Below are 55,550 nucleotides of genomic sequence, written 5' to 3'. Positions count from 1 at the left end.
TTCTTCTTGAGGAGCGCGAAGAAGATCTCCTCCTCCTCCGATTCCGGCTTGTCGAGGAAGGCGGTGTCGCCGTTCTCGGCGCGCAGGCCCAGGTGCACGAACATGGTGGCGTCGCCGCCGTCGTCGAGGATCATGTTCGGCATGCCGCCGTCATGCCAGTCGAACAGCTTCGAGGTGTAGTCCCAGTACTCCTCCAGGGTCTCGCCCTTGATGGCGAAGACCGGGATGCCGGCGGCCGCGATGGCGGCGGCGGCGTGGTCCTGGGTCGAGTAGATGTTGCAGGAGACCCAGCGGATGTCGGCGCCGAGCGCCTTCAGGGTCTCGATCAGCACGGCCGTCTGGATCGTCATGTGCAGCGAGCCGGCGATCTTCGCGCCCTTCAGGGGCTGCGACGGACCGAACTCCTCGCGGGTGGCCATCAGGCCCGGCATCTCGGTCTCGGCGATCGAGATCTCCTTGCGGCCGTAATCGGCCAGGCCGATGTCCTTGACGATGTAATCCTGGGCCATGGGTACTTCCTCCGTGGTCTGGCTGCGGGCTGGCGCAGGCCATAGCAGGACCAGGCGGCGGAGGCAATCAAGATATAAAGATGTCTTTATGCGAATTGGTTCCGATGCGCTGCGGTCTGCCTGACGCGGGTTCGGGCCATCACGTCCGACGATCCATCCCGAACGAAGCGGCAGGCGATACGGTCCACACCTCCCGCCCCCCCGCTCGACCGGGAGGCAGGACGCGAGCCCTGGCGGGACACGATCCGCGCCGTGCCCGTCGCCGACGGCGTATCGACCGCGCACATGAACCGGAATGGAGCATTTAAATGAAATGGGCCGCCGTTTCCGGCGACCCAAATCTTCAATGCATCAATGCAGACGAGACAGTCACTTCAGACCATGAACAGCAGATCGTCCATAACGAGAATCCCACTGCCTCCGGTGTGATTCAGCACGAGCTGGTCGATGTGCCCCCAGTCGACTTCGACTTTCGTGCTCCGACCCAGATCGAGCACCTTTTCGCCGACGAGGACGCCGTTATTGAAGCCCTGCAGGTCCACATGCGAGTTCTGTAGATTGAGGTCGGCGAAATAACCGCTCTGAAATTCGAAGTCTGCTCCATCGGCTCGGCTGATCGTTGTCGGGGTCGCCCCAAAGTAGTTGTTCAAGCCCACGAACGATCCTGAACCTTGACTGTTGTTGGCCACACCCGAGTAACCGTAATTTTCATGCATCGCGATCATTTCGTAGCTGCCACTCGAAGCAGAATCCCATTTGAAACCTTTGTAATTTGAAATATCTCCGTAACTTTGATTGTTGGCCGCGCTGGTCCCAGGAACATCTTCGAAGGTGACCAACAGATTTCCGGCCTTCGCCGGCTCATCCTGCCCTGCAATGCTCACTTTGATCTGTTGGCTGGCCGTTCCATCCTGCGAGTTCACGGTGAGCGTATCATAGACCGTCTGTCCCGTGGCCAACGCCTGCACGTTGGCGTCGCCGTTGCGCAGGGTGTAGTCCCAGGCCCCGTCGTTGAAGGTGAAGTCGCCGTAGGTGCCGTGCAGCGCCGAGGCCGAGACATCCGCGAAGTGGTTCTGGCCGGCATCGAGGTCGGACACGGCGAGGGTGCCGGACGCCTTCAGGACACCGTCTTCCTTGACGGCACCGACCGCTTTGCCGGAGATCGCGGCGACATCGTCCACGCCCGTCACCGTGACGGTGACGGAGGCGGTGTCGACGAAGCCCTGGTCGTCGGCGACCTTGTACTGGAAGGTCACGTCGGCCTGCTCGCCGGCCTTGAGGTACTGAAAGGCCTGGCCCGGATCGTAGACGACGCTCTTGCCGTCCTGGCTGATCGTGGCCGTGCCCTGGAGGCCCGAGGCGAGGATTTCGGTGACGTGCAGGGCCGTGTTGCTGGCCGCCAGCAGGTCCTTGTCGTTGGCCAGAACCTGGATCGTGACCGGGACATCCTCCGTCGTGGTCGCCTTGTCGGCGGCCGCGAGGACGGGGGCGACGATCTCGAGCTTCTCGAACTGCCGCACCGCGATGTCGGCGGTCTTGAACTGGTACATCCAGTTGCCGTCACCGGCGAGATGCTTCTGGAAGCCCTGGAGGTCGGCGAGCACCGCCGCGTCCTGCGCCTCGGCGGCGGTGAGGACGAGCTGGAGGGTGTCCGAGCCGCCCTCGCCCCAGAGATCGATATGCGCGCCGCCCTTGCTCTGGGCGAGGGTGAGCCGCGCGACGTCGTTGCCGTCGCCGAGGTAGACGAGGTCGGAGCCGCCGCCGAGGATCACGCGGTCGTTGCCGCCGCCGGCATAGATGGTGTCGTTGCCGGAACCCGTGGTGATCACGTCGGCGCCGGAGCCGGTGTAGATGCGGTTCAGGCCGTTGCCGACCGTGATCGTGTTGTTGCCCTCGCCGGCATAGATCTCGTTGTTGCCGGATCCGGCCGTGATGACGTCGTGACCGGAGCCCGCGGTGATGCGGTTGGAGCCGCCGCCGGCGTCGATGACGTTGTTGCCCTCGCCGGCGTTGATCTGGTCGTCGCCCGAGCCCGCGGTGATGCGGTCGGCGCCGGAACCGGTGTTGATCGTGTTCCGGCCGTCGCCGGCCCGGATGACGTTGTTGCCCTCGCCGGCATTGATCTGGTCGTCGCCGGAGCCCGTGACGATGGTGTCGTTGCCCGAGCCGGCATTGACCTGGTTCCGGCCGTCCCCGGCATCGACGGTGTTGTCGCCCTCGCCGGCGTTGATCTGGTCGTTGCCGGCGCCGGCGACGATGCGATCGGCCCCCGAGCCGACGTTGATGGTGTTGTTGCCCGCGCCCGCATCGATGACGTTCAGGCCGTCTCCGGCATTGATCTGATCGTCACCCGCACCGGTCGTGATCTGGTCGTTGCCAGATCCGGCATTGATCACGTTGCGTCCGACCAGATCGATGACTCTGTTGTTCCCCTCGCCGAGATTATAGTTGTCGTCGCCATTACCGCCGAGATACGTATCGTCAGCATTGCTACCATTGAACGTTGCCATCGCGCCCCCCCCAGTTTCTTAATATCGTCTCAACGCGATTTGTTTAAGAAAATTTTCTGGATTGGGGAAGCGAGATTTCCCAATATTTCTGGCAAACGACTACTTAGGGTGCCCAATTAACCTAAATGCCGGGATTTGACTTCTCCACAGAGAACACGATCATCGGCGTCACGCACGCGAGAGGACGAAGCATCGTCGATGCTTCCATCCCGCACGGGATGTCGAAAGCCTGCCCTAGACAGCATGATCATGACGCGATGACGCCCGTTGCTTGAACGCCGCCTCGCAACGACGCGCCGAACCCGATCGCCCCGGGGCCTCGCGCGGCCGGCGCAGGTCTAATCCGCGTCGCGCAGCTGCCGCCGGATGATCTTGCCCGTGGTGGTCATGGGCAGGCTGTCCCGGAACGCGATCTCGCGCGGGTACTCGTGGGCGGAGAGGCGGGTGCGCACGAAGGCCTGGATCTCGGCGGCCAGCGCGTCGGAGGCGGTGTAGCCCGGGCGCAGGACGACGAAGGCCTTCACGATCTCGGTGCGCAGCGGGTCGGGCTTGCCCACCGCGGCGGCCAGCGCCACCGCGGGGTGCGCGCCGAGGCAGTCCTCGATCTCGGTGGGGCCGATGCGGTAGGCCGCCGAGGTGATGAGGTCGTCCTCGCGCCCGACGAAGTGGACGTAGCCGTCGGCGTCGCGCCGGGCGGTGTCGCCGGTGAGCATCCAGTCGCCGGCGAACTTCTTCGCGGTCGCCTCCGGCTGGTTCCAGTAGCGCAGGAACATCACCGGGTCGGGCCGGGCGATGGCGATCTCGCCCGGCTCGTCGTCGGCGGTCTCGGTGCCGTCGGGCCGCAGGATCGCGACCCGATGCCCCGGCACCGGCCGCCCCGTGGAGCCGGCCCGTGCCACGCCGGCCGAGCGGCACGCGGCGAGGACCAGGTTGCACTCGGTCTGGCCGTAGGCCTCGCCGATGGTGAGCCCGAGTTCGCGCCGCGCCCAGTCGAAGGTCTCGGGGCCCAGGGCCTCGCCGGCGGAGGCGATGTTGCGCAGGCGCGCGAGGTCGAAGCGCCCGCACGGGTCGGCGACGCCGCGCAGCATGCGCAGGGCGGTCGGCGGCAGGAACGCGAGGGTGACGGCCCGCTCGGCGATCAGCCGGAAGGCGGCCTCCGGCTCGAAGCGGAAGCTCGGGCAGGCCACCACCGGCACGCCGAAATGCAGGCTCGGCAGGGTCGCGTTGAGGAGGCCGCCGGCCCAGGCCCAGTCGGACGGGGTCCACATCCGGTCGCCGGGCTTCGGCGGGAAGTCGTGCATCATGCAGAAGCCCGGCAGGTGCCCCAGGAGCACCCGGTGGGCGTGCAGCGCGCCCTTGGCCGGCCCGGTCGTGCCGGAGGTGTAGATCATCAGGGCGGGATCGTCGGCCCGGGTGTCCACCGGCACGAACCCGTCCGGCGCCTCCGCCAGCAGGGCGTCGTAGCCGAGGGCCAGGCCCCGCGCGCCGTCGACGCAGACGACGCATTCGAGCGCCGGCAGGTCGGCGCGGATCGCGTCGATCTTGGCAAGGCCGGCCGCGTCGGTGATCAGGACCCGCGCGCCGGCATCGGTCAGCCGGTAGCGCAGGGCGTCCGGTCCGAACAAACCGGCCAGCGGCAGCGCGATCGCCCCGAGCTTGTAGGCGGCCGCGTGCGCGATCACCACGGCGGCCGATTGCGGCAGCAGCACGCCGACGCGGTCGCCGGGGACGACGCCCCGGATCCGCAACCCGGCCGCCAGGCGGTCGGAGCGGTCCCGCAGGTCCCCGAAGCTGATCTCCGAGACCCGCGCGCCGACGACCTCCTGGATCGCGACCCGGCCGGGCTCGCGCGCGGCCCAGCGGTCGCAGACATCGACGCCGATGTTGAAGCGCTCCGGGACGTCCCAGGCGAAACCGGCGACGAGCGCGGCATGGTCGGGTGCGGGTCTCAGCACGGCGGGCCGCTCAGGCTTCGCGGGCCTTGAAGGCGCCGGCGAAGGCGAAGTCGGTGATCGGGCGCCGGCCGTTCGGCACCTCCTTGGCCCGCTGCTCCTCGGTGAGGTCGGCCGGGTTCGCCGCGCGCCCGACCGCGTAGGCCGCCTCGACCTGATGGTCCGGGGGCACGGCGAGCACGGTGACGGAGCGCTCCTTGTCGAACCCGCCCATGCCGTGCACGTGCCAGCCCTGGCGGATCGCCTGGAGCTGGAAGTTCGCCGAGGCGGCTCCGGTGTCGAGGGAATGGCTGGCCGAGGGCTTCAGCCCGTCGCCGGTCTTCATCAGCTTGCTCGAGACGAGGATGACGAGGGCGCCGGCGCCCTCCGCCCACTTGCGGTTTCCCGGCACCAAAAGGTCGAGGAAGGTCTCCCATTCGGGCGTGCCGCGCAGGGCGTAGACGAAGCGCCAGGGCTGCGAATTGTAGGAGGACGGCGCCCAGCGCGCGGCCTCGATCATCCGCAGCAATTCGGATTCCGGCACCGCCTCGCCGGTGAAGGCGCGCGGCGACCACCGCTCGATGAAGAGCGGGTCGATGGCATGGTCGGGCTGGCGCGGGTTCGAGACGGTCACGGGCAGGCTCCAGGAGGCGGAAGGACCGGGGCACGCGGCGTCGGGCGGCCCCTTCGAGGGGCCAATCCGCCGCGGCGTGCGCCCCGCTCTCGGCGAGGCATGCACGAGGTGGGGCCGGCGAGGCAATTGTCCATTCGGTCCCCCATCGCCGCAAGAGGGGTCTCCCCGGGAGCGGGGTGGCCGCGCGCACCGGATCGGTCGCATTTTACGCATCGGGGAAAGCATGCCCACACGGGTCGCTGGCAAGGTGCGTCCAGGGGCATTTGCCGCCCGCCCGCCCATGGATCTCGTCGCGCGTGACCGCTTCATCTGCTGCCCGATCGTCCGACGATCCGGGCTCCGTGTCGTTTCACGCCAGCGACCACCTGCTGATGCTCATCGAGCAGACCCTGCAGGCGACGCGCTGGCGCCTCGCCTTCCCGGCCGAACTCGAGGCCCGGTTCGAGGCCGAGACCGGCCGCCTGCGGGTCCAGCAGCTACGCCGCGCCACCCTGATCGGCATTGCGGTCTTCCACCTCTATGCCTGGGCGGCCTACGTCACGACGCCCAACCTCGCGACGCTGAATCTCGTCCTGCGGATCGGCGTGATGACGCCGATCGCGCTCGGGATCTTCGTGGCTCTCGGCCGGGTGAGCGCGCGGACGCGGGAGGCCCTGTGCGGCCTCGGCATCCTGTCGGCGGTGATGATCCCGACGGCCACCCTCTCGCTCGGGCAGGGACCCAACGTCGCCCACGCGGCCACGGCGATCTGGCTGACGGTGATCTTCGCCAACATCTGCCTGGCCCTCCGGTTCACCTGGGCCTGCGTCGTCTCGGGCTCGGCCGCGCTCGCCGGCTGCCTCGCCATCGCGGCCCACCCGGAATTCGCCCCCGACCTCGCGGACCTGATCCGCCTCGACATGCTGATGGGCATCGCCTTCAGTCTCGGAGCCGCCCACAAGATAGAGAGCGCCAACCGGCGCAACTATCTCTATACGTTACGGGAATCCCTGCGGGCGCAGCAGCTCGTCGTCGCCAATGCGCGCCTCACGCACCTCTCGACCACCGACCCGTTGACCGGCCTCGCCAACCGGCGCGCCTTTTCCGAGCGCCTCGACGAACTGTGGCAGGGCGCCCAGGACGGTGCCCCGTTCGCGCTGCTTCTGGTGGATGTCGACCACTTCAAGCGCTTCAACGACCATTACGGGCACGGAGCGGGCGATGCCTGCCTGTGCGCGATCTCGCGCCTCCTGAACGCCGGGGCCGGCAGTGCCGCCGATCTGGTGTCGCGCTACGGCGGCGAGGAATTCGCTCTGCTGCTACCCGGCCTCGACAGCGAGGCCGCCATCGCCCTGGCCGAGCGGATCCACGCCTCGCTGAACGCACTGGCCCTGCCCCATGCCGGGCGCGGCGACGGACTGAACCACGTGACGGTCAGCATCGGCGTCGCCGCGAGCCGCGACGGCGCGGCGACGCCGACCGCCCTGTTCGAGGCGGCCGATGCCGCCCTCTACCGGGCGAAATCGGCCGGGCGGAACCGCACCGGCTGCGCCCGGCAGCGCCAGGAGGCGGAACCCGGCCGGAACGTGGCCGTGGCCGCATGGTCCGCCAGCGGAACCCCGGCCCGGCGACGCTCGGCCTGAGCGTCGCAGGAACCGGCCCCGCCCCTCAATCGACCACGCGGGCGGTGGGACGGTCGTTACCCTGGGCGGTCTCGTCGTGCCAGGCGCCCTTGCTGTCCTGGTAGCGGATGCCCTCCGTCGAGCCCGGAACCTGCTGCTCGGCCGCGGCGGCCTGGGCCGCCTGCAGGGCCTCGTCGTGGCTCGGATAAGTCTCGGAGAACACGTCGCCGACCTTGTAGGCGAAGCCGCCGTCGTGCTCGACGATGCGATAGGTGATCTCGGACATCGGCTGTTCCTTCCCGTTTCGCGCGCGGGCACAGGTGCCGAGCGCATGTGGGAGGGCGAACACGGGGCGCTTCGGGAGGTTCCCGTCAGTGCCGCGTCGGGCGCGCCCAGGACAGGTTCGGAAGCGCCGCCTCGCAGCCCGCGATCAGCGAGCCGCGCACGTCCGCCGGATCGTAGCCCGGCCCGTCGGGGAATCCGATCGCGTGGGTGGTCTCGCTGTCTTCGCGGCGGATATGGGCGACCCAGCCCTTGGGCGCCCGCTCGAAGGCGATCTCGAAGACGGCCCCCGCCTGCTCGAACCGGTGCGGCTTCATCGTCCCGTCCCTCGACCCATCCCGCGGCGGCCCGGAACCTCCGGCGATCCGGGGCCCGCCTCTCGCCGGATGTGGGGGCTTGCGGTATCGGAGCAAGGGACCCCATCGCTCCGGCCGACGACGGCCGGCCCCAGGAGCCGCATGCGCCCCCTCCTCCTCGCCCTTCTCGTGACGATTTTGTGCGCGGGCTCCGGCGCCCGGGCCGAGTTCAGCCTGTTCGGCAGCGCCGATCGGACGCCGGCCAACCCCTTCGCGTCGAACTACGCCTCGCCGCCGGCACGCGGCAGCGCCGAACGGCCGCGGCGTCTCCGCCGCGCGCCGCCGAAACCCGAGGCGCTTCGCCCGCCTCGGGACATCCCGCGCTGACGCCTCAGGCGGCGGGCAGCGCGTTGGCGATCGCGGTGACGATGCGCGGATCGTTGGGCTCGACCGAGGACGGGAAGGCGCCGATCAGGCTGCCGTCCCGGTCGACGAGATACTTGTGGAAGTTCCAGCCCGGCGCGTTGCCGGGCTTCTCGGCGGCGGCCCAGCGGTAGAACGGATGCGCGGCCGGCCCCCGGACATGGGTCTTGGCGGTCACCGGGAAGGTGACGCCGTGGTTCCGGCGCGCCGCCTCCGCGATGGCGACCCCGTCAAGGGGCTCCTGATTGCCGAAATCGGGCGACGGGACCGCGATGACGGTGAGGCCCCGGTCGCCGAAGCGGGTCCACAGGCCCTGCAGCCCGGTGAATTGCCCGGCATAGCCGCAGGCCGTGGCGGTGTTGACCACCAGGATGGGCCGGCCGGCATAGGCCGAGAGCGGCAGGGTGCCGCCCTCCGGCTTCTCGAAGGCGAAGGCACCCGCCTTGGCGGCATCGGCCAGGGCCGGGCGGACGCCGCAGACGAGGGCCCCGCCCAGGACCGCCAGGGCGTGACGGCGCGGCAGCGCGAAGCGGGACTCGGGCGACATGGCGTTCGACATGGTGCGGCACCCCTTGGCGGGCGCGCGGACCGGTTCCGCCGCCCCTGTCCCCAGGAACCTAAGGCCGGAACGGCGTTCGTCCATTCACCATGCCGTATCGCGGGAACCTTTGGCGGAGGCCTGAACTTGAGCGTGTGCCATCACGGCACCCCTCGTTCGACCTTCGGCTCGATTTTTCGAAAGACTTCGCCCATGCGCAGCCTGTTGCTCGGCACGACCCTCCTCGCTGCCAGCGCCACCCTCGCCCTCGCCCAGTCGCCGGATGCCAACGCGCCCGCCGCCGCGTCGGCACCGGTCCAGGCCGCCCCCGCTACCCTCGCCAACGATCTGCGCCCCACCTTCGTGGTGCAGAACAAGAGCGACATGGTCACTTCGAAGCTCGTCGGCCTCACCATCCAGAACGCCGCCAACGAGACCATCGGCGAGATCGCCGACGTGGTGCTCGACGAGAAGAACACCGTGAAATCCTGGGTGGTCGGCGTCGGCGGCTTCCTCGGCCTCGGCACCAAGTACGTCGCCATCGACCCCAGCGCGATGAAGCTCGTGCGCGTCGACGACGCCACCCTGAAGGCGACGATCGACACCAACAAGGATCAGCTCCGCGCCGCGCCGGAATACGTCTATCTCGGCAAGGCCAAGCCCAACGCCGATGCCAAGCCGACGACGGGCGCCACGACGAACACGGATGCGAAGTCGAATTCCGAGATGAAGCCGGCGGACGCCCCCAAAGCACAGTGATCGCCGCGAGGATCGCGTCCGAGACGCCGTCGCGATCCGACGCCCGAAAGCCTTCGCGTCCGCGCGCGAGCTCCGCGCGCGGGCTTTGTCCGCCCGGGACCGAAACCGATACGATCCGGGCCGATCGTCAGAAAACCGTCACGCTGTTGGGGTATCCGGCTCGCCGAGCGGAGCTGGACGATCCCGACTGCGAGCTATCAAGGATCCGCGTGTCGCGCCTCGGAGGCGCCGCGCATCAGGCAGGGCTGCGGAGGGCGTCCCACACCGTGCTGGCGACGTTGTCGATGCGCCGGACCGCGATCAGGCCGTCGCGGTCGTCCGGGAACTGGGCGTCGAACAGTTCCTCGAGCCACTGGGTCGGGTCTTCCTCGCTCGCCAGCGATTCGAGGTCGCTGGCGAAGACGATGCGCAGGTCGGGGCGAAGCGCCCGGGCTTCCAGGGCGAGTTTCTGGCAGCAGAGCTTGCCCTGCAGGCTCACGTCGGTGACGAGAACATCGACGGGCAGGCCCAGGGCCAGGACCGTCATCGCATCGACGCCGCAATCCACCGTCGTGGCCGCGAAGCCCGCCCGCCGGATCTGGGACGAGACCTCGTCACGCCAATGCTTCTGGCGGCCGGCGATCAGGACCTGGACGCCGTAGGCGCCACCCGGCGAAGTCGGTCGTTCCATCGTCGAGACTCCCCCGTCGCGCCTGGACATCCGTGCCGATCACCTCGGAAACTGTGCGTCGCAGCATGCTATGTCACGTTCGCTCGAACAGACAAGCCCTCTTCCCCGATACGCGGACGACTTTCGGATTCCACCCTCCCCGTCCCGCCCGGCCCGTCGATCCGAAGGCCCGGGGCGGGCCGCGATGCTGCACCGCCGAGGGTGGGCAAGTGCTTGATCCGCAAGGCCTTGAGGCGCCGGGTCCGGATGCGACGCCCAGATGACGCTCGTCGCGGTTGACGAAGGCGGCGCGGGCGGGGCAACACCGGCCACGCCGCGCGCCCGAGACGGCCGCAGAGATCCGGAGCCTCGTCCATGTCGTCTGCCAAGAGCCCCCCCGTCTCGCCGCTGGCGCCCCGGACCCAGCCGGAGCTGCCGGCGATTCGCGGCGTCGGGCTCGCGACCGCGCAGGCGGGCATCCGCTATTCCGGCCGTACCGACGTGCTCTACGTGGCGCTCGCCGCGGGCACGCAGGCCGCCGGCGTGTTCACCCGTTCGAAATGCCCCTCGGCCCCGGTGGATTGGTGCCGCGAGGCGCTGGGCAGCGCTGGGGCGCGCGCTCTCGTGGTGAATTCCGGCAACGCCAACGCCTTCACGGGCCTGCGCGGGCGCGAGGCCGTGGCGCTGACGGCCCGGATCGCCGCCGAGGCGGCGCGGTGCCGGCCCGAGGAGATCTTCGTCGCCTCGACGGGCGTCATCGGCGAACCCCTGGACGCCACCAAGTTCGAGGGCGTGCTCGCCGATTGCGCCGGCCGGACCCAGGACGGTGCCGAGGCCTGGGCGGCGGCGGCCCAGGCGATCATGACCACCGACACCTTCCCCAAGCTCGCCACCCGCCGGGCCACGATCGACGGCGTCACCGTCACCCTCAACGGCATCGCCAAGGGCGCCGGCATGATCGCGCCCGACATGGCCACCATGCTGAGCTTCGTCTTCACCGACGCCGCCCTGCCGCAGGACGTGCTCCAGGCGCTCCTCTCCGCCGGCACGGCCACGAGCTTCAACTGCGTGACCGTGGACGGCGACACCTCCACCTCCGACACCCTGATGCTGTTCGCGACGGGCGCCGCCGGCAACGCCGCGATCTCCACCCCCGACGATCCGCGCCTGTCCGCGTTCCGCGCCGCCCTCGACGACCTCCTGGTGGAGCTGGCCCAGCTCGTCGCCAAGGATGGCGAGGGCGCCCGCAAGTTCGTCACCGTGCGGGTCACGGGCGCGAGCAGCGACGCCTCGGCCCATCGGATCGCCATGTCCATCGCCAACTCGCCCCTGGTGAAGACCGCCATCGCGGGCGAGGACGCCAATTGGGGCCGGGTGGTGATGGCCGTCGGCAAGGCCGGCGAACCGGCCGACCGCGACCGCCTCGCGATCTGGTTCGGCGACGTGCGCGTCGCCCGCGAGGGCGCCCGCGACCCGGATTACAGCGAGGACGCTGCGAGCGCGGTGATGCGCGCGCCCGACGTCACCGTGCGGGTCGACCTCGGCCTCGGCGAGGGCAGCGCGCGCGTCTGGACCTGCGACCTGACCAAGCTCTACATCGAGATCAACGGGGATTACCGCTCATGAGGGGCGCCGGAGCGTTCGGCCTCCTCGCGCTGGCGCTGCTCGGCGCCGGTGGCGAGGTTCGGGCCGAGGACAGGCCGGGGCCGGCCGAGGGCCGGATCAGCGTCGTCGGGCGCGCCCGCTCCGAGGTGGCGCCGGACTTCGCCTCGGTCGAGATCGGCGTCGAGGCCAAGGGCGCGACCCCCGCCGTCGCCCTCGACGGCGCCAGCACAGCCGCCAAGGCGATCCTGGTCCTGGCCGCCGAGTTTCAGGTGCCGGAGGCGGATCTCGGCACCTCCGCCGTGACGCTGCAGCCGGTTACCCGCTCGGTCCGCCAGGCCGACGGGACCTTCACCGAAAAGCCGGACGGCTACCGGGCCAGCAACACGGTGCGGGTGCGCCTCGCCGATATGGGCCGCCTCGGCGACCTGATGCGCCGGGCCCTCGACGGCGGCGCGAACCGCATCGACGGCGTCAGCTTCGGCCTGCGCGATCCCGATGCGGCCGAGAGCGCCATGCGCAGCGCGGCGATGAAGGACGCGCGGGCCCAGGCCGAGCGGCTGGCCGAGGCGGCCGGCGTCGCCCTCGGGCGGGTGGTGTCGATCCAGTCCCCGGCGGCGGGCAGCTCCCCGCCGATCGCCTTCGCGGCGCCCGTGCCGATGCGGGCCAAGCGGGGCGGCGCTCCGGTGCCCCTCGTCGCCGGCACGATCGAGACCGCCGCCGACGTCGCCGCGACCTTCGCGATCGCCCCGTGAGCGCCGCGGCGGCCGCGCCCCTGCGCATCCTCCTCGTGGTCGCCGTCGCCCTGGTCGATGCCGACGGACGCGTGCTCCTCGCCCAGCGCCCGCCGGGCAAGCAGCTCGCCGGCCTGTGGGAATTCCCGGGCGGCAAGGTCGACCCGGGCGAGCGGCCGGAGGAGACCCTGATCCGCGAGCTCGCCGAGGAGCTCGGCATCGGCGTGCAGGAGGCCTGCCTCGCCCCCCTCACCTTCGCGAGCCACGCCTATCCGGACTTCCACCTCCTGATGCCGCTCTACATCTGCCGGCGCTGGGAAGGCCTGCCGCGCCCCCTGGAAGGCCAGGCCCTCAAGTGGGTGCGCCCGCGCGACCTCAAGGACCAGCCGATGCCGCCGGCGGATGCGCCGCTGATCCCCTTCCTGCTGGACCTGCTCGGCCCCTGATCCACTTCTGAGAGACAGATCCCCGGCGGCGCGCCCCGCCCCGCCGGGAGAAGGAGCGCGGCGCATGGCACGCAGGGCAGCGGCGAAACCGGCGACGAAGGCGGCTGCCGGTCGGCCGCCCGTCCTCGGCAGGCCCGACGCTGGCAAGTCCGGAGATGGCAAGTCCGAAGCGACCAAGTCCGAAGCGACCAAGTCCGCCCCGGCCAAGGCGAAGCGCGCATCGCGAAAGACCACGCCGAGCCCCGAGACCCTGACCGAACTCGGGCTGGAGCGCCTGATCGGCCTCGTCCTGTCCGAGACGGCGCGCAACCCGACCTTCAAGAAGCTGGTGACCGCGGCGGTGGCGAGCCTGCAGGGGCCGGACGCCATCGCGGCGCTGATCGACCGGCGGCTCACCGCCCTGGAGCGGGGCCAGGGCTACATCGACTGGCAGAAGCAGCGCGCCTTCGCGGCCGACCTCGACGCCATGCTCACCACCGTGGTGACCGAGCTCGCCGCCCTGGATCCCCGATCGGCCCTCGACCGGCTGATCCGCTTCCTCGGAGGCGCCGGCGACGTCCTCGGGCGCGCCGAGGATTCGAGCGGACGCATCCACGGCGTCTACGAGCGCGCGGCCGATGCGGCGGCCGCGCTGATCGTCGACCTGCCCGCGGAGGAGGCCGCGGGGGTCGCCGCCGGGCTGGTCACCCGCCTCCGCGCGGACGGCCACGGCTTCGTCGAAACCCTGATGCACGATCTGATCCCGCGGCTGCCCGAGGGGGCGCTGGCCCCCCTCGATGCCGCCCTCGCGGAGGCCACGCCCCCGGCTCCGGAAGGCCGGACCGGCGGACAGAAGGCCTGGGCGTCCCAGCTGGCCCGCAGCCGCCTCGTGCGGATGCGCCAGGCCCTGGCCGACCGGGCCGGCGACGTCGATGCCTTCATCGCCTTCGAGCAGGCGGTGTCCCCCGAGCAGCCGGACCGGGTGCGGATCGCCGAGCGGCTGCTGGCGGCGAGCCGGGCGGCGGAGGCGTTGGACTGGATCCGCCGGCCACAGAAGCGCGGGCCGGTGGTGGTCACCCGGGAGGCCCTGCTCACGGGGCATTTCGACCATGACGCCCCGGAGCGGGCGCGTCAGGCCGTGGAGATCCGCATCCTCGACAGCCTCGGGCAGACCGAGGCCGCGCAGGCCCTGCGCTGGGAGGCCTTCAGGCGCAACCTCGATCCGGCGATGCTGCGGGCCTATCTCGCCAAGCTGCCCGACTTCGAGGACGACGAGGCGCTGGAGCGCGCCTTCGACCATGCGATGGCCCATCCGGACCGCTACCGAGCCCTGGCCTTCCTGACCCACTGGCCCAATTCGGACCGCGCCGCCCGGCTGGTCATGGCCCATCGCGGCAGCTGGGATGGCACCCGCTACGAGATCCTGGCGCCCGCCGCCGAGGCTCTGGAGCGGACCCAGCCGGAGGCGGCGGCCGAGCTCTACCGCCTGCTGATCGATTCCATCCTCGAGCACGGGCGCAGCGCCGCCTACGGTCACGCCGCCCGCTACCTCGACGCCCTCGACGGCCTGACGGAGGATCCGGAGGCCTACCGCGGCACCTTGCGTCGCCTGCACGGGCGCAAGGCCGCGTTCTGGTCCCAGGTTCGGGACTGACGGCCGCGCTCCGTCAGGCCTGCTCGATCGGGTCGATCCTGTCCGGGTAAAAGGCGAGATGGCCGGCGATGGCCGCCACCGCCGGATAGGGCGCCTCGTAGCTCCAGACCGCGTCCGGCCGCTCGGCCTCCGGTGTCGTCAGCGTGAAGTAGCTGGCATCGCCCTTGTACGGGCAATGGCTGCGGCGGGCGCTCGGGGCGAAGTGCTCCCAGCGGGCGTCGGCCCGCGGGACGTAGAAGACCGGCGGATAGTCCGCCTCGGTGAGCACGAGGGCGGACTCGGTCTCGGCGAGGAGCGTCCCCGCGAGACGGATCCGCAGCCGGCCCGGATGCGGGACGATGGTGATCGGATGGTCGGGTCCGGGCTGTCTCATGGTTCGTGTCTCACGGGTTTCGTCCTTCGGGCTTGCGTTCGGTGGTGCCCAGGGCCTCGGCGAGGCGCGTCTGGGCGCTGCCGGGCTTCAGGGGTTTCTGCTGGCTCTCGTGCGGAGCCCAGCCCGAGAGCCACAGGATCTCGAAGCTGGCGCGGATGCGCCCGTCGGGATCGGCGAAGCGCTCGGCGTAGAGGGCGGCGGCGCGCAGGAGCGTGTCGCGGCGCAGGGGGGTACGGCGGCGGTCGACCAGGACGTTGGTCAGCCCCATGGCGCGCAGGTCGTGCATCAGCGCGAAGGGGTCGCGATAGCGCACCGTGACGGTCTCGACATCGGTGACCGGCAGGGCGAAGCCGGCCCGCTGCAGCAGGCTGCCCATCTCGCGGACCTCGGCGAAGGGGGCGACGCGCGGGCTGACACCGCCCTCGACCTCGCTCTCCGCCTGCCCGAAGACCTGCCGCAGCTCCGTCAGGGTCCGGCCGCCGAGGAGGCAGCCGACGAACAGTCCGTCGGGGCGCAGGGTCCGGCGCAGCTGCGTCAGGGCGCCGGGCAGGTCGTTGACGTGCTGCAGGGCGAGGAGCGAGACGGCGAGGTCGAACCGGCCCGGCGCCAGCGGCAGGGCCTCGGGGTCGGCGAGAACCGCGCCGGCCTCCGCACGGGGCGCGAGCCGGGTGAGGTGCCCGACCCGGCCGGAATCGCGCAGGCGCTCGGCGGCGAGCGACAACGGAGTGCCGAGATCGACGGCCTCGGCGAAGGTCCGCAGCACCGCCCCGAGGCGGTCCTCCAGATCGTCGACGACCCTGCGCAGCAGGAAGTCGGCATAGCCGGCCCGATGGGCACGGGCGAGGCGGCGGCGGGCGAGGCCCGTATCGAACAGCGGTGGCGCGATCATCACGATCTAGATGGCGCGCCCGGATCGTGCGCGCCAGCGGCAAAGGGGACGGAACGTGACTCCGTCCCTCGCTGTTGAGGCCCAGCGATTCGACGACGAATCGAGGAGATCAGACGCCATGAAGTCCATTCTGTTCGGCGCGGCCCTCACCCTCGCGGGGATCAGCCTCGCCGCCACCGGCGCCGAGGCCAAGGGCTGCATCAAGGGTGCCCTCGTCGGCGGCGTCGCCGGCCACGTGGCGGGCCATGGGGTGCTCGGCGCCGCGGCGGGCTGCGTCGTCGGCCGCCACCAGGCCAACAAGCGCGACCGCGAGCAGAACCAGGCTCAGCCGCAGCAGCAGGCCCGCTGATCACAATCACAGATCGTATCCCGGCGATGCGGGTGGTAGGGTGGCCGTCATGGCTCCCGCCGCCCGCCTCGTCGCGCTCCGACTGCGCGCCTCCCTTCGAGGCGCGCTCGCCCTGGTCTATCCGCCGACCTGCCCGGGCTGCGGCGGCGCCATCGCCGACCCGCACGCCCTCTGCGCGCGCTGCTGGTCGGGCCTGCGGCTGATCGAGCAGCCCTGCTGCGCCCGCTTCGGCACGCCCTTCGCCATCGACCACGGCACCGGCACCCTGCTCTCCCCGCGCGCCATCGCGGATCCGCCGGTCTTCGGACAGGCGCGGGCGGTGGCGCTCTACGAGGGCGTCGCCCGCGACCTCGTCCACCGCCTGAAATACGAGGACCGCCTGGATCTCGGTCCCGTGCTCGCCGGGATGATGGCGGGCGCCGGCGCCGACCTCCTGACCCGGGCGGATTGCCTCGTGCCGGTGCCGCTGCACCGGTGGCGCCTGTGGCGGCGCCGCTTCAACCAGGCCGCCCTCCTGGCGCGGCGGATCGGCCGCATCGCCGGGCGGCCTGCCGAGCCGGGCTACCTCGCCCGCGTGAAGGCGACGCGCCCGCAGGTGGGCCTCAGCCGGGCGGCCCGGGCGACGAACCTCCAGGGCGCCTTCCGGGTGCCGGAGGCGATGCGGCCCCGATTGCAGGGCCGGCGCCTCCTCCTGATCGACGACGTGATGACCACCGGTGCGACGGCCAACGCCGCCGCGCGAGTCCTCCTGCGCGGCGGCGCGGCTTCGGTGGATGTCCTGACCTTCGCGCTGGTGGCGGAGGAGATCGGCTGAGCGCCGGACGCCCCGGGCGGACATCGTCCGCCCGGGGCGTCCCGGCCGGCGCCGCGGCTCAGGCGGTGAGCGGATCGAGCCGGCCGGCCTCGGCGCGCTCGGGCGTGCTCGGCGCCAGCACCTTGCCGCGCGGGCCGACCCAGGTGCCGACCCATCTGCGCTGCCACACCAGCAGGCAGACCAGCACCAGGGCGGCGAAGACCGCGTAGCCGACGAAGCCGAGGGCGAAGGAGCCGGTATACTGCTTCGACAGGCCCATCACGTTGGGCAGGATCGCGCCGCCGAGGGCCCCGACCTCGCCGATCATCGAGCCGGCCACCGCCGTGTTGGCGGGCCAGCGCAGGGGCACGAGCTGGAACAGGGCGCCGTTGCCGGCCCCGAGGGCGGCGAAGCACAGCATGAACAGCGCCGTGGTCAGCGCCAGCGAGGGCGAGGCCGTGAGGAGCAGGAACGAGCCGACGGCGGCGAGCAGCACCACCGACAGGACCAGGATGCCGCCGAGCCGGTCGGCGAAGTAGCCGCCGACGACGCGGATGCCGGAGCCCATCAGGGCCGCCAGCATGGTGAGGCGGCCGGCCTCGACCTTGGTCACGGCGAACTGCTCGTAGAAGAAGGTCGGCAGGAAGTTCGACAGGCCGATGAAGCCGCCGAAGGTGATGATGTAGATGAGGTTGAAGGCCCAGCCGTCCTTCTGGAACAGGCAGGAGACGTGCTCCTTGAAGGACTGGTGCTCGGCGTCCGGCGGTTCCTTGGCGAAGACGATCATCACGATCAGGGGGATCGCCATGACGCAGCCGGCAAAGCCGTAGACGGTCTGCCAGCCATAGGCCTGGGCCAGGGGCGGCGCGAACAGCACGGCGAGCACGGTGCCGGAATTGCCGGCTCCGGCGATGCCCATCGCGAGACCCTTGTGCTCCTTGGGGAACCAGCCCGAGCCGAGGGACAGGGCGACGCCGAAGGAGGCGCCGGCGATGCCGAGGAGCACGCCCATGGCGAGCACCTCGTCGTAGGTGTTCACGTAGAAGAAGCCGAAGGCCATCGCGAACATGATCACCGTCATCTCTGTGATGGCGGCGTTCTTGCGGCCGATATACTGGGCCAGGATCCCGAGCGGGAAGCGCATGATCGCGCCCGCCAGGATCGGCAGCGAGATCATGAACCCGGTCTGGGCCGGGGTCAGCTTGTAGGTCTCGGTGATGAACGGACCCATGGCGCCGTTGAGCACCCAGATCGCGAAGCAGAAATCGAAGTAGAGGAAGGCGGCGAACAGAGTCGGAGGATGACCGGATTTCATCACGGTCTTGAAGCTGGCCATGGAGTGCGTCTCGAGGTTCGCGGCCGCAGGGGCCGTTCATGCCAAGGGATCCGGACTCACGCCGTCCGCGTGCGGAGCGCCTTTGCTCCGCGTGTCGCCGACCGGCGACGCATCGGGCCAAGCACCGAACGTGCCAGAGCTTCGGACGCCGTCCCCGCTCGCGCCTGCCCGATCCGCAGGCATCCGATTGCCGTCGGCAGCGGCGCCCGGCTGCCGCACGAGGCGGCACTGCCCAGGAAACGCCCTGGATTCGCGGGTCCTGGATTCGGGGTCCTGGATTCAGGCAGGCTTGGGCTCAGGCAGGCTTGGGCTCAGGCAGGTCCGGGCTCAGCCGTCGGCCTGGAAGGCCGCCAGGGGTGCGCTGATGACGCAGGTGACGCCGTCGGCGGGGAAGTCGAGGGCGATGGTGCCGCCGACCTGCCCGGCGAGCCCACGCTCGATGAAGCGCGAGCCGAACCCCTTGCGGGTCGGCCGCGTCACCGGCGGCCCGCCGATCTCGGCCCAGGAGAAGGCGAGGCTGGGCTCGCCGGCTTCGTCGCGCACGTCCCAGCGGATCGCCACGTGGCCGTTCTCCTCGGAGAGCGCCCCGTACTTGGCCGCGTTGGTGGCGAGTTCGTGCAGCATCAGCGCCAGCGACAGGGCCGGCTTGGCGCCGATCTCGAGCTCGGGCCCGTCGAGGCGGAAACGGCCCTCCCGGTCCTCGTGCAGCTTCAGGGCTCCGCGCACCACCGGGCCGATCAGGGTGCTGCCGAGGGCGCCTCCCATCAGGAGGTCGTGCGCCTGACCCAGCGCGATGAGGCGGCCGGCGAGCACCTCCTTGGCCGTATCGACGTCGACGGCCGTGCGCATGGTCTGGGTCGCGATCGACTGGACCATGGCCAGCAGGTTCTTCATGCGGTGGCTGAGTTCGCGGTTGACCAGTTCCTGCTGCTCCTCGGCCCGCAGGCGGGCCACGGCGGCGCGGGTGCGGTCGACGACGTTGCGCACGAAGTCGAGGATGTCCGGTGTCCAGTCGCGCCACTTCGAATCGTGCAGGCAGAACACCGCCACGAGTTGCCCGCGCTCCATCAGCGGCAGGTTGATCACCGTGCGCACGTCGAGGGCGCGGAAGGCCGCCGACCGGTCCGCGGTGCGCGGATCGGTCTCCACGTCCGCGATGACGACGGCCTGTCCCTGGCGCAACTCCGGCAGGTAGGAGCCATAATCGGCGTAGCGGTGGCGGCCGACCAGGGTGCCGGCCCCCGGCAGGGTCCAGTCCCGGACGATGTCGAGATAGGCCCCGGAATCGTCGAGCACGCCGTAGGCCGCGCGGGTCAGCCCGAGGGTGCGGCCGGCGATCTCGGCGGCCACGAAGGCGATCTCGCCGGGGTCCTGCAATTCGCGCAGGCGTTCGCCGAGCTCGACCAGGGCCGCCTGGCGCTCCTCGGCCCGCTTGCGTTCGGTGATGTCCACCGAGGCGCCCGGAAACCGCAGCGGCGTCCCGTCGGCGGCCCGCACCAGGCTCCCGCGGGCGATCACCCAGCGATGGGAGCCGTCCGGCTGGAGGATGCGGTACTCGCAGGCGAATTCCTTGGCGCCGGCGAAGAGGCGGTCGAGCTCGGCCTGGAACCGCGGCATGTCGTCGGGATGGAAGTTGCGGATGTAGTCCGCCAGGGGCGCCCCGAGGGCGGCGCGCTCGGGATCGACGGTGTAGATCCGGGCGAAGTTCGGATCGGCGTAGATCACGTCATCGCGCAGGTCCCAGTCCCAGGTGCCGATCATGCCGGACGCGTTCAGGGCGAGGCTGAGGCGCTCTTCGCTCCGGCGCAGGCGGGCATTGGCCGCCTTGCGCTCGGTGATGTCGGTCAGGGTCAGGACGGCGCCCTGCACCACGCCGTCCTCGATGATCGGCGCGTTGTTGGTGATGACGGCGATGGGCGAGCCGTCCTGTCGGAAGAAGGTCGCCTCGCGGTCGCGCAGGGCGACGCCACTGCGCAGGGACCGCACGACCTCGCACTCCTCCCGCGGGAAGGGCCGGCCGTCGGGGTGGTGATGATGCGCCGTGTCGTGGAGGTTGCGGCCGATCAGGCTGCCGCGGGGCCAGCCCAGCATCGCCTCGGCGGCGGGATTGGCGAAGGTGACGACGTCGTCCTCGCTCAGGCGGACCACCGCCTCGCTGAGGTGGTCGGTGACGGTCTGGAGCAGGGCCGTCTGCTTGCGCAGGGCCTCGGTGGCCCGGCGCTCGGCCGTGCGGTCGCGCAGGATCTTAAGGTAGCCGATGTGGCAGTCCGCCTCGTCCCTGAGGGGCATCATCTCGCCCATGCCCCAGAAGCGCGAGCCGTCCTTGCGCAGGTGCCAGCGCTCGTCGTTGGCCCGGCCGAGCTCGCGGGCGACCCGCATCTCGTGCTCGGGCACGCCGCGCGTCCGATCCTCCGGCGTGAAGAAGCGGTCGGCGGGCCGCCCCATCATCTCGGCCTCGCTCCAGCCGAGGACGCTCTCGGCCCCGACATTCCAGCTCGTGATCCGGCCGGCGAGGTCCATAGTGACGATGCCGTAATCGATGGCGCTGCCGATGATCGCCGCATTGTGCCGGTCGCTCGCGCGGCGCTCCTTCAGGGCACGCCGCAGGCCGAGCTCGGTCATGACCCGACCGGCCAGGGTGCGCAGGATGAAGCCCTGCGCCTCGGTCAGCTCGCGCGGCTTCGTGTCGAGGACGCACAGGGTGCCCAGGGCCGCCCCTTCCGGGGTGCGCAGGGGCATGCCGGCATAGAAGCGCACGTGCGGCGCACCGGTGACGAGGGGGTTCGCGTCCGTGCGCGGATCCCGGGTGGTGTCGGGAATGACGAAGAGGCCGTCCTGCCGCACCGCGTGGGCGCAGATCGACTCGGTGAGGGAGGTCTCGGGACGCGGGAAGCCGACCCTGGCCTTGAACCACTGGCGGTCGGTATCCACCAGCGAGATCAGGCAGACCGGCATCTCCAGCATCCGGGAGGCCAGCGTGACGATGTCCTCGAACGCGTCCTCGGGGCCTGTGTCCAGGATGTCGTAGCGCGCGAGGGCCTCGGGCCCCGTCTCGGGCGCGTCGCCGATCCTACTCAAGCATTCCTCCGGCCACGCTCCCGCCGACGCGCCTTGCCCCGACCGAGGTGGCCGTGCCCACGATCCGACGCGTGGCCCGACCAGCTTTAACCAAGCCCGGGCGATTGTCCTACGCTCAAGCGCGCACGCGGCATCGATTTCGCGTGAGGCCCTCCCGCGCGGCGCGGATCGCGGCGCGCGCCTACGGTCACCGGCAGACCGTGACGCCGCGGACCACCCAGCCCTCCCCGGCGTGCCAGAGCTTGCGACGGGTGCGCTGGCAGGTGGGGTTCTCCGGCTCGGTCGAGGTCCAGCTCGTCACCGGTGCGGCCGGCTCCGGCGCGGGCGGGGTGCGGCTGCGGCCGGCCTGGCTCTCGCCAGGCACCAGGGTGACGAGCAGCAACGCCGCGAGCGCCGCATGGGGCGCGCGGTTACGGGGACGCGGAGGGACCGGCACGGGTCGCGTTCCATGTATTCGAGAAGGGGAGTCGGCGTGTGAGCAGCTATGTCGGCACGGCCCGGGATTTTGCAACCGGCCTGCAACCGGATCGCGGCACGGGGCACCGTTTTTTCTTCGACATGGTGAAAGCGCGACCCCGTCGTATTCGCACGGGTCTTCGAAAGGTTTGCCGGATGGTTTCTAGAGCCGGTGATTGTGCCCGCACTGCATCGCCCGCGAACTTTAGCGCCCTTGCAGGGCTGCCCTTCGTCCGCACGACGTGACGGCCCTGCGTCGACTTGCTAGGCCCGGGCTCGAACGACCCTTCTCTGACGACTTCCCGAGCACCGCCCCATGTCTCACACGACCCGCCGCACGCTTCTCTCCGGGGCGACGACGAGCCTCGCGCTCCTCACGCCCGTCGGGTCCGCCCTCGCGCAGGGACGCGGCCTCTTCGGCGGCGCCATCGACGGCGATGGCGCCTACGACGACGAGCGCCTCTATCGCGACGAGGACGGGCGGCTCTACCGGCGCCGGGGCGGCCAGTACGTGCCCTACTCCGAGCGCGGGGCCGAGCGCGATCTCGACCCGGTGCGGAGCCAGCGCGGCCGGCCCGCCGTGGCGGACGATCCGGATGCGGACCTCTACGCTCCGCGCCAGGTGCCGCCGGCCTCGGCCCAGCAGGCCGCTCCGGCCAAGCCCGTCGACAACGGTCCCATCGACTTCAACCGCGCCTACGCGGCGATCACCGACGAGCCCTTCCCGGTCTATGCCTTCAACTGGCGCAAGGCGAACCCGTCCTTCCTGCGCCAGGAGGTCGCCTATACGGGCTCGGAGACCCCGGGCACGATCGTGATCGATCCCCGGGCCCACCACCTCTTCCTCGTCCAGCCGAACGGCCGGGCGCGACGCTACGGCGTCGGCGTCGGCAAGCAGGGCTTCTCGTGGTCCGGCGCCTCGACGGTGAATTCGAAGCAGATGTGGCCGGACTGGTATCCGCCCAAGGAGATGATCGCGCGCACGCCGAAGCTGGCGCGCTCCGTGTCCCAGCTCCAGAGCGGTCTCGGCGTACCCGGCGGCGCGCGCAATCCCCTCGGCGCGCGGGCGCACTATCTCTGGCAGGGCAACAAGGACACCCTCTACCGCATCCACGGAACCCTCGAGCCGGAATCGATCGGCAAGAGCGTCTCGTCGGGGTGCATCCGGATGATCAACCAGGACGTCATCGACCTCTACGGCCGGGTCGAGATCGGTTCGCGCGTGGTGGTGCTGGGCTGACGCGAACGGCCTCCCCCTCACGGCGTGAAGGGGAGGCCGCTGCCGTCGAATCTCGGTGGAACGAGCCGCGGCGGGCGCCGCGGCGGAGTCCTCAGGCCTCGGTGATCTCGCCCTCGCGCACCGCGCGCTCGCTGCTGCCGGATTTGATCCGGTAGAACGGCTCGCCGGTCTGGTCCTCGGGAACCAGGCGGATGATCTCGAAGACGTCGGTGATGTCGGTCTTCGGGGCGGTATAGCCGATCTGGGCGCGGCGCACGCGCTGGCCGATCTTGAACTTGTGGGACATGGCGCTGGTCTCCTCGGTGGAGGTCTGGCGGACCGGGGTCGCGCCAAGGGTGGTTCCGCCGGCCGCGGCGGACCCGGTGATGCGGGCCCGTCCCGTGGGACGCGCCGTCCGACGGGTTCGCGCCGAACCCGCCGCGTCTCGTCGCAGGATCAGAGGATCCCGCTGCCGTGCTTAGCGGCGCGCCTTGGCCTTGCGGGCGGCGTAGCGCGCATCGCGCTGGGCCTTCTGCTCCAGGCGGGCGGCAGCGGCCTGGGCCACCTTCTCCTCGGCGGCGCGAACTTCCTCGGCGACCTGACGCTCGCGCTCGGCCTCGGCCTCGGCGGCACGCTGGGCCTCGGCCTCGAGCCGGGCCTGCTCGCGAGCCGCCACGCGGATCTCGCGCTCCCGGGCGATCTGGGCCCGCTCCGCCTTGCGGGCGACCACGGCCGGATCATCCGCCGCCGGGCGGTCACGGAAGCGGGCCAGCGCCGCGGCGCGAGCTTCGGTCGCGGCCTTGAGGCGGTCGGTCATCGAGTTCGGGTTGAATTGGCTCACACAGGATCCTGTCATGCGGGAGGCCGCCCTCGGCGCGCTCCCCTGGAATCGGGTCTCAGAACACGAGCAAGCCGCCTCCCGTTCGGGAGGCGGCTCTCGAAACAGGTCGGGCTCCACGGGGGAGCCCGCCGTGATCAGACGGTCTGGAGGCTGCCGGCGGACTGCTTGCCGCTGCGCTTGTCGGTTTCCATCTCGTAGGAGACCTTCTGGCCTTCCGCGAGGCCGCGCATGCCGGCGCGCTCGACGGCCGAGATGTGCACGAACACGTCGCTTCCGCCGTTATCCGGCTGGATGAAACCGAAACCCTTTGTCTCGTTGAACCACTTAACAGTACCGACAGCCATCGTATTCCTTCGCCCTTGCGGGCTTCATCTACCGGAGGTCCACGCGATCATGCGCGGCCGTCTCCGTCATCAATTCAAGACATAGGAATCCCTGGCTCGATTTCATAAACGAAACCGCGCCGCCGAGGTTCTGCCGTTGAATTGATATCGAATATGTACGCGCTCAGCCGTCGATTAGCAAATCGAAAGTCAAATCAGGCGGCGCCTTCCACGAATTTCGATGGAGAAAGGCGCCGCGGCTCCAGGTTGTCGAACGCGATCTCCTCGGCAATTCCAGCGTAAATCCGGGTCGCGCCCCGTCGTGTGCGCCGATCCCGCGATCCGGGCAGCCGGATCCGACCACACCGACCGCGCGCCGGGACTGACTCCGCGCGAATCGATCCGGCCACGGCGGCGGAACCGGAGGATGCGAAGGTCATTGATCACTCCGACCCTTCGCCCACAATCGTGATCCCAGCCTTGCAAGATTCGCTTTCGGACCAGCAGGTCAAAGACGGGACCTTCCCCCTCCGGCAGGTGCGCTTCTCCAGTCACGACTATCCCGAGGCCGACGCCGCACAGGTCTACCAACTGATGTTCGCCAGCTCGGCGCTGGTGACACCGCTGGTCACGCCGTTCCATGTGGAGATCACCAGTTTCTGGTCGGAGCACCTACGCTTCCACTTCATGGACGGAATCCCCTTCGTCTTCCATCGGCCGGCGCAGAAGCTCGGCTATGACGGCCTCGACGCGATCGTCCTCCAGCATGTCGAGACGGGCGACATCATCGGCAACTTCGACGGCCGGGAGGTGCGGACCGGAGCCGGCTCGGTCTACGCCATCGACTTTTCGCGTCCGACCATCATTCGCGACGCCCAGGGCATCCCGCGCCAGCGGCGCAACTTCGTCGCCATGCCACGCGCCTTCGCCCGGCGCTGGTTCGGCCCCCTGGACCGGATCCACGGCCTCGTCATCCCGCCGGATGTCGCCGCCCCCTACACCACGCATCTCCTGCGGATGCGCGAGCGCCTGCCGCGCCTGACGGCCCTCGATGCCGAGACGATGGCCCAGACGGCAACGCTGATGGCCCAGGCCGTCACGGCCGCCCTCGGGCATGGGACATCGCTCAGCGATCCGGCCCGGCTCTACCAGAAGGCCCGTCTCTACATCGAGGCGAACCTCGGCAACCCGGACCTGAGCGCCGCCGAAGTCGCGCGGCGCATCGGCGCCTCGCGCTCCAAGCTGTTCGCGATGTTCCAACCGGTGGGTGGGGTCGAGTGCTTCATCCGCACGGCCCGGCTCGAACGGATCAGGGAGGCCCTCGGCGCACCGGCCCAGCCGCACCCGATCGCGGTGCTGGCCGAGGAGGCGGGGTTCCGCAGCGCGGCCCAGCTCAGCCGCGTGTTCCGGCAGCATTACGGGATGACGCCGTCGCAGTTCAGCGCCAGCGCCGATCCCGGCGGCGTCCGGCGGATCGCCGAGCGGGCCTGAGGCGGGTCGCGCACGCCCCTACAGGGCGAGCGAGACCTTGATCACGCCGCCATCCTCCTTGTCCGGCCGGGCGGTGAAGCCGAGTTGGCGGCAGACCGCGAGCATGGGCCTGTTCTCGCGCAGCACCGTCCCCTCGACCCGCGAGAGGCCCTCCACGCGGGCCCAGTCGATCATCAGGCTCATCAGGGCGTGGCCGAGGCCGGTGCCCTTGCGGTCGCCGCGGATCAGGATCGCGTACTCGCCGCTGTCGTGATTGGCGTCGGCGTGGAGCCGCACGGCACCGAGCATCATGCCGGTGGCGGCATCGATGGCCACGAAGGCGATGGCGCGGGCGTAGTCGAGCTGGGTGAGCTTGGCGAGGAAGGCGTGGTTGAAGTCCCGCACCGGCGCGAAGAAGCGCAGGCGCAGGTCCTCGGCGCTGACCGATTGGAAGAAGGTGAGGAACAGCGCCTCGTCCTCCGGCCGCACCGGACGCACCGTGATGGTCTCGCCCCGGAGGTGGAGGGTGCGCTCCCACTCCACTGGATAGGGGCGGATCGCGAAGCGCGGATGGTAGGCGCCCCGGGCGCGCCGTCCGGCCACGGCTTCGGGCGCCACCATCACGCGGGCATCGAGGGCGAGCGCGCCGGTCTCGTCGGCGAGGAGCGGGTTGATGTCGAGCTCGCGCACTTCCGGACAATCGGCGGCCAGCTGCGCGAGCTTCACGAGGACCAGCGCCACCGCGTGGCGGTTCACCGCCGGGACGTCGCGATAGGCCGCCAGGCGCCGGGCGACGCGGGTGCGGTCGATCAGCTCGGAGGCGAGGCGCAGGTCGAGGGGCGGCAGGCCGAGGGCCCGGTCGTCGATGACCTCCACCGCCGTGCCGCCGCGCCCGAACACCACCACGGGCCCGAAGGTCGGGTCCTCGGCGAGGCCCGCGATCAGCTCGCGCTGCTTGCCGCGCCGGATCATCGGCTGGACCGCGAAGCCGGTGATCCGCGCCTCCGGCGCGAGCCGGCGGGCGCGGGCCAGGATGTCGGCGGCGGCCGCCCGCACATCGGCCTCGCTGGTGAGGTCGAGCCGTACGCCGCCGATGTCGGACTTGTGCACGATGTCCGGCGAGACGACCTTGAGCGCCACGGCGCCGCCACGGGCGATGATGGGCCAGGCGGCCGTCGCGGCGGCATCGATGTCGGGGGCGAGCGTCAGGGGCACGCTGTCGATGCGGTAGGCGGCGAGGAGGTCGGCCACCGCCACCGGATCGAGCCAGGTCTGGCCCTGGGCCACCGCCCGGGCGACAACGGCACGGGCCGCAGCGACGTCGGGCGAGAAGTCGCGCGGCAGCGAATCGGGCGTGCGCATCAGGTCGTCCTGCGCCTCCCGGTAACGCACGAGGTGCAGGAATCCCTCGACCGCGGCGTCGTCGGTGGAGAAGCGTGGGATGCCGGCGGCGGCGAGGCGGCCGACGGCCTCGGCCTCCTCGCCGATCGTGACCGCGAAGACCGGTTTCCTGCGCGCGCCGCTGCGGCGGATGCGGGTGACGGTGTCGGCGATCGCCGCGGCGACCTCGGTGCCGTCCGAGCGCGCCGTCGGCACGTGCACGGCCAGGACCGCGTCGTTGCCGGAATCCGCCAGCAGCGGCGCGAGGGCCTCGGCATAGTCCGCGGGTCCGGCGGCGACGCCGAGATCCACGGGATTTCCCAGCGTCCCGGCCGCCGCGAGCGTGCCGCCGCGATCAGCGAGCCGGTCGGCCGCCAGGGCGCCGATGCCGCGCCCGTTGCCGAGGATCGCGAGGCGGTGGCCCGGGAAGGGGCGCTGGCGCCCGAGGGTCTCCACGGCGGAGAACATCGCGTCCAGGCTCTCCACCGAGAGCAGGCCGGCACGCCGGAACGCAGCCTCGTAGACGGTGTCGGGCCGGGCGAGCGCGCCCGTATGGGTCGCGGCGTGGCGGGTCTGCGCCCGGTGGCGCCCCGCCCGCAGAACCACCACCGGCTTGGCGCGCGCGGCGGCCCGCGCCGCCGACATGAACTTGCGCGCATCGATCACCGCATCGAGGGAGAGCAGGATCGCGCGGGTGCGGATGTCGGCGGCGAAGTGGTCGAGGCAATCCGCCACGTCGATGTCGCAGGCGATGCCGAGGGAGAGCACCGCCGAGAAGCCCACATCCCGGCGCGCCGCCCACTCGACGATGCCGGCGGCCACGGTGCCCGACTGCGAGACCAGCGCCAGGTCGCCGGCCTCGGGTGCCCGCGCGAGAAGGCTCGCGTCGAGCTGTGCGCCCGGCACCGACAGGCCGATGCTGCCGGGGCCGAGCAGACGCAGGCCGTGGCGGCGCGCTTCCGCGCGGGCCGCCTCGCAGACGGCGTCGCTGACGTCCGGCGTCAGGATCACGGCGCTGGCCGCGCCCCGCCGCCCGGCTTCCGCGACCCGATCGGAGATCTCGGCGGCGGGGGTCGCCAGGATCACGAGGTCCGGCGCCTCCGGCAGGTCGGCGAAATCCGGGACCATTCCGGCCGCCATGTCCGGTCCGAGCCGGTGGATCGGCCCGGGAAAGCCGCCGCGGCGCAGGTTGGCCAGGACGGCCTCGGCCAACCCGTCCGGCCCCGCCTCAAGGCCGGCCAGGGCGATCGCGCGCGGGGCGACCAGCGCCTCGAAGCGGTACGTACTCATCAGGCGGGACGCCTCCGCTCGGGTGACGGGGCCACCGCCCCTGAACCGTTCCGGACGGCGAGCGCATCCGGCAGGCGGTGTTATAGACCGCCCGCGCCCGACCGGTAGGGCGCTCGCGCCCGGAGACCCGCATGGCGAAGCCCCTCACCTCCCCCGAAGCCGCGGATGCGGCGGCCCGCGCCGGCCTCGTCGCGACGATGCGCGACCTCATCACCCTCGGGCTGAGCCAAGGCACTTCCGGCAACGTCTCGGTGCGGGCGGGCGCGGGCTTCCTCGTCACGCCGTCCGGGATCCCGGCCGAGTCCCTGGAGCCGGCGGACATCGTGGCGATGGACTTCGACGGCGGCCACGCGCACCGCCTCGCGCCGTCGTCCGAATGGCGCTTCCACCGCGACATCCTCGCGGCGCGGCCGGAGATCAACGCGGTCGTGCACGCGCACCCGACCCACTGCACCGCCTTCGCGATGTGCGGGCAGGAAATCCCGGCGGTGCACTACATGATCGCGGCCGCCGGCGGCCCGACCGTGCGCTGCGCCCCCTACGCCCCCTACGGCACCGAGGCCCTGTCCGCCGCGGCCCTCGCAGCCCTGGAGGGGCGGACGGCCTGCCTCCTGGCCAATCACGGCATGATCGCCGTCGGCGCGGATCTCCCGAAGGCACTCTGGCTCGCCGTCGAGGTCGAGGCCCTCTGCCGGCAATACGCGGTGGCATTGCAGGTCGGGACGCCGATCGTCCTGGCGGACGACGAGATCTGGCGGACAGTCGAGCGGTTCAAGTCCTACGGTCCGCGCAACCGAAGCGATGACTAACCTGGCGCGAGACGACTTGGGCGCGTGCCGAGATCATCCGTTTCGGTTCATTCACATCGCCCCGACATAAATTTTTGCGGGAAAATGCGCACCGATAGGCCGGAAATTCTGCCCCATCACGGGCCTGCACGCGCAGAAACGCAATAGAATTTTGTATTCAAGAACCTTTTTAGTTCTTCGCCCCGTTTTGCTAGATTACGGAGCAATAGACCCTCTTCGGATCACATCTAGCGCTGCGTCTGATCCCTATCAGTTCAATCTAGGCGCTGAGTAAAATTAATTTTACCGCCTGCCTCCAGCGACATATAGGCGCTGGAAAACGATTCACTCAAACCTGTGCAGGAAGGTAGAAAATTGAGCAAAATCAGTCTGGATTTCCGGAATGGCTATTGCTGCTGATCTATTCCAGTTCAACAGCAAGAAACCGGATGCGAGCTTTACGACACCTGACTGGGCTCTTGCGTTTTGCTTGTCTTCATCATAGCTACCGACAAGTCACAACCATGCCGCTACATCCCAAACCTGCGAAACAGCGGGTCGCTCTGGGGGTGGCGGTAGCCGAAACGCAACGAGAGAGTCGGAATGAGCGCTGAGAACGGACCCCTGCCGGACTACATCGAACTCGCGGCAGACATCGTATCTGCATTCGTGAGCAACAACTCGGTTCCGATCGCGGACCTGCCGGCCCTGATCGGCTCGGTCTACCTCACCCTCGGCAAGCTGAATCAGGTCGGGACCGAGGAGAAGGCAGAACCCCTGACTCCCGCCGTCTCGATCAAGCGCTCGATCACGCCCGACTTCATCGTCTGCCTGGAAGACGGAAAGAAGTTCAAGTCGCTCAAGCGCCACCTGCGCACGCGCTACGAAATGACCCCGGAGCAGTATCGCACCAAGTGGAACCTCCCGAGCGACTATCCGATGGTCGCCCCGAACTACGCGGCCGCCCGCTCGGAACTTGCCAAGAACATGGGCCTCGGTCAGCAGCGCCGGAAGCAGGAGACCGTTCCCGCCGCCGAGATCGAGGCTGCCGCACCGGCCCCGCGCGGACGCCGTCCCCGGGTCGCCGCCCAGGCCTGAGGCCGAGCGCGCGCGATTGGCGGGCCGAGACCGACGGATCAGAGGGCCGGGGCCGGACACCCCGGCCCTCTCCGTTTTATCCACAGGTTATCCAACCGCTCCCGGACCAATGCCCGGCTCTCCGGCGAATGCTGTGCGATCCACAGATCAGGCCGGTATTCGCAACGGCAGGCGACCCGGCATTCACACTTCCCTCCCGACAGCGTCGGCATCGCCGAGCCGCCCGACGCGCTGGCGCGGTCCCGGCGTCGCCCTCCGTTAGAGATCGCGCAACCCTCCGCTGGCACGGTCGCGCTCGACGATGCCGGCGGTCGGACGATCGCGGCACCCCTCGGGTTGGGACCACCGCATGTCGGGCCGATCGCGCCTCGTGGCGCGCCTGTTCTGGACTTCCGTGATCGGCGGCGGCTGCGCCCTGTGGTTCGGGCAACCCGGCGCCGTCGGCACCGGCCTCGCGCTCGCCGGCGTCCTCCTCCACCATCTCGACCGGCCGCGACGCCGGCGCCGCCTGATCCGAAGGATCGCGCGGCCGCACGCGGCGACCCTGGCCCTGCGGCGGCGGCAGGAATGCTTCGTCGATGCCTACGGCAACCTGATCAGCGACGGATGGGAGCGCGAGCGTGCCTACTTCGCGGAGCGCACCGTGTTGCCGAAGCTCGAAGCGCGTGGCCATGGCGACGCGGCGGACGGCGCCTGGGAGGAGATTCTCGCCATCATCGAGCGGGTGGCGGATGGCGTGCAACTGCCGGACGAGAGCGACGCGCCGACGGAGGGCATCGCCTACGAGCGCTACTGCGCGGAACGCCTGCGGGACGGGGGCTGGAACGCCCGCGCGACCCAGGCCAGCGGCGACCAGGGCGCGGATATCGTGGCCGAGCAGGGCGGGGTCCGCCTCGTGGTCCAGTGCAAGCGCTACGGGCGCCCGGTGGGCAACGGCGCCGTGCAGGAGATCGCCGCAGCGATGCGCTACTGGTCGGGCGACATGGCGGCGGTGGTCTCCAATGCCGGGTTCACGCCCGCGGCGCGGAAGCTCGCCGCCGCCACCGGTGTCCTGCTGCTGCATCACGACGCCCTCGCCGACCTGCAGCCGGCGACACCAGCGACGCCGTCGCGTGGACGGCGACGCCCGGCGCGCTCAACCCTCGCCGAGCGGTAGCCAGCGGTGACCCTGGGCGGCCAACAGCGCGGTCGCGCCCTCCGGGCCGTCGCTGCCGGCGGCATAGGGCTCCACCGGCGCCTCGGCCCAGGCCTCGAGCAGTGGATCGACCACCGCCCAGGCGGCCTCGATGCTGTCGGCACGCTGGAACAGGGTCGCGTCGCCGATCAGGCAATCGTAGAGCAGCGTCTCGTAGCCGACGCTCGGCGTCTCGCGGAAGAAGTCGCCGTAGTCGAAGGCGGCCGTGACCCGGCCGAGATCCAGGCGCGGCCCGGGCCGCTTGGCGTTCATGACGAGGTCCATCCCCTGCTCGGGATCGATGCGGAACCGCAGGACGTCGGGCGTCACCGGCGCGTCGGGGGTCGCGAAGGGCGATGACGCCGGCGGTCGGAAATGAAGCGCGATCTCGGTGACGCGATCGGTCATCCGCTTGCCGGTGCGCAGGTAGAACGGCACGCCCTTCCAGCGCGGATTGTCGATGGCGAGCTCGAGGGCGACGTAGGTCTCGGTCCGGGACTCCCTGGCGACGTTCGGTTCGTCACGATAGGCCGGCACCGCGTGCCCGTGCTCCTGGCCGGCACCGTACTGCCCGCGCACCGCCTGCGCGGGCTGGACCGGCTGCACCGCCTGGATCAGGCGGGCCTTCTCGTCGCGGACATCCTCGGCGTCGAGGGTCCTGGGCGGTTCCATCGCCACCATGCAGAGCAGTTGGAACAGGTGGTTGGGCACCATGTCGCGCAGGGCACCGGTGGGCTCGTAGAAGGCGCCGCGCTCTTCGACGCCGATGGTCTCCGCCGCGGTGATCTCCACATGGTCGATGTGGTCGCGATGCCAGACCGGGCCGAGGAGGCCGTTGGCGAAGCGGATCGCCAGGATGCTCTGCACCGTCTCCTTGCCGAGGAAGTGGTCGATGCGGAAGAACTGGCTCTCGGCACCCTGCTTGAGGATGCGGGCGTTGAGCGCCCGCGCCGAAGCGAGGTCGCTGCCGAAGGGCTTCTCGATGACGACCCGGCGGAAGGCGTCCGTCCCTTCCTTCAGGAGGCCGGCCTGGCCCAGGGCGTCGACGATCGGTCCGAAGAAGCGGGCGGAGACCGCGAGATAGAAGATCACGTTGCCGGACAGCGCCTGGGCGAGGCCCGAGAAGGTCTCGGCGGCGGTGAAATCGCCTTGGCGGAAGTGCAGGCGCTCGCGGACGAAGCCCCAGGCCTTGGGATCGATGTGATCGGGATGGAATTCCGAGGTGCGGTCCGTGGTGAAGGACTGCATCGTCTCGGTGAGGTTCTGGCGCCAGCCCTCGTCGGTGTTGGCGTTGTGGTCGACGCCGATGATCCGGAAACCCGGGTCGAGGAGGCCGCCGGCCGCGAGGTTGTAGAGGGCCGGCATCAGAAGCCGCTTCGTCAGGTCGCCGCCAGCCCCGAAGATCACCAGGGTGCAGGGCGGCGCCACCGGGATGGGCCGATGCCCGGGAGCCTCGGCGGGTGCTTTGGCGGGGGGTGTCTGGTCCATGGCCCACGGCCTCCACTGGCGATGGCCGCGCGGCGCGGCGCCAAAATCCGCTCGTCAACCTGCGGCGTCCGGCGACGTTCCGGCCAAGGTCGTGCCGGATCGCACGGGCCGGCCCGATCGGCGCCTATTCGTCGGTGCGGACGGCCTGGCCCGAATCCACCGGCAGGCGGGCTTCCTTCAGCTCGTCGCCGCTCGGCAGGCTGCGCACGTCCCAGCCGCCGCCGAGGGCGCGGATCAGCGAGACGGCGGTGGTGAAGCGGTTGAGGCGGATCTGCAGGGCGGTGACCTCGTTGTTGAGGGCCAGCGCCTGCGCCGTGACCACGGTGGTGAAGTTCTGCGTCCCGGCCCGGTACTCGTTCAGGGTGATCTCCACCGCGCGGCGCGCCGAGGCGACCGCCTCGTCCTGGGCCACCTGCTGGCGGGCGAGGATGCGCACGCCGGCCAGTCCGTTCTCGACCTCCGAGAACGCGGTGAGCACGGTCTGGCGGTAGTTGGCCACGCTGGCGTCGTAGGCCGCGCGGGTGATGCGCAGGGCCGCGGCGCGGGCGCCGCCATCGTAGAACACCTCCGACCCGGCGGCCGCCACGGACCAGACCTGGTTCACGGCCGAGAACAGGCCGTTGGCCGGGTTGCCCGAGATGCCGCCGGAGGCCGAGAGGGTGACGGTGGGGTAGAACGCCGCCACGGCGACGCCGATCTGCTCGCTCTGGGCCTGCACGTTGCGCTCGGCCTGCGCGACGTCGGGGCGCCGCTCGAGGAGCGTCGAGGGAATGCCGACCGGCACCGCGGGCGGCCGCGCGGCGAGGGGCGCCACCGGCAGGCTCAGCTCGGAGGGCGGACGACCGACGAGGAGCGCGATGGCGTGCTCGAAGGTGGCGCGCTGCAGGCCGACGGCGATGGCCTGGGCCTGGGTGGTCTGGAGCTGGGTCTGGGCCGTGATCACGTCCGAGCGCGCGGCCACACCGGCATTGTACTGGTTCTCGGTGATCGCGAGGCTCTTCTTGTAGCCCTCGATGTTCTCGTTGAGCACGCGCTGGAGGGAATCCTGGTAGCGCAGCGTCAGGTAGTTGGTGGCCACTTCGGACTGGAGCGTGAGCCGCACCAGGGCGAGTTCCGCTGCGCTGGCCTGGGCCGTGGCGACCTCGCTCTCGATGTTGCGGCGGATGCGTCCGAAGAGATCGAGTTCCCAGCTCGCCTGCCCCTGGAGCGAGACGTTGGTGCGCTCGATCCCGAGGGAGCGGGACCGCGAGATGCTGGGGGCGCCCGTGACCGTCGGGAACAGAGCGGCGCGGGCCTGGGCGACGAAGGCGCGCGCCTGCTCGTAGGCGGAGACTTGGGCCCGCAGACTCTGGTTGTCGACGTCGACGAGGCGGATCAGCCGGTCGAGGGTGGGGTCGCGAAACACCCGCCACCAGTCGCCGCGCTCGGCTCCGTCATTGGGCGCGGCCGGTCGCCAGCCCTTGCGGCCCGCCACGGAGGCGGCGCTGTCCTCGCGGGGGCCGCCCTGCTTGAACGCCAGGGGTGTCTCCACCGAGGGACGCGAATAGTCCGGCCCGACCATGCAGCCGGAGACGAGCCCGGACAGGGCCAGCATCGCGGGGAATCCGGGGCGCAGCCTCATTCGGCAGGGCTCAGCGCAGCGCCGGACGCCGGTGCGCGGCGGCGCAGCCGGTCGAGATAGAGGTAGACGACGGGGGTGGTGTAGAGGGTCAGGATCTGGCTCACGATCAGGCCGCCGACGATGGCGATGCCGAGGGGCCGCCGCAGTTCGGAGCCCTCCCCGCCGGCGAGGATGAGGGGCAATGCACCGAGCATCGCGGCGAGCGTTGTCATCATGATCGGTCGGAAGCGCAAGAGGCAGGCCTCGAAGATCGCGTCCTGGGGGGAGGCCCCGCGGGTGCGCTCGGCATCGAGGGCGAAGTCGATCATCATGATCGCGTTCTTCTTCACGATGCCGATGAGCAGAAAGACCGCGATCAGCGCGATGACGGTGAACTCGGTCCCCGAGACGAGGAGCGCCAGGAGGGCGCCGATCCCGGCCGAGGGCAGGGTCGACAGGATCGTGACCGGGTGGACGAAGCTCTCGTAGAGGATCCCGAGGATCGTGTAGACGGCGACGAGAGCGGCCAGGATCAGCAGCGGCTGGCGCGAGGAGGATTCCTGGAAGCTCTTGGCGGAGCCGGCGAATTCGCCGTGGATCGTGGCGGGCAGGCGCAGGTCGGTGATCGCCGCGTCGATGGCGGCGGTGGCATCCGACAGGCTCTTGCCCGGCACGAGGTTGAACGAGATCGTGGTCGCGACGAACAGGCCCTGATGGCTCACCTGGACCGGCGCGTTGCCGGTCTCCAGCCGGGCGAAGGCCGAGAGCGGGATCATCGTCTCCTTGGAACTCGACACCGGCGCGCTGGAGGAGGCGCCCCCCTTGCCACCCGCGATGGCGTTGGCGGCGGCGTTGCGGGCCGAGTCGGTGGCGATGGAGGCGGCGCTGGCATCGGCGGTCGCCGTCGAACCCACGGCGCCGGTGGTGGCCGCCGCGGCGGGGGCACCCGCCACCGTGCCGGCCACCGCGTTGGTGGTGGCCGAGCCCCGCGCCTTGCCGCCCGAGGTCGAGACGTAGAGCATCTTCAGGGTGTCGGGGCTCTGGAGGTAGCGCGGGGCGATCTCCATCACGACGTGGTACTGGTTCAGCGGATTGTAGATCGTCGAGACCTGGCGCTGGCCGAAGGCGTCGTAGAGCGTGTTGTCGATCTTGTCCGGCGTCAGGCCGTAGCGGAAGGCGCTGGCCCGGTCGATGACGAGGCGGCTCTCGAGCCCGCCCTCCTGCTGGTCCGAGGTGACGTCGGCGAAGATCGGGTTCTTCTGCAGGGCCTGCACCAGCTTCGGCGCGGCCTGGTACAGTTCCTCGGCGGTGTCGCCCTGGAGGGTGTACTGGTACTGGGCGAAGCTCTGGCGGCCGCCCATGCGCAGGTCCTGGCGCGGGAACAGGTAGAGGCGGGCGCCGGCGACGCGGGACAGCTTCGGGCGCAGGCGCGCCATCACGGCGGTGATCGATTCGCGCTCGCCCCGGGGCTTCAAGCCGACGAAGACGTTGGCCGAGTTGGTGCCGCGCCCGCCGGTGAAGCCGACGACGCTGTCGACGGCCGGATCGGCCTGCACGATGGCGGTGGCCTGCTCCAGCTTCTGCTTCATCGACTGGAACGAGATGCGCTGGTCGGCCTGGATGCCGCCCATCATCTGCCCGGTATCCTGCTCGGGGAAGAAGCCCTTCGGGACGATGATGTAGAGGTAGACGTTGAGCCCCACCGTCGCCAGCAGGGTCAGGGCCACCAGCCGCCGGTGCCGCATGGCGAGACGCAGGGTGCGCTCGTAGCCGGCCAGCATCCCGTCGAACCCGGCCTCCAGGCCACGCACCAGCCGGTTCGGCCGCTCCGTCCCGTGCGCGGCCTCGCGCCGGAGCAGGAGCGCGCACATCATCGGCGTGGTGGTGAGGGACAGTACGAGCGAGATCAGGATCGCCAGCGACAGGGTGACGGCGAATTCCTGGAACAGTCGGCCGACGATGCCGCCCATCAGCAGGATCGGCAGGAACACCGCCACCAGGGACAGGCTCATGGAGATGACGGTGAAGCCGACCTCGCGGGAGCCGAGGAGGGCCGCCTCGACCCGCGGCCGGCCCTGCTCGATGTGCCGCTGGATGTTCTCCAGGACCACGATGGCGTCGTCGACGACGAAGCCCGTGGCGATGATCAGCGCCATCAGCGACAGGATGTCGAGGCTGTAGTCGAGCAGGTACATCGCCGAGAAGGTGCCGACGATGGAGATCGGCACGGCCACCGCCGGGATCAGGGTGGCGCGTCCCGAGCGGAGGAACAGGAACACCACGAAGATCACGAGGACGACCGCGATGACCAGCGTCTCCTCGGTCTCGGCCAGCGAGGCGCGGATCGTGGCGCTGCGGTCGCCCGTGATGGTGAGGTCGATGTCGCCGGGCAGCGCCGCCTTCACCTGCGGGATCGCGGCCTTGAGCCCCTTGATCGTCTCGACGACGTTGGAGCCGGGCTGCTTGTAGATGAACAGGATCACGCCCGGCTTGCCGTTGACGAGGCCGAGGTTGCGCCGGTCCTCCACCGAATCCTCGATGGTGCCGACATCGGTGAGGCGCACGGCGGCGCCGTTGCGATAGGCCACGACGAGGTCGCGGTAATCGGCGGCCACCCGGCCCTGGTCGTTGGCGTAGAGCTGGTAGTGGCGCGTCTCGGTCTCGATCGCGCCCTTGGGGGAGTTGGCGTTGGCCGAGGCCAGGGCCGCGCGGATGCCTTCGAGTCCGATGCCGTAGTTGAACAGGGCGGTCGGATCGAGCGCTACCCGCACCGCCGGGAGCGACGAACCGCCGATGTCGACGTTCCCGACCCCGGGGAGCTGGGACATCTTCTGCTGCACCACCGTGGCGGCGGAATCGTAGAGCTGGCCCGGCGTCAGGGTGTTCGAGGTGAGGCCGAGGATCAGGATCGGCGCGTCGGCGGGGTTGAACTTCCGGTAGGTCGGGTTCGAGCGCAGGGCCGTCGGCAGGTCGGCCCGGGCGGCGTTGATCGCCGCCTGGACGTCGCGGGCCGCGCCGTCGATGTCGCGGTTGAGGCCGAACATCAGCACGAGGCGCACCGAGCCGAGCGAACTCGTCGAGGTCATCTCGGTGACGTCGGCAATCGAGCCGAGGCGCCGCTCCAGCGGCGCCGCCACCGTGGTGGCCATGGTCTCCGGCGAGGCGCCGGCCATCTGCGCCTGGACCAGGATGACGGGGAAATCCACCTGCGGCAGCGGCGCCACCGGCAGCTTCAGGAAGGCGAAGATGCCGGCGAGCAGCACGCCGATGGTCAGCAGCGTGGTGGCGACGGGCCGCCGGATGAACGGCTCGGAGACGTTCACGGCAGCGCCTCGACGCTGTCGGCGCCGCCTGCGCGGCGGCCGGAGAGGCGGCGCTCCAGGCGGTCGAAGGCGAGGTAGATCACCGGGGTGGTGAACAGGGTCAGCACCTGGCTCACGATGAGGCCGCCGGCGATGACGATGCCCAGGGGCTGGCGCAGCTCGGAGCCCACGCCGGTGCCGACGATGAGCGGCACGGCCGCGAACAGCGCCGCCAGCGTGGTCATCAGGATGGGCCGGAAACGCAGGATGCAGGCCTCGTAGATCGCGTCGCGGGGGCTCATCCCCTCCTCGCGCTCGGCCTGGAGCGCGAAGTCGATCATCATGATCGCGTTCTTCTTCACGATGCCGATCAGGAGCACGATGCCGATGATCGCGATGATGTCGAGGGAGAGGCCGAACAGCATCAGCCCGATCAGGGCCCCGATGCCGGCCGAGGGCAGGGTCGACAGGATGGTGATCGGGTGGATGAAGCTCTCGTAGAGCACGCCGAGGACGATGTAGACGGTGACGATGGCGGCCAGCACCAGGAAGAGCTGGTTCGAGAGCGCCGACTGGAAGGCGAAGACCGAGCCCTGCGGCACCACGCGGAAGCTCGGCGGCAGATCGATGGATTGCCGCGCCGCCTCGACCGCCGAGACCGCGTCCCCCAGCGCCGCGCCGGGGGCGAGGTTGAACGACACGGTGGTGGCGGGGAACTGGCCGAGATGGCTGATCAGCAGCGGTGCCCGCCGTTCGCTGACCTGGGCCACCGCCGAGAGCGGGACCTGGCCGGAGGCGACCGTGGAGGACGGCAGGTAGATGTGGTCCAGGCTCTCGATGGTCTTGTGCAGGTCGGGATCGGCCTCGAGGATGACCCGGTACTGGTTCGACTGGGTGAAGATCGTCGAGATGATGCGCTGGCCGAAGGCGTCGTAGAGGGCGTTGTCGACGGTCGCCGGGGTGATGCCGTAGCGCCCGGCGGTGGGCCGGTCGATGGTGATGTAGGCGGCGAGCCCGCTCGCCTGCAGGTCGCTCGCCACGTCCATGAGGAGCGGCGAGGCCTGCAGGGCCCGCACGAAGCGCGGCACCCAGGTCTCGAACTCCGTCAGGTTCGGGTTCTCCAGGATGACCTGGTACTGGGTCGCGCCGACCGCCGTGTCGATGGTGAGGTCCTGCACCGACTGCAGGTAGAGGCGGATGCCCGCCACGCTCGTGGTGGCCGCCTTCAGCCGCTCGATGATCTCGGGCGCGCGGGCGGTGCGCTCGTCCTGCGGCTTCAGGTTGATGAGGAAGCGGCCGGAATTCAGGGTGACGTTCTGGCCGTCGACCCCGATGAAGGAGGACAGGCTCTGCACGTCCGGGTCCTTCAGCACGATGGCGGCGAGCTTCTGCTGGCGCTCGGCCATGGCGGCGTAGGAGACCGTCTGGTCGGCCTGGGTCACGCCCTGGATGACGCCGGTGTCCTGCACCGGGAAGAACCCCTTCGGGATCACCACGAACAGGTAGACGGTGAGCGCGATCGTGCCGAGGGTAACGAGGAGGGTCAGCGTCTGGTGGCGCAGCACCACCCGCAGCATGCGGCCGTAGCCGCCGATGATGCCGTCCATGCCCCGGCGGGCGGTGCGGGCGATGACGCCCTCGCGGCGCTCGGATTTCCCGGGCACGTGGGCCTTGAGCAGCCGTGCGCACAGCATCGGCACGAGCGTCAGCGAGACCACCGCCGAGATGATGATGGTGGCCGCCAGCGTGATCGCGAATTCGTGGAACAGGCGCCCGACCACGTCGCCCATGAACAGGAGCGGGATCAGCACCGCGATCAGCGAGACGGTGAGCGAGATGATGGTGAAGCCGATCTCGCGGCTGCCCTTGAGCGCGGCTTCCAGGGGTGAATCGCCCTCCTCCACGTGGCGGGCGATGTTCTCGATCACTACGATGGCGTCGTCGACCACGAAACCGGTGGCGATGGTGAGCGCCATCAGGGACAGGTTGTCGAGGGAGAAGCCGTAGAGGTCCATGATGGCCAGGGAGCCGATCAGGGAGAGGGGCACCGACAGGCTCGGGATCAGGGTCGCGGAGACGCTGCGCAGGAACAGGAAGATCACCAGCACCACGAGCCCGATGGCCAGCGCCAGCTCCACCTGAACGTCGTGCACCGAGGCGCGGATGGTGGTGGTGCGGTCGGTGAGCACGGTGACGCCGATGGCGGCCGGCAGGGTCGCCTGGAGCTGGGGCAGCAGCGCCTTGATCTTGTCGACGGTGGCGATGACGTTGGCGCCGGGCTGGCGCTGGATGTTCAGGATGACGGCCGGCGTCTCGTCCATCCAGGCGCCGAGCTTGGTGTTCTCGGGCCCGTTGACCACGTCGGCCACGTCCGAGAGCCGGACCGGTGCACCGTTCTTGTAGGCGATGATCGCGTCGTCGTAGGCCTTCGGGTCGCGGATCTGGTCGTTGGCGTTGATGGCGTAGGACTGGGTCGGGCCGTCGATGGTGCCCTTGGGCGTATTGACGTTGAGATTGGTGACCGTGGTGCGCAGGTCGTCGATGTTGAGCCCGTAGGCCGCCAGGGCGCGGGCGTTGAAGCGGATGCGCACGGCGGGGCGCTGGCCGCCGCCGGTGCTGACGAGGCCGACGCCGGCCACCTGGGAGATCTTCTGCGCCAGCCGCGTCTCGGCGAGATCGCGCACCTCGGTCAGCGGCAGGGTCTTCGAGGTCAGCGCCAGGGTCAGGATCGGCGCGTCGGCCGGATTGACCTTGGCGTAGATCGGGGGTGCGGGCAGGTCGGACGGCAGGAGGTTGCCGGCCGCGTTGATCGCCGCCTGCACCTGCTGCTCGGCGATGTCGAGGGGCAGGTCCAGGCTGAACTGCAGGGTGATGACGGAGGCCCCGGCCGAGCTCTGCGACGTCATCTGGTTCAGATTGGCGAGCTGCCCGAACTGCCGCTCCAGGGGGGCCGTCACCGCCGAGGTCATCACCTCGGGGCTGGCCCCCGGATAGAAGGTCTGGATCTGGATCGTCGGGTAATCCACCGACGGCAGCGCCGAGACCGGCAGGTTCAGGTACGACACCATGCCGACCAGGAGGATCGCCAGCATGAACAGCGTGGTGGCGACCGGCCGCAGGATGAAGAGTCGGGACGGGTTCATGCCGCCGGTCCTCTCCCCACCGCGGGGGAAGGACGGGCCTGCGCGCCGAGGGCCTGGGCCGTGTCGACCATCACTCGGCGGGCCTTTGGCGGCGGCGCGCGCGCTTCTGACCCTCGGGGGCGACGGCATCGGCCTTGGCCGCGTCGGGCTTCTCGCCCTGCGTCACCGGCGCGGCGGCCGGGGTCGCCTGGGCCTCGGCCGGGGCGCCGTCCCGGTGCGGGGGCGTCCGGGGCTTGCCGCCCTCCTCGGTGACGCGCACCGGGGCGCCGTCGCGCAGACGGTCGGTGCCGTCCACGACCACGCGGTCGCCGTTGCTCAACCCCTCGGTGACCACCGTCCGCGGGCCGTCCGCCTCGCCGAGCTTGACCGGCCGGACCACGACCTTGTCGTCGCCCTGCATCAGGTAGACGTAGGTGCCCGGCGTCCCCCGCAGGATCGCCGCGGTCGGCACGATGGGCGCGTCGCGCACCGTATCGACGGTGAGTTTGGCGTTGACGAACTGGTTCGGGAACAGGGCGTCGTCCTGGTTCTCGAAGATCGCCCGCAGCTTCACGGTGCCGGTGGTGGTGTCGATCTGGTTGTCCACGGTGTCGAGGACGCCCGTGGCGATGGCGTTGGTGTCGCCGCGGTCGTAGGCCGTCACCGCGAGCTTGGCGCCCGAGCGCACCCGGCGCATCACCCGCGCGACGTCGTCCTCCGGAAGGGTGAAGACCACGGAGATCGGATGGAGCTGGGTGACCACCACGATGCTGGTCGAGGCGGCGGTGATGTAGTTGCCCTGGTCGATCTGGCGCAGGCCGACGCGGCCCTCCACCGGCGAGACGATGCGGGTGTAGGTGATGTTGAGCCTCTGCTGGTCGACGAGGGCCTGGTCGGCCGCCACCGTGCCCTCGTTCTGCTTGACGAGGGCGCCCTGGGTGTCGACGTTCTGCTTCGAGATCGAGTCCTGCTGACTCAGCCGCTGGAAGCGGGCGAGGTCGAGCTTCGAGTTCTGCAGCAGCGCCTGATCGCGCATGAGCTGGCCCTGGTACTGGGCGAGCTGAGCCTCGTAGGGCCGCGAATCGATCTGGGCGAGGAAGTCGCCCTTCTTCACGGTCTGGCCCTCGCGGAACCCGATCTCGGTGAGGTAGCCGCTGATCTGCGAGCGCACCGTCACGGTGGCGAGCGGCGTCACGGTGCCGAGGCCGGCGAGGACGATCGGCACGTCGCCGGGTGCGACCGTGGCGATGCCCACGGCCTGGGCCGGCTCGCCATGCCCGCCGCGGCCGCCACCCTTGCCGCGCCCGGACGGGGCGGCCACCTGGCTCTCCGATTTCGGGGCGAGGAAGTAGCGGTACCCGGCATAGCCGGCACCCGCGAGGATCAGGAGCAGGACGAACCAGAAACCCGCCCGGCTGCGGCGACGGACGGGCGGCGTGCTCCGCGCCTCGCGCGGCAGCGCGTCGCCCGGGAGCGCCCCGGGATATTCGCGCGCTGTCTCGGTGCGGATGGGCGAGGTTTCGTTCATGGCCTAACGATCATGGCGTGTTGCGGTCGGCGTTGCGAGCGGAAGAACCGCAAGGCCTTCCGGAGACCAACGGCCCCGGACGCGACGCAATCCCGGGCCGCGCGCCGGGCCTGACCCGCCCGGCCCGCCGACAGCGATGAGATAAGGTCGCCGGACGTTCCGGGACAGGATCGAACGACGTCGCACCCCACCCGCCTCTCCGGTGAATCCCGGCCGACACCCGACGGCTCGGAATGGGTCTCGGCACCGGCCGGTCCCAGGTCTCGAAAGCAGTCGCGGCGCGGCATGGAAGACGTCCTAGGCGACCAATGCGACTCCAGTGCGGCCTTCGCGTTTCCGGCGTATTGCTGCGAAGCGGTCGGCCCGGAACGGCTGTCGAAAACACCCCTTTCGTCGGCGCCGTGCGACGAAAGGAAAAAGGCCGCCGCTGGGGGAGCGACGACCTTTTTTCGAGACGGACCGGAGCGGCGACGACACGAGCACGGAACGAGGGGGCGAAGTCCCGTGCCGGCCATCACCGCTCCAGCCGTGAGTCGAGAGTTACGTGATGGCTGATGAAAGTCAACAATCGTCAGACGGGGCGAAGAGGAGCGGGCGAAGCCGCGTGCGAGGACGCACATTTCTTCGGGGCGAAGGGGCGTGCTACGCCACGCCCCGACACTCTCCCGTCCGGTGAAACCCCGTTCCTCGTGAATCCCGCTCCATGAATCCCGTCCTCGCCGATCTGCCGACAACCATCTTCACGGTGATGTCGGGCCTCGCCCGCGAACTCGGCGCGATCAACCTGGGCCAGGGCTTCCCGGACGATCCGGGACCGGAGGACGTCCGGCGCAGGGCCGCCGAGGCCGTGCTGCACGGCGACAACCAGTACCCGCCGATGATGGGCCTGCCCGACCTGCGACGGGCGATCGCGGCGCATTACGCGCATCATCAGGGTCTGGACCTCGACCCGATGGCGGAGGTGATGGTGACCTCGGGCGCCACCGAGGCGATCGCCGCCGCCCTGTTCGCCCTGATCGCGCCGGGCGACGAAGTCGTGCTGTTCGCGCCGCTCTACGACGCCTACCTGCCGCTGGTGCGCCGGGCCGGGGGCGTCGCCCGCATCGTGCCGCTCCAGCCCCCGCATTTCCGCCTCGACGCGGACGCCCTCGCGGAGGCCTTCACGGACCGGACCAAGCTCGTCGTCCTGAACAATCCCCTCAATCCGAGCGCCACGATCTTCGGGCGCGAGGATCTGGCGGTGCTCGCCGCCTTCTGCACGCGGCACGACGTGGTGGCGGTCTGCGACGAGGTCTGGGAGCACATCGTCTTCGACGGCGCGCGGCACTGCCCGTTGATGGCGTTTCCCGGCATGCGCGACCGGACCGTGAAGATCGGATCGGCCGGCAAGATCTTCGGCCTCACCGGCTGGAAGGTCGGCTTCGTGATGGCGGCGCCGGCCCTGATGCGGGTGGTGGCCAACGCGCATCAGTTCCTCACCTTCACGACCCCGCCCGCCCTGCAGGAGGCGGTGGCCTACGGCCTGGCCAAGGAGGACGCCTATTTCACCGGCATGCGCGCGCGCTTCGCGGCCTCCCGCGACCGCCTCGCGACGGGCCTCGCGGAGCGGGGCTTCCGGGTGCTGCCCTCCTACGGCACCTATTTCCTCAACGTCGATCTCGCGCCGCTCGGCTGCGACGACGACGTGGCGTTCTGCGACGACCTGGTGCGCCGGCACGGCGTCGCCGCGATCCCGATCAGCGCGTTCTATCCCGACGCCTCCGTGCGCCACCTCGTGCGGCTGTGCTTCGCCAAGGCGGACGACGTCCTCGACCGGGCCCTCGACCGGCTCGCCACCGTCGCGCGGCAGGCGGCCTGATGGGCGGGTTCGTGCGGGCGGTGCTTGCGGGCGCGCGGGGCCGTGGCCACATCCCGGAGCATGCCCACGCCGCACCGTTCCCCCAGGCTGGACTTGCCCCGGAGCCCGACCATGGACTTCACCCAGACCGCCGGTGTCGCCACGCGCTTCCGGCCGAAGGCAGACGACCGCGAGGCGACGCTGCTGCGCCTGGAGGCGTTCGCGCACCTCATGGACTCGGCCTTCGTGATTCCCGGCATCAACCGGCGGGTGGGCCTCGACGCCCTGGTCGGTCTCGTCCCGGTGGTGGGCGACGTGGCCGGCATGCTGCTGGCCTCCTACATCGTGGTGGAGGCGCGCCGCCTCGGAGCGCCGCGCTGGCTCATCGCCCGGATGGCGCTGAACATCGCGGCCGATGGGGCGCTCGGCGCCGTGCCCCTGGCGGGCGACCTGTTCGATGCGGCGTTCAAGGCCAACCGCCGCAACGTGCGCCTGCTGCGGCGCCACCTCGAGCGCCATGGCGGCCTGCGCCCGAACGAGATCGAGGGCACGGCGACGCGCATCGACGGCTGACATCCGACGGACAGGGGCGCGCCCGATGAACGAGGTCGTGCGTCCCGAGTCCGCCCAGCCGGTCGCCCTGCCCCCGACCGGTCGCGGGCTGTCGCCGCTCAACCGGCGGCGCCTCGCCAATTTCCGGCGCAACCGGCTCGGCTACTGGTCGTTCCTGCTCTTCACGGGCCTCTTCGTCACGAGCCTGTTCGCCGAGTTCATCGCCAACGACCGGCCCCTGGTGGTCTCCTACAAGGGCGAGATCCTGTTCCCCGTGGTCGTCGACTACCCGGACGAGAAGTTCGGCGGCTTCTATGCCCGGCCGAACTACCGCTCGGCGGAGACCCGCAAGGAGATCGCCGACAACGGCTGGGCGATCTGGCCGCCGATCCCCTATTCCTACGACACCATCATCGACGGCCTGCCGACCCCCTCCCCGTCGCCCCCGACCTGGATGCTGACGGAGGCCCAGTGCCAGAACGTGGGCAAGCCCTGCGCCGAGCTCGAGAAGCACTGGCTCGGGACCGACAACACCACACGCGACGTGCTGGCGCGCATCATCTACGGCTTCCGCATCTCGGTGCTGTTCGGGCTGATCCTCGCCCTGATCTCGTCGGTGATCGGTGTGATCGCTGGAGCGGTGCAGGGCTATTTCGGCGGCTGGGTCGACCTCGCCCTGCAGCGCTTCATCGAGGTCTGGAGCGGGATCCCGACCCTCTACCTCATCATCATCATCTCGGCCTTCATCGAGCCGGGCTTCTTCGTGCTGCTGGGCATCCTGCTGCTGTTCTCGTGGGTGTCCCTCGTCGGCGTCGTGCGGGCCGAGTTCCTGCGGGCGCGCAACTTCGAGTACGTGCGCGCCGCCCGGGCGCTCGGCCTCTCGAACATCCGCATCATGAGCCGGCACCTCCTGCCCAACGCCATGGTGGCGACGCTGACCTTCCTGCCCTTCATCCTCAACGGATCGATCGGGACGCTGACCTCGCTGGACTTCCTCGGCTTCGGCCTGCCGCCGGGCTCGGCCTCGCTGGGCGAACTTCTGGCGCAGGGCAAGGACAACATCCAGGCGCCCTGGCTCGGGCTGACCGGGTTCTTCGTGGTGGCGCTGATGCTGAGCCTGCTGGTCTTCGCCGGCGAGGCCGTGCGCGACGCCTTCGACCCGCGCAAATCCTTCGCCTGAATCGCCGGCCTCTCGCGGGCGCCCCAGGCGGCGTCGCGAACCAGGTCCGTCAGAGCGGGCGCTGACGCCCGCCGTCGAGGAGCCAGCCCCTGGCACGCAGGAGCAGGGCCGGCCGGACCCGGGCGACGTCGTCGCCGTCGACGAGGGGCGAGGCCGAGAGGGCGGTAAGGTAGGCCTGCTCGCTCGGCCGGCAGGCGCGCAGGGCCGCGTCGGCCGCGATGACCCGGCTGGACAGGGCGACCTCGAGGGCGAAGTTGCGGTTGAGGCAGGCGCGCCAGGATGCGTGGCGCTCGGTCACGGTCGGGGCCTCCTGCGCCGCGGCGGAGGCGACGAAGGCGAGCAGCAGCGCGGGCGCTGCGCTGGTGCGGAGAAGATCGCGGAAGGTCATGGCGGGGTATCCCGGAGCGGGATCACCCTCGCGCCGCCACGCTTAACCGCACCTTAAAGGATCGGGTTTTCCACGATCCCGCACAGGGACGGTTCAGCGGTTGGCGGTGGTGACCGGCGAGGCGGCCCGGCCGAGGGAAACCCAGGCGACGGCGTCCTGGCTCTCGCGCTTGATGAAGGTGTAGCCGGTCTGGCGCCAGGGCAGGATCGTGCTGGTCTTGTTGTCGAGGATGAGGTCGCCACGATCGGTGATCAGGGTGAGGACGGCATGGCCCTCGCCCTTCTCGTCGATCACGACCGTCATCCGCATCGCCCGGCGCGGCAGGCCAGTCTCGGCCAGGAGCTTGCGCTTGAGGAGCTGGAAATCCTCGCAATCGCCCGAGCCGTCCTCGGCGAGGTCCCAGCGATCGGCCACGTGGAGGTGGTCCATGTCGGTGACGGCGACGAGAGACTTGTTCACCCGGCGGTTGACCGACACGATGGTGTTCCAGATCGCGGGGGTGAGCGTGATCTGAGCGGGCTCGGCGGTGTTCACCGCGCATTCCGTCGCGTAGGTGGCGCAGAAATCGACCCAGGCCGCGATCGGGCGGGTCTGGACGCCGGCGCTGATGGCGCTGGGAACGGTGGGGAGCGCGGCCAGGGTCTGCGCCTCCGCGCCCGACAGGGCGGCGAGGCCGACGAACAGGGTCGCGGCGCCGAAGGCGGCGACCCGGGACGTCAGAGCCGAGAAACGCTGGGAAAACCCGTACCGCATGACCGCCCTTGGCCCCGTTAAGCTTCTGTTAACGAATGTCCCACGGCCGGCGTTGCACCACAATCGGCGGGTTAAGAAAAGGTTAACGGTGTGGATGACGCCCGGTCGCCCTGGCCGTGCCGGCCTCCGGCCGATGCCTTCCGGGCCGCCCTGCCCCCGGGCGCAGACGCCCTTTGGAAGCATCCGGCAGGCTGAGATTCAGCCCATGACAGTCTCTCGCACGGCGAATGTTTTGCCGGTTCAGCGCTGTTCCAGCATCGATCGGTCCGTGACAGGAACGGGTGCTGCCGGCGGGTCGGCCGCGACCTTGAAATAGCCTGACGCTTGTCACCCGCAGACGCGGCCCCATCTCCTCCGGCGAGGGCGCGATCAGACCGAGTGGACGAGGCTTTCATGAGTGACGCAGAACGACCCTTCCGGCCCCTCGTGACGCGCCTGGCGCTCGCCGCAGCGCTGTCGGCTGCCGCGATCCCCGCCGCCCGCGCGCAGGAGATGCCCTACGTCAACCCGGATCGCGGGACGTTCCTGATCCACGGCAATTACTGCGGCCCGGGGAACCGAAGCCCGCGCCCGCCCATCGATGCCCTCGATGTCGCCTGCATGCACCACGACATTTGCTCGCCGCCGAGGGGGCAGATCCCCACCTGCGCCTGCAACGATCGCCTGCACGCGGAGGCCGAGGCGGTGTCGGAGGATCCGGGCCAGCCCCAGAGCCTGCGCGACACGGCCGGCTTCGTCGCCGACACCGCGCTCGTCCTGCCCTGCCGCTGACGCCGCGCCCGGGGGCGAGCCGCCGGCCCGCCCCCGGTCCGTGCCGCCTCAGGCCTGGGGCAGGTCCGGCGTGATGCCGAGATTGGACAGGCCTTCGTCGAGGAGGTCGCCCGCATTGGGAATCCCCAGGATCTCGCGGGCGGCGCCCTCGCCGGCGGCCTCTCGCTCACGGGCGAAGCGCACCGCCTCCGCCCATTCCTCGGGCTCCATGTCGCCGCGCCCGATGTAGAGGAGCGCCAGGAGGTCGGCGCGCTCGTCGTCGTTCAGGGCGCCGATCATCGCCCGCAACTCCTCTTCGGTGGCGTCGTCGGTGCCGGAGATGAGCACGTCGGTGGCCCCGTCATCGGTGGGGTTGGAGCCGGAATTGGGGTCGGTCGGCCCTTCCTTCACATCGACGGCGCGCACGCGCAGGATGATTTCGGTGACCTTGTCGACGGCGATGTCCATGAACGCATTCCCGTTTCGGCGGCCGCCGGCAGCGGCGGCCCTGAGCAGCGACAACGGGCCAGGCCCGATCCGGTTCGCGTCGACGGCGTCCGGCCCGGGCCGATGACGCGCTGGATCGGCGGCCTCGACGGGTGCCGCGGAGCCTGGGCCGGGGTACTCCTCGACCTCGACCTCGACGACGCGACCCGCTTCCGCGCCCTGCGGGTCGCGAGGCCGGTCGATCTCCTCGACGGCCCCGAGGCGCCGATCCGCGTCGGGATCGATTGTCCCATCGGCCTGGAGGCGCATGTGACGGGCGGCGGCCGGAGCGCGGACCGGGCGGCACGCGCCGTCCTGGGCGCCGGGCGCGCGAGCGTGTTTCCCGTGCCGGCCCGCGCGGCGGTCTATGCGCCGACCTACGAGGAGGCGAAGGCGCTGTCGCGGGCGCACAGCACGCCGCCCTTCGCGCCCTCGATCCAGTGCTGGAATATCCTTCCCGCCATCCGGACGGTCGACGCGATGCTACGGACCCGTCCCGACCTGGTCACGCGCCTCCACGAGGTCCATCCCGAGATCGTGTTCCGCTGCCTCAACGGGGGGCGGCCCCTGGCGGCGGGCAAGAAGGGTCCCATGCGCCGAGCGGGTCTGGCCGAGCGCCGGGCCCTGCTCGCCGGCGCCGGGCTGCCCGAGGGCCTGATCGCGGCGCGCCCCTCGGGGACCGGCGCGGACGACCATCTCGATGCGCTGGCCGCCCTCGTGGTCGCCCGCGATCTCGCCGAAGGCCGTGCCCGTCCGCTGCCCGATCCGCCGGGTTCGGACGAAGAAGGTCTTCCCATCGTGATCTGGATGCCGGCCGCTCCGGCGGGTCGCCCCCTGGCCGCAGGCGGATTCCCTGCTAGATCGGAGATCGAAGCGGAGCCGTGAGGGGGACATGACGCAGGATCTGACCGTTCGCGACATCGCCCGGGCGCTGGTGTTCGATCCCGACCACCGCCTCCTGCTCATCGCCTACGAGTCGGTGCGCCCGATCGATCCGGCCCGGCCGGAGGACCGCACCTTCTGGTTCATGCCCGGGGGCGGGCTGGAGGCCGGCGAGACGCATGTGGAGGCCTGCCGCCGCGAACTCTCCGAGGAGATCGGCGTGGCGGATGCCGAGATCGGGCCGCAGGTCGCGTCCTGCGACGGCCCCTTCCACCTGTTCCGGACCTCCCGCTACGCCCGCGAGCGCTACTTCGTCGTCCGCCTGCCCGACGCGACCGTGGACACGAGCCGCCTCGCCGAGACCGAGGACAACCCGGTCCTCGGCACCCGCTGGTGGACGCTGGCCGAACTCGCGGCCACCTCCGAGCGGATCGAGCCGAGCGGCCTGGTCGCGGTCGCCCGCGACATCGTCGCCGGGACGATCCCCCCCACACCCGTCGTCCTAAACTGGCGAGAGCAATCCTGACCACCGGCACGCCGCTCGCTGGCGTGCCATCCATGACACCCCGAGGGAGGACCCCCATGTTTCCAGAAGCGCTGAAAGCCGGCTACCGCTCGTTCATCGACGGACGCCTCACCGACGAGGCCAAGCGCTACGCCAAGCTGGCCGAGGGCCAGAGCCCCCAGGTGTTGATGATCAGCTGCTGCGACAGCCGCGTTTCCCCGGAAGTCATCTTCGACACCGGACCCGGTGAACTCTTCGTGATCCGCAACGTCGCCAACATCGTGCCCCCGCATGAGACCGGCGGCGACTATCACGGCACCTCGGCGGCGATCGAGTTCGCGGTGGAGGGGCTGGAGGTCAAGCACATCGTGGTGCTGGGTCACGCCACCTGCGGCGGCATCAAGGCCTATGCCAACCCCGCAAAGCCCCTGTCGAAGGGCGACTTCATCGGCAAGTGGGTCTCCCTGGTCGAGCCCGCCGCCAGCAAGGCCGGCGACACGGAGGCCCCCGATTACCTGACCCGCCTCGAATACGCGATGGTCGCGCAGAGCCTCGAGAACCTGATGACCTTCCCGTTCGTGCGCAAGCGGGTGGAGAGCGGGCAGCTGGCCCTGCACGGCGCCCATTTCGGCATCGCGCGCGGCGAACTGCTCCTGCGCGACCCCGAGACGGGCGAGTTCAAGCCGGCCATCGATCAGGCCGGCCGCAGCCTGAGCCCCGCCGCGATGATCGGCTGCGCCGAGGCCTGAAACGAAGGAGGACGCCGAGCCCCGGGGCCGGCGTCCTTTCCGATCGAGGCATCACGCCGGGCGCTCAGCCCGACGTGCCGCAGGTGCGACTCAGCGGGCGCCCGGAAGGCCCTGCGCCATCTGGTAATGGGCCTGCAGGACCGGCAGGGCCTGCTCGGCATGGGCGCGCAGGGCCGGGTTCGGACCCGAGGCGGCGTAGGAGCGGAACATGCCGATCGTCGTCTCGTGCGACTGGACCTGCATGCGGCCGTAGAGGCGGTCGAAGCGCGGGCCGGCCGGCGTCTGCGACAGCTCGGCGAGCATCGCCTGCTGCTGCGGGTTCGGCTGGATGATGGTGGTGCCCGCGGTGGTGTCCACGTCACCGCTCAGGGCCCGGCTGCCCGTCGCCGCACCGCGAGCCGCACCCGAACCGATGCCCTCGACGCCCCCGATGGGACCGCCGCTCAGGGTTCCGCCCACGGCACCGGCGGCGGCGCCCGTGGCCGCACCGACGGCGCCGCCCGCCACCGCGAGCGGGGCCGTGATCAGGCCGCCGAGACCCTCGTTGCCGCGCACCGCGGCGTAGTTGCCCTCGCCGCCGGCCAGGGCGACGTTGGCGGCGCGGTGGTCACGGATCGCATCGCGGGCGAAGCGCAGCACCTGCGGGTTGCGGCTCTTGTTGAGCGCGATCTGGCTCGACTGGATCTCGAAGGCGTTGGCCTGCATGGCGTCCATGCGGAAGTCACCGCCCATGCCCTGCGCGAAGGCGGGCGCGGAGAGTGCGGTCATCACGGCGGTGAGAGCGAGAGTCTTCTTGATCATGGATTCCTCTAAACTGACGGGACAATGCAGCCTGTCAGGCACAAGGCTATTTACTCCCGGTGCGGAGCCTGCCTGTCACGGTTGGGGGGGCAACGACGAAGGTTCGATCGGGTTCCCATCTTGAACCGACTCTTTTCTGAGCTCTTCGCGATCGGGACTGATCTTGGAAATGGTCAAGCTTATCGGGGAAATAGCCTGCAGACCGCGTCGCCCCGCAGGCCGGCGCAGGCACTTCGGGAAAACGCTCACCGGCCTCGGTCGTCCTGTTTTCCGCAACCACGTTTCGCACTAGCCTGAGCCCATCGTGCCGCCGCGAGGAAGGCTCCCCCATGAAGACCCTGCTCGTTCCCGTCGCCTCCCATGACGCCCTGCCCTCGGTCTTCGAGACCGCGATCCTCACCGCCCGCCGGTTCGGCAGCCTCATCGAGGGCGTCTCCCTGCGGCCGGCCCTGGCCGAGTACGTTCCCGTCGACATGGTCGGGGGCATGACCTGGCTCCGCGACGAGGAGGCCGACAAGGTCGAGGCCGAGCGGGCCGGCCGGCAGTTCATCGACTTCATGAGCCGGGCCGGCGTGCCGCTCGCGGCGGAGGGCCCGTGCGACCCCGAGGCCCTCGCGGCCGGTCCGCGCTACCGCTGGCGACCCGACGTGCCGGCGGGCGACAGCTTCCTCGGACAGTACGCGCGCCTGTTCGCCGCCACGGTGGTGGGCCGGCCCGGTGCCGAGGACGGCGCACCGCGCATGACCACCTTCGAAACCGCCCTGTTCGAGAGCGGGCGGCCGATCCTGCTGGCGCCGCCGATCGCTCCCGCGACACTGGGCGAGGCGATCCTGATCGCCTGGAACGGCTCCACCGAGACGGCCCGGGCCGTGGCCTTCGCGATGCCCTTCCTGCGGCAGGCGAAGCGGATCCGCGTCATCAGCGTCGAGGGCGGGACGGTGCCGGGTCCCACCGCCGAGGAGCTGGCCCGCGCCCTGGCCTGCGAGGGAATCAGCGCTGATTTCCGCGCCCATTCGGCCGGTCGGCGGACGCCGGGCGAGGTCTATCTCGCGGAGGCCGAAGCCTTCGGCTGCGACCTGCTGATCAAGGGCGCCTATACCCAAAGTCGTCTACGCCAGATGATCTTCGGCGGACCGACCAGCCACCTCCTCGCCCATGCGGCGATCCCGATGCTCATGGCGCATTGAACCTCCTGCGCATCGAATTCAGGCCGCGTTGAGCCTTCGGCATACTGAACGCACGGCACAGTGACGCATCCGGATCGCGCGCAATTGACTTGCGCGCGCGAAGGATCGGGAGCAGCGTCCCGGCCGCCGGCACGACCGGTCGCCAGGAACATCTGCATGAAGTCGCTGACCCTCGTCCTCGCCCTGTCCAGCCTCGGCCTCTGCCTGCCGGCGATGGCCGACTCCCCGGTGGTCCGCATCCGGGGCACGATCGAGGCGGTGGACGGCACCAGCGTCACCATCAAGCCGCGCCTCGGCGCGCCCGTGCAGGTCAGGCTCGGCGACGCCGTGCGGGTCGCCACTGCCAACACCGCCAAGATCAGCGACATCCAGCCCGACAGCTACATCGGCACCGCCGCCACGCCGCAGGCGGACGGCACCCTGAAGGCCCTCGAGGTCGCGGTGTTCGCGCCGAGCATGCGCGGCACCGGCGACGGTCACTACCCGTGGGATCTCGAGAAGGAGAACACCATGACCAACGGCGCGGTGGGCGCGCTCTCGGGCACCGCCGACCGGACGATCCGGGTGACCTACAAGGGCGGCGAGAAGACCATCACCGTGCCGGAAGGCGTGCCGGTCGTGGCCCTCGCCCCCGGCGATGCCAGCAAGATCAAGCCGGGTGCCCGCGTCGTCGCCTTCACCAAGGCGGATGCCGGCGGCCTCGCCGTGGCCGACCGGATGATCGTCGGCGAGAACGGCACCGTTCCGCCGATGTGAGCGGAGTCTCGGGGCCGACGGAACCGTTTCACGACGCCCGGAGCATCGGGCGGGGCGGGCGCTTGTTGCCCGCTCACGAACAACCCAGGAGGGACGCCATGATGAAGACGCTGCTCACCGGCCTCGCCGTCGGCCTCGCGCTCGCCGCCGCACCGGCGCGCGCCGCCGATGTGGTGCGCTACCGCGGCACCATCGAATCCGTCGACGGATCGACCGTGACGATCAAGCCCCGCATGGGCGAGAGCAAGACCGTGACCTTCGGGGACGACACCAAGATCCTGGCCGCCAGCACCGGCAAGCTGTCCGACATCAAGTCCGAGAGCTACATCGGCACCGCCGCGATCCCGCAGCCCGACGGCACCCAGAAGGCCCTGCAGGTCACGGTGTTCGCCTCCTCCCTGCGCGGCACCGCCGACGGCCACTATCCGTGGGACCTCGGCTCGAACTCCACCATGACCAACGGCGCCATCGGCAGCCTGTCCGGCACCGAGGGGCGCACCATGCTGGTCAAGTACCAGGGCGGCGAGAAGAAGGTGGTGGTGCCCGAGGACGTGCCGGTGACCCTCGTCGACCCGGGCGAGAAGAGCATCGTGGTGGCGGGCGAGAAGGTCGTGGCCTTCACCCAGGCGGGCGCCGACGGAAAGCTCAACGCCGTCGTGCTGATCGTCGGCCGCAACGGCACCGTCCCGTCGATGTGATCCCGTCCCCGGCCCTGTCCGCAGCCGCGGACGGGGCCGGGGTCACTGCCTCCGCGAGACGTCCCGCCTAGAAACCAAGCGCGCCGAGACACCGAGGTCCCGTTGACGATCGTCCCCGAAACCCCGTCGCGGCTCGTGGTCATCCACCCCCTCGTGGTGCGGATCACCCACTGGATCAACGCGGTCGCGGTGTTCTGCATGCTGTTCAGCGGCTGGGCGATCTACAACGCCTCGCCGCTGTTTCCCTTCGTCTTCCCGAAATGGGCGACCCTCGGCGGCTGGCTCGGCGGCGCGCTCGCCTGGCACTTCGCCGCCATGTGGCTCTTCGCCCTCAATGGCCTCGCCTACCTCGTCTACGGACTCATCGCCCGGCACTTCGCCACCGCCTTCCTGCCCCTGAGCCCGGGCGCGGTCTGGCGCGACGCCCGCGCCGCCCTGGCGCTGCGGCTCAGCCACCGGGTCGGCCGCTACAACGCGGTGCAGCGCCTCGCTTACCTGGTCGCCATCGCGCTCGGCCTGGCGCTCGTCGCCTCCGGATGCGCCCTATGGAAGCCCGTGCAGTGGCAGGCCCTGGCGAATCTGTTCGGTGGCTACGAATGGGCGCGGCGCGTCCATTTCGGTGCCATGGCGGGCCTCGCCGGCTTCATCCTCCTGCACCTCGCCCTCGTGGTCATCGTGCCGAGCACCTTGCTGGCGATGATCACCGGCCGCGCCCGCGTCACCGAGGAGACCGTCCGCTGATGCCGCGCGACCCCGACGATGCCGCTCGGCTCAAGGCCCTGCGCCGCGACCTCGCCCCCGACCTCGCTCGCCTGGAGCGCCGGATGGTGCTGCGCGGCGGCCTCTCGCTGGGCGCCCTGACCCTGCTCTCCGGCTGCGATCTCTCCACGGGCAGCAACGGCACCCTGGCCGACCGGATGCTCTGGGCGATGTCGCGGGCCAACGACCGGGTCCAGCAATGGCTGTTCGATCCGGCGACCCTGGCCCCGACCTACCCGGCCTCGATGATCGACAGCCCCTTCCGCTTCAACGCCTTCTACCCGCCCGACAGCATCCCGGAGATCGACGAGGCGACCTGGAAGCTCGAGATCTCCGGCCTCGTCGACGACAAGGCGCCCTGGACGCTGGCGAAGCTGCGCGCCCTGCCGCAGGAGAGCCAGATCACCCGCCACATCTGCATCGAGGGCTGGAGCCAGATCGGGCAGTGGAGCGGCGTGCCGCTGCGGACCTTCCTCGAGCGGAGCGGCGCCGATCTCACCGCCAAGTATGTCGGCTTCAAGTGCGCCGACCGCTACTACGGCAGCCTGGACATGCCGAGCGCCCTGCACCCGCAGACGATCCTGGCTCTCGACTTCGCCGGCCAGCCCCTCGCGCCCGAATACGGCTATCCGCTCCGGGTCCGGGTGCCGACGAAGCTCGGCTTCAAGAGCCCCAAGCACATCGCGGCGGTCTTCGTGACCAACGACTATCCGGGCGGCTATTGGGAGGACCAGGGCTACAACTGGTTTAGCGGGATCTGAAGCCGGCCACCCCTCGCATCGGCCACGGTTCCGCTCTACATCGCCTCGCGATGAGCACCGAC

The 55,550-nt window shown here is 70.4% G+C and carries 53 protein-coding genes (2 of these 53 running past the window's edge); 27 read left to right on the top strand and 26 right to left on the bottom strand.

What is annotated here, in order from left to right; genetic code table 11:
• The 4 genes from ahcY to ASF49_RS01020 all read right to left on the bottom strand — a co-directional run.
• Positions 1–509, bottom strand: partial view of an adenosylhomocysteinase gene (gene ahcY, locus ASF49_RS01035; protein ID WP_056466360.1) — the 5' portion only. It extends 892 nt beyond the left edge of the window; 509 of the gene's 1,401 nt are visible here — the first part of the coding sequence; its start codon is at positions 507–509; the stop codon falls past the left edge of the window.
• Positions 510–883: 374 nt separating this feature from the next.
• A complete protein-coding gene (locus ASF49_RS01030; RefSeq protein WP_056466358.1) occupies positions 884–3,019 on the bottom strand; it encodes a VCBS domain-containing protein in 2,136 nt (711 codons plus the stop codon).
• 338 nt (positions 3,020–3,357) lie between these two features.
• A complete protein-coding gene (locus ASF49_RS01025) occupies positions 3,358–4,974 on the bottom strand; it encodes an AMP-binding protein (protein ID WP_056466355.1) in 1,617 nt (538 codons plus the stop codon).
• Positions 4,975–4,984: 10 nt separating this feature from the next.
• Positions 4,985–5,584: a nitroreductase family protein gene (locus ASF49_RS01020; protein ID WP_056466351.1), complete on the bottom strand. Its 600-nt coding sequence runs from the start codon at positions 5,582–5,584 to the stop codon at positions 4,985–4,987.
• A gap of 341 nt (positions 5,585–5,925) precedes the next feature.
• Here ASF49_RS01020 and ASF49_RS01015 point away from each other — a divergent pair, with 341 nt between their 5' ends.
• The gene (locus ASF49_RS01015; RefSeq protein WP_056466349.1) at positions 5,926–7,206 is read left to right on the top strand and encodes a GGDEF domain-containing protein; all 1,281 of its coding nucleotides are present in this window, start codon (positions 5,926–5,928) and stop codon (positions 7,204–7,206) included.
• Positions 7,207–7,231: 25 nt separating this feature from the next.
• Here ASF49_RS01015 and ASF49_RS01010 read toward each other — a convergent pair whose 3' ends face one another.
• Both ASF49_RS01010 and ASF49_RS01005 read right to left on the bottom strand, forming a co-directional pair.
• Positions 7,232–7,471: a hypothetical protein gene (locus tag ASF49_RS01010; RefSeq protein ID WP_055947672.1), complete on the bottom strand. Its 240-nt coding sequence runs from the start codon at positions 7,469–7,471 to the stop codon at positions 7,232–7,234.
• Between the two features lie 85 nt (positions 7,472–7,556).
• Positions 7,557–7,784: a hypothetical protein gene (locus ASF49_RS01005; protein WP_056466346.1), complete on the bottom strand. Its 228-nt coding sequence runs from the start codon at positions 7,782–7,784 to the stop codon at positions 7,557–7,559.
• A 141-nt stretch (positions 7,785–7,925) separates the two neighbouring features.
• On the opposite strand from ASF49_RS01005, the gene ASF49_RS23425 reads away from it, so the two are divergent.
• Positions 7,926–8,150 carry a hypothetical protein gene (locus ASF49_RS23425; RefSeq protein WP_056466343.1) on the top strand — a complete coding sequence of 75 codons (225 nt, stop codon included), beginning with the start codon at positions 7,926–7,928 and terminating at the stop codon, positions 8,148–8,150.
• Between the two features lie 4 nt (positions 8,151–8,154).
• Here the strand turns inward: ASF49_RS23425 and ASF49_RS00995 are convergent, their stop codons facing one another.
• Positions 8,155–8,745 carry a glutathione peroxidase gene (locus ASF49_RS00995; protein ID WP_243214344.1) on the bottom strand — a complete coding sequence of 197 codons (591 nt, stop codon included), beginning with the start codon at positions 8,743–8,745 and terminating at the stop codon, positions 8,155–8,157.
• A 192-nt stretch (positions 8,746–8,937) separates the two neighbouring features.
• Here ASF49_RS00995 and ASF49_RS00990 point away from each other — a divergent pair, with 192 nt between their 5' ends.
• Positions 8,938–9,483, top strand: a complete 546-nt coding sequence (locus ASF49_RS00990) for a PRC-barrel domain-containing protein (protein WP_056466340.1) — start codon at positions 8,938–8,940, stop codon at positions 9,481–9,483.
• Positions 9,484–9,718: 235 nt separating this feature from the next.
• On the opposite strand, the gene ASF49_RS00985 is transcribed toward ASF49_RS00990, so the two are convergent.
• Positions 9,719–10,153, bottom strand: coding sequence for a hypothetical protein (locus ASF49_RS00985; RefSeq protein WP_056466337.1), 435 nt, complete (start codon positions 10,151–10,153; stop codon positions 9,719–9,721).
• A 354-nt stretch (positions 10,154–10,507) separates the two neighbouring features.
• Between ASF49_RS00985 and argJ the strand changes: the two genes are divergently transcribed.
• The 4 genes from argJ (at position 10,508) to ASF49_RS00965 (ending at position 14,547) form a co-directional block, all read left to right on the top strand.
• Positions 10,508–11,758, top strand: a complete 1,251-nt coding sequence (gene argJ / locus ASF49_RS00980; RefSeq protein WP_056466334.1) for a bifunctional glutamate N-acetyltransferase/amino-acid acetyltransferase ArgJ — start codon at positions 10,508–10,510, stop codon at positions 11,756–11,758.
• Positions 11,755–12,489 carry an SIMPL domain-containing protein gene (locus tag ASF49_RS00975; protein ID WP_056466331.1) on the top strand — a complete coding sequence of 245 codons (735 nt, stop codon included), beginning with the start codon at positions 11,755–11,757 and terminating at the stop codon, positions 12,487–12,489. Before argJ ends, ASF49_RS00975 begins: the two co-directional genes overlap by 4 nt.
• Positions 12,486–12,914: a (deoxy)nucleoside triphosphate pyrophosphohydrolase gene (locus ASF49_RS00970; protein ID WP_056466328.1), complete on the top strand. Its 429-nt coding sequence runs from the start codon at positions 12,486–12,488 to the stop codon at positions 12,912–12,914. Before ASF49_RS00975 ends, ASF49_RS00970 begins: the two co-directional genes overlap by 4 nt.
• 64 nt (positions 12,915–12,978) lie before the next feature.
• A complete protein-coding gene (locus tag ASF49_RS00965; protein WP_243214347.1) occupies positions 12,979–14,547 on the top strand; it encodes a DUF6880 family protein in 1,569 nt (522 codons plus the stop codon).
• Positions 14,548–14,560: 13 nt separating this feature from the next.
• On the opposite strand, the gene ASF49_RS00960 is transcribed toward ASF49_RS00965, so the two are convergent.
• Positions 14,561–14,920, bottom strand: a complete 360-nt coding sequence (locus ASF49_RS00960; RefSeq protein WP_056466325.1) for a DUF427 domain-containing protein — start codon at positions 14,918–14,920, stop codon at positions 14,561–14,563.
• Between the two features lie 10 nt (positions 14,921–14,930).
• Positions 14,931–15,809, bottom strand: coding sequence for a methyltransferase domain-containing protein (locus tag ASF49_RS00955; protein WP_056466322.1), 879 nt, complete (start codon positions 15,807–15,809; stop codon positions 14,931–14,933).
• A 118-nt stretch (positions 15,810–15,927) separates the two neighbouring features.
• On the opposite strand from ASF49_RS00955, the gene ASF49_RS00950 reads away from it, so the two are divergent.
• A complete protein-coding gene (locus ASF49_RS00950) occupies positions 15,928–16,158 on the top strand; it encodes a hypothetical protein (protein WP_056466319.1) in 231 nt (76 codons plus the stop codon).
• 49 nt (positions 16,159–16,207) lie between these two features.
• Positions 16,208–16,972 carry a ComF family protein gene (locus ASF49_RS00945; RefSeq protein WP_056467879.1) on the top strand — a complete coding sequence of 255 codons (765 nt, stop codon included), beginning with the start codon at positions 16,208–16,210 and terminating at the stop codon, positions 16,970–16,972.
• Between the two features lie 58 nt (positions 16,973–17,030).
• Here the strand turns inward: ASF49_RS00945 and ASF49_RS00940 are convergent, their stop codons facing one another.
• From ASF49_RS00940 to ASF49_RS00930, 3 genes are all read right to left on the bottom strand, one after another.
• A complete protein-coding gene (locus ASF49_RS00940; RefSeq protein ID WP_056466318.1) occupies positions 17,031–18,287 on the bottom strand; it encodes an MFS transporter in 1,257 nt (418 codons plus the stop codon).
• A 327-nt stretch (positions 18,288–18,614) separates the two neighbouring features.
• Complete coding sequence (locus ASF49_RS00935; RefSeq protein ID WP_056466315.1) at positions 18,615–21,365, bottom strand: PAS domain S-box protein; 2,751 nt, start codon at positions 21,363–21,365, stop codon at positions 18,615–18,617.
• 187 nt (positions 21,366–21,552) lie between these two features.
• Entirely contained in the window at positions 21,553–21,801 is a 249-nt protein-coding gene (locus ASF49_RS00930; protein WP_082510711.1) for a hypothetical protein, read from the bottom strand.
• A 336-nt stretch (positions 21,802–22,137) separates the two neighbouring features.
• On the opposite strand from ASF49_RS00930, the gene ASF49_RS00925 reads away from it, so the two are divergent.
• Positions 22,138–23,061 (top strand): L,D-transpeptidase, encoded by a 924-nt coding sequence (locus tag ASF49_RS00925; protein WP_056466309.1) that lies wholly within the window; start codon positions 22,138–22,140, stop codon positions 23,059–23,061.
• 91 nt (positions 23,062–23,152) lie between these two features.
• Here the strand turns inward: ASF49_RS00925 and ASF49_RS00920 are convergent, their stop codons facing one another.
• From ASF49_RS00920 to ASF49_RS00910, 3 genes are all read right to left on the bottom strand, one after another.
• Positions 23,153–23,347 (bottom strand): hypothetical protein, encoded by a 195-nt coding sequence (locus tag ASF49_RS00920; protein ID WP_056466305.1) that lies wholly within the window; start codon positions 23,345–23,347, stop codon positions 23,153–23,155.
• 171 nt (positions 23,348–23,518) lie between these two features.
• Positions 23,519–23,881, bottom strand: coding sequence for a DUF6481 family protein (locus ASF49_RS00915; protein ID WP_272481484.1), 363 nt, complete (start codon positions 23,879–23,881; stop codon positions 23,519–23,521).
• A 134-nt stretch (positions 23,882–24,015) separates the two neighbouring features.
• Positions 24,016–24,225 (bottom strand): cold-shock protein, encoded by a 210-nt coding sequence (locus ASF49_RS00910; protein ID WP_055947623.1) that lies wholly within the window; start codon positions 24,223–24,225, stop codon positions 24,016–24,018.
• Between the two features lie 459 nt (positions 24,226–24,684).
• Between ASF49_RS00910 and ASF49_RS00905 the strand changes: the two genes are divergently transcribed.
• Positions 24,685–25,695, top strand: a complete 1,011-nt coding sequence (locus ASF49_RS00905) for a helix-turn-helix domain-containing protein (RefSeq protein ID WP_056466302.1) — start codon at positions 24,685–24,687, stop codon at positions 25,693–25,695.
• An 18-nt stretch (positions 25,696–25,713) separates the two neighbouring features.
• Here the strand turns inward: ASF49_RS00905 and ASF49_RS00900 are convergent, their stop codons facing one another.
• Positions 25,714–28,344 carry a bifunctional acetate--CoA ligase family protein/GNAT family N-acetyltransferase gene (locus ASF49_RS00900; protein ID WP_056466300.1) on the bottom strand — a complete coding sequence of 877 codons (2,631 nt, stop codon included), beginning with the start codon at positions 28,342–28,344 and terminating at the stop codon, positions 25,714–25,716.
• Between the two features lie 197 nt (positions 28,345–28,541).
• On the opposite strand from ASF49_RS00900, the gene ASF49_RS00895 reads away from it, so the two are divergent.
• The 3 genes from ASF49_RS00895 to ASF49_RS00885 all read left to right on the top strand — a co-directional run bounded on the left by ASF49_RS00895 (position 28,542) and on the right by ASF49_RS00885 (position 31,386).
• Positions 28,542–29,153 carry a class II aldolase/adducin family protein gene (locus ASF49_RS00895; protein ID WP_243214381.1) on the top strand — a complete coding sequence of 204 codons (612 nt, stop codon included), beginning with the start codon at positions 28,542–28,544 and terminating at the stop codon, positions 29,151–29,153.
• A gap of 582 nt (positions 29,154–29,735) precedes the next feature.
• A complete protein-coding gene (locus ASF49_RS00890; RefSeq protein ID WP_056466294.1) occupies positions 29,736–30,230 on the top strand; it encodes a MucR family transcriptional regulator in 495 nt (164 codons plus the stop codon).
• Between the two features lie 349 nt (positions 30,231–30,579).
• Positions 30,580–31,386: a restriction endonuclease gene (locus ASF49_RS00885; RefSeq protein WP_056466291.1), complete on the top strand. Its 807-nt coding sequence runs from the start codon at positions 30,580–30,582 to the stop codon at positions 31,384–31,386.
• Here the strand turns inward: ASF49_RS00885 and zwf are convergent.
• From zwf to ASF49_RS00860, 5 genes are all read right to left on the bottom strand, one after another.
• Positions 31,366–32,892 (bottom strand): glucose-6-phosphate dehydrogenase, encoded by a 1,527-nt coding sequence (gene zwf / locus ASF49_RS00880; RefSeq protein WP_082510710.1) that lies wholly within the window; start codon positions 32,890–32,892, stop codon positions 31,366–31,368. The genes ASF49_RS00885 and zwf overlap by 21 nt on opposite strands.
• A 124-nt stretch (positions 32,893–33,016) precedes the next feature.
• Positions 33,017–34,486, bottom strand: coding sequence for an efflux transporter outer membrane subunit (locus ASF49_RS00875; RefSeq protein WP_082510709.1), 1,470 nt, complete (start codon positions 34,484–34,486; stop codon positions 33,017–33,019).
• 23 nt (positions 34,487–34,509) lie between these two features.
• Entirely contained in the window at positions 34,510–37,815 is a 3,306-nt protein-coding gene (locus ASF49_RS00870; RefSeq protein ID WP_056466286.1) for an efflux RND transporter permease subunit, read from the bottom strand.
• The gene (locus ASF49_RS00865) at positions 37,812–40,937 is read right to left on the bottom strand and encodes an MdtB/MuxB family multidrug efflux RND transporter permease subunit (RefSeq protein ID WP_056466283.1); all 3,126 of its coding nucleotides are present in this window, start codon (positions 40,935–40,937) and stop codon (positions 37,812–37,814) included. The genes ASF49_RS00870 and ASF49_RS00865 overlap by 4 nt, the downstream gene beginning before the upstream one ends.
• Positions 40,938–41,007: 70 nt before the next feature.
• Positions 41,008–42,444: an MdtA/MuxA family multidrug efflux RND transporter periplasmic adaptor subunit gene (locus ASF49_RS00860; RefSeq protein ID WP_056466280.1), complete on the bottom strand. Its 1,437-nt coding sequence runs from the start codon at positions 42,442–42,444 to the stop codon at positions 41,008–41,010.
• 703 nt (positions 42,445–43,147) lie between these two features.
• Between ASF49_RS00860 and ASF49_RS00855 the strand changes: the two genes are divergently transcribed.
• From ASF49_RS00855 to ASF49_RS00845, 3 genes are all read left to right on the top strand, one after another.
• Positions 43,148–44,302 (top strand): aminotransferase, encoded by a 1,155-nt coding sequence (locus ASF49_RS00855; RefSeq protein WP_056466276.1) that lies wholly within the window; start codon positions 43,148–43,150, stop codon positions 44,300–44,302.
• A 111-nt stretch (positions 44,303–44,413) separates the two neighbouring features.
• Positions 44,414–44,854 (top strand): DUF4112 domain-containing protein, encoded by a 441-nt coding sequence (locus ASF49_RS00850; RefSeq protein WP_056466273.1) that lies wholly within the window; start codon positions 44,414–44,416, stop codon positions 44,852–44,854.
• Between the two features lie 25 nt (positions 44,855–44,879).
• Positions 44,880–46,013, top strand: a complete 1,134-nt coding sequence (locus ASF49_RS00845; RefSeq protein ID WP_056466270.1) for an ABC transporter permease — start codon at positions 44,880–44,882, stop codon at positions 46,011–46,013.
• Between the two features lie 49 nt (positions 46,014–46,062).
• On the opposite strand, the gene ASF49_RS00840 is transcribed toward ASF49_RS00845, so the two are convergent.
• Together ASF49_RS00840 and ASF49_RS00835 are read right to left on the bottom strand one after the other, a co-directional pair.
• On the bottom strand, positions 46,063–46,401 hold the full coding sequence (locus tag ASF49_RS00840; protein WP_056466267.1) for a hypothetical protein: 339 nt from the start codon (positions 46,399–46,401) through the stop codon (positions 46,063–46,065).
• 93 nt (positions 46,402–46,494) lie between these two features.
• Complete coding sequence (locus ASF49_RS00835) at positions 46,495–47,154, bottom strand: transglutaminase-like cysteine peptidase (RefSeq protein ID WP_056466263.1); 660 nt, start codon at positions 47,152–47,154, stop codon at positions 46,495–46,497.
• A gap of 393 nt (positions 47,155–47,547) precedes the next feature.
• Here ASF49_RS00835 and ASF49_RS00830 point away from each other — a divergent pair, with 393 nt between their 5' ends.
• Positions 47,548–47,925, top strand: coding sequence for a hypothetical protein (locus ASF49_RS00830; RefSeq protein WP_056467871.1), 378 nt, complete (start codon positions 47,548–47,550; stop codon positions 47,923–47,925).
• Positions 47,926–47,973: 48 nt separating this feature from the next.
• Here the strand turns inward: ASF49_RS00830 and ASF49_RS00825 are convergent, their stop codons facing one another.
• Complete coding sequence (locus ASF49_RS00825; protein ID WP_056466259.1) at positions 47,974–48,372, bottom strand: DUF3775 domain-containing protein; 399 nt, start codon at positions 48,370–48,372, stop codon at positions 47,974–47,976.
• Between the two features lie 102 nt (positions 48,373–48,474).
• Here ASF49_RS00825 and ASF49_RS00820 point away from each other — a divergent pair, with 102 nt between their 5' ends.
• Genes ASF49_RS00820 through ASF49_RS00810 form a run of 3 tightly spaced genes read left to right on the top strand, consistent with a single transcriptional unit; the run spans position 48,475 to position 50,526 of the window.
• Positions 48,475–49,275: a DUF429 domain-containing protein gene (locus tag ASF49_RS00820; protein ID WP_056466256.1), complete on the top strand. Its 801-nt coding sequence runs from the start codon at positions 48,475–48,477 to the stop codon at positions 49,273–49,275.
• 7 nt (positions 49,276–49,282) lie between these two features.
• Complete coding sequence (locus tag ASF49_RS00815; protein ID WP_056466253.1) at positions 49,283–49,798, top strand: NUDIX hydrolase; 516 nt, start codon at positions 49,283–49,285, stop codon at positions 49,796–49,798.
• A gap of 56 nt (positions 49,799–49,854) precedes the next feature.
• Positions 49,855–50,526 (top strand): carbonic anhydrase, encoded by a 672-nt coding sequence (locus tag ASF49_RS00810; protein WP_056466250.1) that lies wholly within the window; start codon positions 49,855–49,857, stop codon positions 50,524–50,526.
• Positions 50,527–50,616: 90 nt separating this feature from the next.
• Here ASF49_RS00810 and ASF49_RS00805 read toward each other — a convergent pair whose 3' ends face one another.
• Entirely contained in the window at positions 50,617–51,327 is a 711-nt protein-coding gene (locus ASF49_RS00805) for a DUF4142 domain-containing protein (protein ID WP_056466247.1), read from the bottom strand.
• 329 nt (positions 51,328–51,656) lie between these two features.
• Between ASF49_RS00805 and ASF49_RS00800 the strand changes: the two genes are divergently transcribed.
• The 6 genes from ASF49_RS00800 to ASF49_RS00775 all read left to right on the top strand — a co-directional run.
• The gene (locus ASF49_RS00800; protein WP_056466244.1) at positions 51,657–52,514 is read left to right on the top strand and encodes a universal stress protein; all 858 of its coding nucleotides are present in this window, start codon (positions 51,657–51,659) and stop codon (positions 52,512–52,514) included.
• 156 nt (positions 52,515–52,670) lie between these two features.
• Complete coding sequence (locus ASF49_RS00795; RefSeq protein WP_056466240.1) at positions 52,671–53,270, top strand: hypothetical protein; 600 nt, start codon at positions 52,671–52,673, stop codon at positions 53,268–53,270.
• Between the two features lie 98 nt (positions 53,271–53,368).
• Complete coding sequence (locus ASF49_RS00790) at positions 53,369–53,968, top strand: hypothetical protein (protein ID WP_056466238.1); 600 nt, start codon at positions 53,369–53,371, stop codon at positions 53,966–53,968.
• 108 nt (positions 53,969–54,076) lie between these two features.
• Positions 54,077–54,709: a cytochrome b/b6 domain-containing protein gene (locus tag ASF49_RS00785; protein WP_156652815.1), complete on the top strand. Its 633-nt coding sequence runs from the start codon at positions 54,077–54,079 to the stop codon at positions 54,707–54,709.
• The gene (locus tag ASF49_RS00780) at positions 54,709–55,488 is read left to right on the top strand and encodes a molybdopterin-dependent oxidoreductase (protein ID WP_056466232.1); all 780 of its coding nucleotides are present in this window, start codon (positions 54,709–54,711) and stop codon (positions 55,486–55,488) included. Before ASF49_RS00785 ends, ASF49_RS00780 begins: the two co-directional genes overlap by 1 nt.
• Positions 55,489–55,538: 50 nt before the next feature.
• Positions 55,539–55,550, top strand: the beginning of a protein-coding gene (locus ASF49_RS00775) for an HIT domain-containing protein (protein ID WP_056466228.1). It continues 405 nt past the right edge of the window; the window shows 12 of its 417 coding nt (coding positions 1–12); the start codon lies at positions 55,539–55,541; its stop codon lies off the right edge, out of view.

Origin of the sequence: Methylobacterium sp. Leaf104 (assembly GCF_001422885.1) — a bacterium.
GTDB lineage: Bacteria > Pseudomonadota > Alphaproteobacteria > Rhizobiales > Beijerinckiaceae > Methylobacterium.
The sequence above is the reverse complement of the archived record's forward strand: the minus strand, read 5'-3'. Positions and strand labels throughout refer to the sequence as shown.

Excerpts from the sequence above, each read along its gene's own strand:
- ASF49_RS01030 (WP_056466358.1), bottom strand. The coding sequence starts at position 3,019 with ATGGCAACGTTCAATGGTAGCAATGCTGACGATACGTATCTCGGCGGT.
- ASF49_RS01010 (WP_055947672.1), bottom strand. The coding sequence starts at position 7,471 with ATGTCCGAGATCACCTATCGCATCGTCGAGCACGACGGCGGCTTCGCC.
- ASF49_RS01005 (WP_056466346.1), bottom strand. The coding sequence starts at position 7,784 with ATGAAGCCGCACCGGTTCGAGCAGGCGGGGGCCGTCTTCGAGATCGCC.
- ASF49_RS23425 (WP_056466343.1), top strand. The coding sequence starts at position 7,926 with ATGCGCCCCCTCCTCCTCGCCCTTCTCGTGACGATTTTGTGCGCGGGC.
- ASF49_RS00995 (WP_243214344.1), bottom strand. The coding sequence starts at position 8,745 with ATGTCGAACGCCATGTCGCCCGAGTCCCGCTTCGCGCTGCCGCGCCGT.
- ASF49_RS00990 (WP_056466340.1), top strand. The coding sequence starts at position 8,938 with ATGCGCAGCCTGTTGCTCGGCACGACCCTCCTCGCTGCCAGCGCCACC.
- ASF49_RS00985 (WP_056466337.1), bottom strand. The coding sequence starts at position 10,153 with ATGGAACGACCGACTTCGCCGGGTGGCGCCTACGGCGTCCAGGTCCTG.
- argJ (WP_056466334.1), top strand. The coding sequence starts at position 10,508 with ATGTCGTCTGCCAAGAGCCCCCCCGTCTCGCCGCTGGCGCCCCGGACC.
- ASF49_RS00975 (WP_056466331.1), top strand. The coding sequence starts at position 11,755 with ATGAGGGGCGCCGGAGCGTTCGGCCTCCTCGCGCTGGCGCTGCTCGGC.
- ASF49_RS00965 (WP_243214347.1), top strand. The coding sequence starts at position 12,979 with ATGGCACGCAGGGCAGCGGCGAAACCGGCGACGAAGGCGGCTGCCGGT.
- ASF49_RS00960 (WP_056466325.1), bottom strand. The coding sequence starts at position 14,920 with ATGAGACAGCCCGGACCCGACCATCCGATCACCATCGTCCCGCATCCG.
- ASF49_RS00955 (WP_056466322.1), bottom strand. The coding sequence starts at position 15,809 with ATGATCGCGCCACCGCTGTTCGATACGGGCCTCGCCCGCCGCCGCCTC.
- ASF49_RS00950 (WP_056466319.1), top strand. The coding sequence starts at position 15,928 with ATGAAGTCCATTCTGTTCGGCGCGGCCCTCACCCTCGCGGGGATCAGC.
- ASF49_RS00945 (WP_056467879.1), top strand. The coding sequence starts at position 16,208 with ATGGCTCCCGCCGCCCGCCTCGTCGCGCTCCGACTGCGCGCCTCCCTT.
- ASF49_RS00940 (WP_056466318.1), bottom strand. The coding sequence starts at position 18,287 with ATGGCCAGCTTCAAGACCGTGATGAAATCCGGTCATCCTCCGACTCTG.
- ASF49_RS00925 (WP_056466309.1), top strand. The coding sequence starts at position 22,138 with ATGTCTCACACGACCCGCCGCACGCTTCTCTCCGGGGCGACGACGAGC.
- ASF49_RS00920 (WP_056466305.1), bottom strand. The coding sequence starts at position 23,347 with ATGTCCCACAAGTTCAAGATCGGCCAGCGCGTGCGCCGCGCCCAGATC.
- ASF49_RS00910 (WP_055947623.1), bottom strand. The coding sequence starts at position 24,225 with ATGGCTGTCGGTACTGTTAAGTGGTTCAACGAGACAAAGGGTTTCGGT.
- ASF49_RS00900 (WP_056466300.1), bottom strand. The coding sequence starts at position 28,344 with ATGAGTACGTACCGCTTCGAGGCGCTGGTCGCCCCGCGCGCGATCGCC.
- ASF49_RS00895 (WP_243214381.1), top strand. The coding sequence starts at position 28,542 with ATGCGCGACCTCATCACCCTCGGGCTGAGCCAAGGCACTTCCGGCAAC.
- ASF49_RS00890 (WP_056466294.1), top strand. The coding sequence starts at position 29,736 with ATGAGCGCTGAGAACGGACCCCTGCCGGACTACATCGAACTCGCGGCA.
- ASF49_RS00885 (WP_056466291.1), top strand. The coding sequence starts at position 30,580 with ATGTCGGGCCGATCGCGCCTCGTGGCGCGCCTGTTCTGGACTTCCGTG.
- zwf (WP_082510710.1), bottom strand. The coding sequence starts at position 32,892 with ATGGACCAGACACCCCCCGCCAAAGCACCCGCCGAGGCTCCCGGGCAT.
- ASF49_RS00875 (WP_082510709.1), bottom strand. The coding sequence starts at position 34,486 with ATGCTGGCCCTGTCCGGGCTCGTCTCCGGCTGCATGGTCGGGCCGGAC.
- ASF49_RS00865 (WP_056466283.1), bottom strand. The coding sequence starts at position 40,937 with ATGAACCCGTCCCGACTCTTCATCCTGCGGCCGGTCGCCACCACGCTG.
- ASF49_RS00860 (WP_056466280.1), bottom strand. The coding sequence starts at position 42,444 with ATGAACGAAACCTCGCCCATCCGCACCGAGACAGCGCGCGAATATCCC.
- ASF49_RS00855 (WP_056466276.1), top strand. The coding sequence starts at position 43,148 with ATGAATCCCGTCCTCGCCGATCTGCCGACAACCATCTTCACGGTGATG.
- ASF49_RS00850 (WP_056466273.1), top strand. The coding sequence starts at position 44,414 with ATGGACTTCACCCAGACCGCCGGTGTCGCCACGCGCTTCCGGCCGAAG.
- ASF49_RS00845 (WP_056466270.1), top strand. The coding sequence starts at position 44,880 with ATGAACGAGGTCGTGCGTCCCGAGTCCGCCCAGCCGGTCGCCCTGCCC.
- ASF49_RS00840 (WP_056466267.1), bottom strand. The coding sequence starts at position 46,401 with ATGACCTTCCGCGATCTTCTCCGCACCAGCGCAGCGCCCGCGCTGCTG.
- ASF49_RS00835 (WP_056466263.1), bottom strand. The coding sequence starts at position 47,154 with ATGCGGTACGGGTTTTCCCAGCGTTTCTCGGCTCTGACGTCCCGGGTC.
- ASF49_RS00830 (WP_056467871.1), top strand. The coding sequence starts at position 47,548 with ATGAGTGACGCAGAACGACCCTTCCGGCCCCTCGTGACGCGCCTGGCG.
- ASF49_RS00825 (WP_056466259.1), bottom strand. The coding sequence starts at position 48,372 with ATGGACATCGCCGTCGACAAGGTCACCGAAATCATCCTGCGCGTGCGC.
- ASF49_RS00820 (WP_056466256.1), top strand. The coding sequence starts at position 48,475 with ATGACGCGCTGGATCGGCGGCCTCGACGGGTGCCGCGGAGCCTGGGCC.
- ASF49_RS00815 (WP_056466253.1), top strand. The coding sequence starts at position 49,283 with ATGACGCAGGATCTGACCGTTCGCGACATCGCCCGGGCGCTGGTGTTC.
- ASF49_RS00810 (WP_056466250.1), top strand. The coding sequence starts at position 49,855 with ATGTTTCCAGAAGCGCTGAAAGCCGGCTACCGCTCGTTCATCGACGGA.
- ASF49_RS00805 (WP_056466247.1), bottom strand. The coding sequence starts at position 51,327 with ATGATCAAGAAGACTCTCGCTCTCACCGCCGTGATGACCGCACTCTCC.
- ASF49_RS00800 (WP_056466244.1), top strand. The coding sequence starts at position 51,657 with ATGAAGACCCTGCTCGTTCCCGTCGCCTCCCATGACGCCCTGCCCTCG.
- ASF49_RS00795 (WP_056466240.1), top strand. The coding sequence starts at position 52,671 with ATGAAGTCGCTGACCCTCGTCCTCGCCCTGTCCAGCCTCGGCCTCTGC.
- ASF49_RS00790 (WP_056466238.1), top strand. The coding sequence starts at position 53,369 with ATGATGAAGACGCTGCTCACCGGCCTCGCCGTCGGCCTCGCGCTCGCC.
- ASF49_RS00780 (WP_056466232.1), top strand. The coding sequence starts at position 54,709 with ATGCCGCGCGACCCCGACGATGCCGCTCGGCTCAAGGCCCTGCGCCGC.